This window comes from Agromyces aerolatus, from assembly GCF_031432255.1.
In the GTDB taxonomy this organism is placed as follows: domain Bacteria; phylum Actinomycetota; class Actinomycetes; order Actinomycetales; family Microbacteriaceae; genus Agromyces.
On the sequence record NZ_JAVKGQ010000009.1, the window covers coordinates 115344 to 173014 of the forward strand.

Sequence of the window (57671 nt, forward strand, 5' to 3'; positions counted from 1 at the left end):
GGCATCCGTACAGACCCGTGACGCTCGACCGGCGTCGACCCTTCGCCGGAAGATCGGCGCCTATGTCGCGCTGACCAAGCCCCGGGTGATCGAGTTGCTGCTGGTCGTCACGGCGCCGACGATGATCCTCGCCCAGCAGGGTCTGCCCGATCTCTGGCTGCTGCTCGCAACGCTCATCGGCGGTGCGATGAGCGCCGGCTCGGCCGGCGCGTTCAACTGCTACATCGACCGCGACATCGACCGCGTCATGCAGCGCACGAAGAACCGGCCCCTGGTGACCGGCGAGCTCACCGACCGGCAGGCGCTCGTGTTCGCGTACGCGCTCGGCGCGGCCTCCATCGCGTGGCTCTGGGTCTTCACCAACTGGGTCGCCGCCGCGCTCTCGCTCGGCGCGATCCTGCTCTACGTCGTCTTCTACAGCCTGATCCTGAAGCGCCGCACGGCGCAGAACATCGTGTGGGGCGGCGTCGCCGGCTGCATGCCCGTGCTGATCGGCTGGGCCGCGGTGACGGGCGACCTCAGCTGGCCGCCGTTCATCCTGTTCCTGATCATCTTCCTCTGGACCCCGCCGCACTACTGGCCGCTGTCGATGAAGTACCAGGCCGACTACAAGGCCGCGGGCGTGCCGATGCTCGCGGTCGTGCGCGGCCGCGCACAGGTCGGGCTGCAGGTCATCCTCTACGCGTGGGCGACCGTGGCGTGCTCGCTGCTGCTCATCCCGGTCGCGGGCATGGGGCTCGTCTACACGGCGACCGCGCTCGTCACGGGCGGCTGGTTCATCTACGAGACGCACCGCCTCTACAACCTCGCGATCCGGCACGAGCAGGTCTCGCCCATGCGCGTGTTCCACGGCTCGATCGTGTACCTGTCGCTGCTGTTCCTCGCCGTCGGCATCGACCCGCTGCTGCCCTTCTAGCGTTCGCCGCCTGCAACATGCGCCGAGTGATACCGGAGCGGCGCGAGTGTTCGCCGGAATCGGCGTCGTTCGTGCTGCTTCGGTAACACTCGGGGCCTAGCGACGGCGCCGCGCATGGGGGTCAGGCGATGACGGATGCCTCAGTGGGCTCCACCGCGCGCACCGGGCGCTTCAGCTGCAGGATGAACACGGTCATGGCGGCCGCGGTGAGCGCCGCGAGCACCATGTGGATGCCGACGAGCACCGGCGGCAGCCCCGTGCGCGCCTGGATGAGGCCGACGGCGACCTGCACGAGCACGCTGCCGAGCAGCACGAGCGACCAGCGGCGCGTCGGCAGCCCGAGGCGCCACGCGGCGGTCACGAGCACGACGACGAGCGCGAAGACCGCGTACCCGGGCCATGCGTGGACGTGTTCGAGCAGTTCGGCGTTGAAGCCGTTGCGCCCGGCGTCGGCGTCGCCCGAGTGCGGGCCGGCGCCCGTGGTCAGCACGCCGAAGACGATGGAGACGGCCAGGGCGGCGCTCGTGAGGTGCGTGAGCCCGGCGTACCAGCCGGGCACGGCGCGCTCGCGCGGGCCCGGCGTCGTGTCCAGCCGGGCGAGGAACGCCGCGGTGACGCAGACGAGCAGCAGCGACGACACGTAGTGGAAGCCGACGATGAACGGGTTCAGGCCCATCCAGACCGTGATGCCGCCGACGATCGCCTGGGCGACGACGCCGCCGCCGACGATCAGGGCGAGCGTCCAGAGGTCGCGGCGGGTGCTGCGCAGCCGCCAGAGCAGGACGATGACGATGACAGCCAGGATCCCGACGACGCCCGTCATGAGCCGGTTGCCGAACTCGATGATGCCGTGGATGCCCATCTCGGGCGTGGCGATGAGGGAGTCGTGCGTGCACAGCGGCCAGGTCGGGCAGCCGAGGCCCGAGCTCGTGAGCCTGACGGCGCCGCCCGTGGCGATGATGATCGTCTCCGCGAGGAACGACAACCAGGCGAAGGTGCGGATCCGCCCGTCGATGCGGTCGGGGAGCCAGGCGACGAAGCGGTGCACGGGGGAGTTCCTCACTGGGGTCCGTGGCCTGTGACGGTACCGAGAGTCGAGGGCGACGGTCGGCAGGACCCTGTAGACTTGATGGGTTGAGGCATCCGCTCGACGCGCGGAATGACGCGTCCTGCAGATCCGTTAGACATCTTAGGTTCGCAATGGAGCCGCCCGCACATCACCCCCGATCGCCCGCACCTCGACGCGCGAGGGGGCGTGAGCCGGACTGATATCCGGTTGCAGGGAGGAGAAGAGGAGCACATGACGGACGTACTGATCGACCGCCCCGAGCTGGAGAGTCTCGGCGTCTACGAGTTCGGCTGGGCCGACTCCGACAGCGCGGGGGCATCCGCCCGCCGTGGCCTGTCCGAGGCCGTGGTCACCGACATCTCGGGTCTGAAGAACGAGCCGGAGTGGATGCTGCAGCGACGGCTCCGCGCGCTGCAGCTCTTCGACCGCAAGCCGATGCCCAGCTGGGGCGCCGACCTGTCGGAGATCGACTTCGACAACATCAAGTACTTCGTCCGCTCCACCGAGAAGCAGGCCCAGACCTGGGAAGACCTTCCGGAGGACATCCGCAACACCTATGAGCGGCTCGGCATCCCCGAGGCCGAGCGCCAGCGCCTCGTCGCGGGCGTCGCCGCGCAGTACGAGTCCGAGGTCGTCTACCACCAGATCCGTGAAGATCTGGAGGAGCAGGGCGTCATCTTCCTCGACACCGACACCGCGCTGCGCGAGCACCCCGAGATCTTCGAGGAGTACTTCGGCACGGTCATCCCGGCCGGCGACAACAAGTTCGCCGCGCTGAACACCGCGGTGTGGTCGGGCGGCTCATTCGTCTACGTGCCGAAGGGCGTGCACGTCGAGATCCCGCTGCAGGCGTACTTCCGCATCAACACCGAGAACATGGGCCAGTTCGAGCGGACCCTGATCATCGCCGACGAAGACAGCTACGTGCACTACATCGAGGGCTGCACGGCGCCGATCTACAAGTCCGACTCGCTGCACTCGGCCGTCGTCGAGATCATCGTGAAGAAGAACGCCCGCGTGCGCTACACGACGATCCAGAACTGGTCGAACAACGTGTACAACCTCGTCACCAAGCGCGCGGTCGCGCACGAGGGCGCCACCATGGAGTGGATCGACGGCAACATCGGCTCCAAGGTGACCATGAAGTACCCGTCGATCTTCCTCATGGGCGAGCACGCCAAGGGCGAGACGCTGTCGGTCGCGTTCGCGGGCCCCGGCCAGCACCAGGACGCGGGCGCGAAGATGATCCACATGGCGCCGCACACGCAGTCGTCGATCGTGTCGAAGTCGATCGCGCGCGGCGGCGGCCGTGCGGGCTACCGCGGCGAGGTCCGCGTCGACGCGAACGCGCACCACTCGGCGAACACCGTGCGCTGCGACGCGCTGCTCGTCGACACCATCTCGCGCTCCGACACCTACCCGGCGATCGACATCCGCGTCGACGACGTGCACCTCGGTCACGAGGCGACGGTCTCGAAGGTGAGCGAGGAGCAGCTGTTCTACCTCATGTCCCGCGGTCTGCCCGAAGACGAGGCCATGGCCATGATCGTGCGCGGCTTCATCGAGCCGATCGCGCGCGAGCTGCCCATGGAGTACGCGATGGAACTCAACAAGCTCATCGAGATGGGCATGGAAGGGTCGGTGGGCTGATCTTGTCCGCAGCACTGCAGAGCACAGCCATGCCTACCGCGGAGCAGCACGGTCTCCGCGCGCACTCCGACACCCTCGTCCCCGTGCAGACCCGCTCCGAGCGGTTCCGCTCGACCGACGTCGCCGACTTCGCGCCCGTCACGGGTCGCGAGCACGAGTGGAAGCTCTCGCCCGTCGCGGTCTTCGCGGACCTCACGGGCGGCGAGCTCGACGGGTCACGCCTCACGATCGAGTCGACCGACGCCGCGGGCGTGACCGTCTCCTGGATCGGTCGCGACGACCCCCGCATCGGCACGGCCGGCGCGCCGGAGGAGCGCGCGTCCGCGAACGCCTGGTCGGGCTTCGGCGAGGCCATGCTCGTCTCGGTCGACGGCGAGGACGAGAAGGTCGTCACCGTCACGCGCGACGGCCTGGGCTCCGCGCCGCGCGCCGCGCACACGATCATCGAGGCGGCGCCCAACAGCCGCGGCCTGATCGTGCTCCGCGGCACGGGCGACGCCCGCCTCAGCGAGAACGTCGAGATCCTCGTCGGCGAGGGCGCGAACCTCACGGTCGTGTCGCTCCAGGAGTGGACCGACGAGTCGGTGCACCTCGCGAGCCACTTCGCACGCATCGCGCGCGACGCGAAGCTCAAGCACATCGTCGTTTCGCTCGGCGGCAAGGTCGTGCGGGTGAACCCGTCGACCCACCTCGCCGAGCAGGGCGGCGACGTCGAGGCGCTCGGCCTGTACTTCTCCGACGCGGGGCAGCACCTCGAGCAGCAGGTGTACGTGCACCACGACGCCCCGCACACCCGCTCGCGCGTGACCTACAAGGGCGCGCTGCAGGGCGATGGCGCGCGCAGCGTCTGGATCGGCGACGTGCTCATCGGCAACGCCGCGACCGGCACCGACAGCTACGAGCAGAACCGCAACCTCGTGCTCACCGACGGCACGCGCGCCGACTCGATCCCGAACCTCGAGATCGAGACCGGTGACATCGCGGGCGCGGGCCACGCGTCGGCGACCGGCCGGTTCGACGACGAGCAGCTCTTCTACCTCATGGCCCGCGGCATCCGCGAGGACGAGGCGCGACGTCTCGTCGTGCGCGGCTTCCTCACCGAGGTCGTGCAGCAGATCGGGTCGCCCGAGCTCGAGGAGCGCCTCATCGCCGCGCTCGAGGCCGAACTGCAAGGGAACTGACGTGGCATCCGTTCGTGTCTGCGGTGTCGACGACCTGGCCGAGAACCAGGCGTCGCGTTTCGTCGTCGACGGCGTGCCCATCGCCGTCGTGAAGGACGCGGCCGGCGACATCTTCGCGATCGGCGACACCTGCACGCACGGCGACATCTCCCTCGCCGAAGGCTTCGTCGAGGACGACACGCTCGAGTGCTGGGCCCACGGCTCGAAGTTCTCGCTGCACACCGGCAAGCCGCTCACGCTCCCCGCCTACGAGCCCGTCCCCGTCTACCGGGTCGAGATCGTCGACGAGGGCGTGCACATCGATCCCACGGTCACCCTGACCGTCTGAACCCAAACCTGCCGAGAAGCCCGTCCGGCCGTGCGGCAGACCTCCGACTGAAAGAGAATCCCCCCACATGTCCGTGCTCGAGATCAAGAACCTGCACGTCAACGTCGAGACCGACCAGGGCACCCGCGAGATCCTCCGCGGCGTCGACCTGGTCATCAACGAGGGCGAGATCCACGCCATCATGGGCCCGAACGGCTCAGGCAAGTCGACCCTCGCCTACACGATCGCCGGCCACCCGAAGTACACGGTCGTCGACGGCGAGATCCTGCTCGACGGCGAGAACGTCCTCGAGATGTCGGTCGACGAGCGCGCCCGCGCCGGCCTGTTCCTCGCGATGCAGTACCCCGTCGAGATCCCCGGCGTGACCGTCACCAACTTCCTGCGCACCGCCAAGACCGCGATCGACGGTGAGGCACCCGCCATCCGCACCTGGCTGAAGGACGTGCGCGGCGCCATGGAGAACCTCAAGATGGACCAGGCGTTCGCCGAGCGCAACGTCAACGAGGGCTTCTCGGGCGGTGAGAAGAAGCGCAACGAGATCCTCCAGCTCGAGCTGCTGAAGCCCAAGTTCGCGGTGCTCGACGAGACCGACTCGGGCCTTGACGTGGACGCGCTCAAGGTCGTCTCCGAGGGCGTCAACCGGGCGCACCAGGCGTCCGGTCTCGGCGTCCTGCTGATCACGCACTACACGCGCATCCTCCGCTACATCAAGCCCGATCACGTGCACGTGTTCGTCGCGGGCAGGATCGCCGAGCAGGGCGGCCCCGAGCTGGCCGACCGGCTCGAAGAAGAGGGCTACGACCGCTACGTCACCCAGTCGGCGTAGGCTGGCAGCATGGTCACGTCACTGGCTCCTGAGAAGTTCGATCAGGTCACCGAGGCGCTGAAAGACGTCGTCGACCCCGAGCTCGGCGTCAATGTCGTCGACCTCGGACTCATCTACGACCTCGGCTGGGACGACGAGCACGACGCGCTCGTCATCCACATGACGCTGACGAGCGCGGGCTGCCCGCTCACCGACGTCCTCGAAGAGCAGACCGGTGAGGCGCTCGACGGCATCGTGGACGCGTTCCGCATCAACTGGGTGTGGATGCCGCCGTGGGGCCCCGAGCGCATCACCGACGACGGGCGCGACATGATGCGCGCCCTGGGCTTCGCGATCTGAGATGACCGCGCCGCGCGAGGCATCCGGTGCCCGCCGTGTCGTGTACACGCATGGGCACCACGACAGCGTGCTGCGCTCGCATGCCTGGCGGACCGCGGAGAACTCGGCGGCCTACCTGCTCCCGCACCTGGAAGCCGGGTCTCGGGTCCTCGACGTCGGCAGCGGGCCTGGCACGATCACGCTCGATCTCGCGCGCCGGGCGCGTCCCGGCGAGGTCATCGGGGTGGATGCCTCGGCGGAGGTCGTGGCGCAGGCGAACGGCCTCGCCGAGAGTGAGGGCGTGCCGAACGTCGCGTTCCAGACCGGCGACGCCTACGCGCTCGAGTTCCCCGACGACTCGTTCGACGTCGTGCACGCGCACCAGGTGCTGCAGCACCTCGGTCGTCCGGTCGATGCGCTGCGCGAGTGGCGGCGGGTGCTGAGGCCCGGGGGGCTCCTGGCCGTGCGTGACGTCGACTACGGCGGCGTGATCGTCGAGCCGCCGCTGCCCGCCCTCACCAGGTGGCTCGAGCTCTACCACTCGGTGGCAGCGTGGAACGGCGGCGAGCCCGACGCGGGGCGGAAGCTCACGCGCTGGGTCCGCGAGGCGGGATTCCGTGACCTCGAGGCATCCGGCAGCGTGTGGGTCTTCGCGACCGAGCTCGACCGCGAGTGGTGGGGCGGCGCGTGGGCGCAGCGCGTGACCGAGTCCTCGTTCGCGGCGCACGCGATCGAGTCGGGCCACGCCGGTCCTGCCGAACTGGCCTCGATCGCCGAGGCGTGGCGGTCGTGGGCGGCGGATCCCGACGGATGGCTGCTGATGCCGCACGGCGAGGTGCTGGCCCGCGCCTGACGCGGATGCGACGTCGCCAGTCGTCGGCACGATCCGGCGACATGCCGATCCCTGAGCGCCGTGGCCGGCGCGTCGAGCAGATCTGCCGACGACTCGCAGAGCGGCGCGGCGCTCCCGGCCGGTGCTACCAGTCCTCGTCGGCGTCGTGCGCGTCAGCGAGGGTCTCGCGGACGGTCGTGCCGTCGTCGAGCTCGGCGATCGGGCGGTTCTCGAGCCAGGTGAGCGTCCAGTGCCGGCCCGAGCCGTCGGCGTGGCGGGCCTCGGCGTCGGCGATGCGTGCGCGGAGGTCGGGGGGCACCGAGGCGGGCGGTTCGGCGCCGAAGGGCCAGCGGGTACCGAGCCGCATCAGACGCCCAGGTCGTACCAGACCCAGTCGGCGCGACGGCCGAGCGAGTCGTAGAGCTTCTGCGCTGGCGCGTTGTCGGCCGCGGTGATCCAGCTGACCCGGCCCGAGCCGCGTTCGGCCGACCGGGCGTGCACGTACTCGATGAGCGCACGGCCGACGCCGCCCCCTCGCGTGTCCTCGGCGACGAACAGGTCGTCGAGGAAGTAGGCGAGCGTGCCCGTGAGGCTGTCCGGCACGGGCCGGAAGTGCGCGAGCCCGACCGGGGTGCCCTCCTCGTCGACCGCGAGCGCCGCCTCGAACGGGTTCGCGGGGTCGCGCAGCCACGTCCAGACGGTGAGCGCCTTCCGGTCGTCGAGACCCTCCTTGTAGAACGTGCAGTAGTTCTCGAAGAGGGGCAGCCAGCCGAAGAAGTCCTCATCGGCCGCGGGCCTGATCTCGTATGCCATGGTGATCTCCTCTGTGTGTCTTCGGTCCCGCGTTCAGCCGGCCTGGTCGAGCTCGACCTCGCGGACCGTGAGCTCGTCGCCGTCGGCGAACTCGAGTGTGCCGATGCGACCCACCGCGCGCAGGTCGCCCGCGACCGACTCGAGGAGCCGGACCGCATCGGCGGGGCCCTCGATCACGGCGCGCGTGACGGGCGTCTTCTGCGAGGCCTTCGCATCCGTCTTCGCTCGACGGATGCCCGTGAGGGCGATGCCCGCGAGCTCGAGCAGCTCCACGCCGGCGTCGCCGCGTGCGGCGAGCTCCTCGGCCTCGGGCCACGACGCGGTGTGCACCGAGCCCTCGTTCGACCAGCTCCAGGCCTCCTCGGCCGCGAACGGGATGACCGGGGCGAACAGCCGCACGAGCACCCGCAGTGCGGTCTTGAGCGCGGCGACGGCTGACGCCTGCTCGGTGCTCGGCTCACCGTAGGCGCGCTCCTTGACGAGCTCGAGGTAGTCGTCGCAGAACGTCCAGAAGAATGTCTCGGCGACCTCGAGGGCGCGCGCGTGGTCGTAGCCGTCGAGCGCACGCGTGGCCTGGCCGACCACGTTCGCGAGCGCCGCGAGCATGCTGCGGTCGACCGGCTCGGTGACCGGTGCGTCGGCCGTGCCCTCGAAGCCGAGGATGAACTTCGCCGCGTTCAGCACCTTGATCGCGAGGCGCCGCCCGATCTTGACCTGCGTCGGGTTCTGCGGGTCGAACGCCGCATCGGTGCCGAGCCGGCTCGACGCCGCCCAGTACCGGACCGCGTCCGATCCGTGCTGCTCGAGCAGGCCGGCGGGCGTGACGACATTGCCCTTCGACTTCGACATCTTCTTGCGATCGGGGTCGACGATGAAGCCCGAGATCGCGGCGTTGGCCCACGGAGCGACGCCGTGCTCGAGCTCGGCGCGCAGCGTCGTCGAGAACAGCCAGGTCCGGATGATGTCCTGACCCTGGGGGCGAAGCGAGTACGGGAACACCAGGTCGAACAGCTCGGGGTCGCGCTCCCAGCCGCCCGCGAGCTGCGGGGTGAGCGAGCTCGTCGCCCACGTGTCCATGACGTCGTGCTCGCCGATGAATCCGCCGGCCGCGCCGCGCTGCGCCTCGTCGTACCCGGGCGCGGGAGTGGACGACGGGTCGACGGGCAGCATCTCCCGCGTCGCGACGATGGGCTCGTCGTAGACGGGCTCGCCTTCGGCGTCGACGGGGTACCAGACGGGAATCGGCACGCCGAAGAACCGCTGACGGGAGATCAGCCAGTCGCCGGACAGGCCGCCGACCCAGTTCTCGTAGCGGACGCGCATAAACTCGGGGTGCCAGCCCATCTCGCGGCCGCGTTCGAGCAGGCGCTCCTTGAGCGGCTCGTCGCGCGCGCCGTTCACGATGTACCACTGCCGCGTCGACACGATCTCGAGCGGACGGTCGCCTTTCTCGAAGTACTTGACCGGGTGCGTGATCGGCTTCGGGTCGGCCAGCAGATCGCCCGATTCACGCAGCAGCTCGACCACGGCCTGCTTGGCCGAGAACGCGGTCTTGCCGGCGAGCTGGGCGTAGGCGTCCCGGCCGGCCTCCGACTCGATCGCGGCCGGCGGCTCGGCGATGATGCGCCCGTCGAACCCGATGATCGCGCGGTTCGGCAGGTCGAGCTCGCGCCACCACACCACATCGGTGACGTCACCGAACGTGCAGATCATGGCGATGCCCGTGCCCTTGTCCTTCTGCGCGAGGTGGTGGGCGACCACGGGGACCTCGACGCCGAACACGGGTGTCGTGACGGTGCTGCCGAAGAGCGGCTGGTAGCGCTCGTCGTCGGGGTGCGCGACGAGGGCGACGCATGCGGGGATGAGCTCGGGGCGGCTGGTCTCGATCTCGATCGTGCCGCCGTCCGGACGGTGGAACGAGATGCGGTGGTAGTGGCCGGGCTGCTCGCGGTCCTCGAGCTCGGCCTGGGCGACCGCCGTGCGGAAGGTCACGTCCCACAGGGTCGGGGCCAGCGCCTGGTACGCCTCGCCGCGTTCGACGTTGCGGACGAACGCCAGCTGCGAGGTGAACAGCGCCTCGTCGGCGATCGTGCGGTACGACTGTGTCCAGTCGACGGAAAGGCCGAGCGTGCGCCACAGCGCCTCGAACTGCTGCTCGTCCTCGACGGTCAGCCGTTCGCAGAGCTCGATGAAGTTCCGGCGCGAGATCGGCACCTGGTCGGCGGCCTTCACGCTCTTGCCCTCGCCACCCTCGAACGGCGGGGTGAAGCCCGCGTCGTAGGGCAGCGTCGGGTCGCAGCGCACGCCGTAGTAGTTCTGCACACGGCGCTCGGTGGGCAGGCCGTTGTCGTCCCAGCCCATCGGGTAGAAGACGCTCCGGCCGCGCATGCGCTGGTAGCGCGCCATGACGTCGGTGTGCGTGTACGAGAAGACGTGCCCGATGTGCAGCGAGCCCGACGCGGTCGGCGGGGGCGTGTCGATCGAGTAGATGTTCTCGCGGGTCGCGGAGTCGCGGTCGAACCGGTAGGTGCCGCCCTGCTCCCAGACGCCGCCCCATTTGGCTTCGAGGCCCTCGAGGGCCGGCTTGTCGGGAATGCGCGGGGTGTCGGTCATGATGCTCCGGTTCGGTATGTGCGGCACCGAGTCCATAGGGGTGCCTGAATGTACGACGCTCCAGCCTAGCGGACGGGCCGGACGCGATGGCGGCGCCGCCTGCCGCGCCAGTTCACGTCCGGCGCGCCATGCCCGACCGTCGCGCCACTCCACGCCTGCCGCGCCAGTTCACGTCCGCCGCGCCATGCCCGACCGATCGCGCCACCCAGGACTGTCGTACGGGGCGCGGGCGGTCGCGGGTGGCGCGGGCGAGGGATCGGGCGGTGGCACCGAGCGCGTGCCGGGGTCAGCTCGGGAGGGCGGTGGCGAGCGTCGGGCGGTCGCGGAGGAGCTGCGCGGTGTACGGATCCGCCGGTGCGTCGAAGACGTGTGCGGTGTCGCCGGACTCGACGACCGCACCGTCGCGCAACACGAGCACGCGGTCGGCGACGTGCCGGACGACCCCGAGGTCGTGCGAGACGAACAGGTACGCGAGCCCGCGTTCGCGCTGAAGCCGGTCGAGCAGGTCGAGGACGCGCGCCTGCACCGTGACGTCGAGCGCCGACACTGGCTCGTCGAGCACGAGCACCTCGGGATCGGCCGCGAGCGCGCGCGCGATCGCGACCCGCTGCCGCTGCCCGCCGGAGAGCGAGGTCGGCGCCCGGTCGGCGACGGTCGCATCGAGCCCGACGTCGGCGAGCAGCCGGGTGACGCGGGCCGAACGGCCGACTCCTGCCGCCTCGCGCGGGAGCGCGTCGGCGAGGGCACGGCCGACCGGCCACCGGGGGTCGAAGCTCGAGGCGGTGTCCTGTGCGACCAGGCCGATGCGCCGCCGGCCGGGCCGGCGGCGCCGTTCGGATGCGTCGCTCCACGGCTGTCCGAACACCTCGACGCTGCCCGCGTCGGGCGTGTCGAGCCCGAGCACGATCCGCGCGAGCGTGGTCTTGCCCGACCCGGACTCGCCCACGACCCCCAGCGTCGCGCCCGGCCACAGCTCGAATCCGACGTCGTCGAGCGCGACGCGCTCACCGAACGCTTTCCGGAGGCCGGTCGCGACGACGGCGGGCACCGTTTGTGCCGGGGAGCCGCCGGCGGCCGCGCGTGCTTCGCCGGCCGCGACCGCGGCCGCACGCGCTGCCTCTGGAGCCCTCGTCGTATCGCCAGGCACACGTATGCGCGGCGGGTGCGCTGCGGCGTCGGCGTGCGCTCGGACCTCGTCGGGCGCATCCGTTCGCGCATCGGGTGCGCACACCGGGTCGGGCGCGTGCGCGTCGTCCACGCTGACGGCGTGGGTGACCGGCATCGCAGTCTCGGAGGCCTCGGTCTCGGCCGATGCGCGCCGGGGCGGAAGCGCGGCCGCGGCGACGAGCTCGCGCGTGTAGGCCGTCTGCGGCTCGGCCAGCAGCCGCGTTGCTCTGCCTCGTTCGACGATCCGGCCGTCCCGCATGACGAGCACGTGGTCGGCGATCTCGGCGACGACGGCGAGATCGTGGCTGATCAGCACCACGCCCGTGCCGGCGGCCTTCAGCCGGTCGAGCTCGTCGAGCACCCGGCGCTGCACCGAGGCGTCGAGCGCGGTGGTCGGCTCGTCGGCGATCAGCACCGGCGGGTCGAGCACGATCGCCGACGCGATGAGCGCACGCTGACGGAGGCCGCCCGAGAGCTCGCCGCTGCGCTGGCGCGCGCGGACCTCGGGATCGGGCATGCCGACACGGACGAGTGCATCGATCACGCGTGCCGCCCGCGCGTTCGCGGGAAGCCGGCGGTGCAGGCGCGCCGCATCGGCGATCTCGCGTCCGATGGGACGAAGCGGATCGAGTGACACGAGCGCGTCCTGCAGCACGAGCCCGATGCGCTCGCCGCGGATCCGGCGCCACTGCCGCGGCGCGAGCCCGCGCAGGTCCCGGCCCTCGAGCTCGAGGCGCGTCGCCTCGACCTCGGCGCCGCCTCCGGCGAGGCCGAGCAGTGCGCGAGCGGTCACCGACTTCCCCGACCCGGATTCGCCGACGATCGCGACGCACTCGCCGCGACCGAGCGAGAACGACACGTCCCGGATGACCTCGCGTTCGCCGAACCTCACGCTGAGCCCCGCGACGTCGAGCAGCGGCGTGTCATTCCGGTCGTCGACGGATGCCTCGTCGGCACCCGTCCGGCCCGAATCGCCCGGCCGGCCTGCGCGGTGCACCTGGACCTCCGAGGCGCCCGAGGCGCCCGAGGCGCCCGAGGCGCCCGAGGCGTCCGCGCGGCCCGCGGCCACGGCCGGGTCCGCGCGAGCAGCCGCGGCTGGGGCGATGAACGCGCCCGAGGACGCGGTCGTGCCCGAGACCGCCGACTCGTCCGGGAAACCGGGTTCGTCCGAGGCATCCGTCTCGCCCGAGGCATCCGTCGATGCCGCGGAGCCCGCCGTGCCGGTCGTCGCGAGTGCGCGGCCCGCCGCCTCGGCGCGGCGGGCCGGGCGCGCGGCGAGCCGTCGCCCGAGCACGGTGGCCGTGATGATGGTGCCGACGATCATGAGTCCCGGCATCACCGTGAGCCACCACGCCGTCTGGATGTAGGTGCGGCCCGCGTTGAGCATCGCACCCCACTCGGGAGCCGGTGGTTGCGCGCCGAGCCCGAGGAAGCTCAGCGTCGAGGCCCAGACGACCGCCTGGCCGACGCCGAGCGTCGCGAGCATGAGCAGATCGGGGGCGAGGTTCGGCAGCACCGAGCGCGCGACGATGCGCGCGGGCGGATGTCCCAGCAGCCGCGCCGTCTCGACGAATCCGCTGCCGCGGATGCGGAGCACCTGTCCGCGGATGATGCGCGCATAGCCGGGTGCCGTCGACAGGCCGACGGCGATCGTCGCCGGCAGCGGGCCCGGGCCGGCGACGACGATCACGAGCAGCGCGAGCAGCAGGCTCGGGAACGCGAACAGCACCTCGAGCACGCGGCCGACGACCGCGTCGGCGACGCGTCCGGAGAGCCCCGCGACGAGGCCCAGGACGAGCCCGAGCACGAGGCCGATCGCGGTCGCGGCGACGCCGATGAGCAGTGACGCGGCCGCGCCGTGCACGAGCCGGGTGTACACGTCGCGCCCGGACTCGTCGGTGCCCAGCCAGTGCCCGGGCGAAGGCGGCGTGAACGCCGCACGCGGGTCGATCGCGAGCGGGTCGCCCGGCGCGAGCAGGCCGGGTGCGAACGCGGCGACCGCGAGGAACACCGCGAACGCGAGCGCGAGCACCTCGCCGATGCTCCAGGCGCTCCGGCCGAACAGGCTGATCCGAGGGACGCCGCCCGCGCCGAGCGTCTCGAGGTCGCCGGCCCGCCCGGCCGGCTCGGCGGGCAGCGGGCCACCGGCCGCCGGGACCTCCGGCGCCCGCGACGTGGGCTCGGCGCCGCTCATGATGTCGCCCGGTCCGTCGCGACCCGTTCCGTCGCGACCCCGTTCGCCGCGACCGCGCCGGCCGGCGCGCGCAATCGCGGATCGAGCGCCGCGCTCACGACGTCGGCCAGCAGCGTCACGACGATGTACGCGAGCGCCGAGACGAGCACGATGCCCGTCACGAGCGGCACGTCACGCAGGGTGACCGCCTGCAGCAGCGACCGCCCGAGGCCCGGCCGGGCGAAGATCGTCTCGACCACGACCGCGCCCGAGACGAGGTAGCCGAACGCCCACGCGCTCAGGTTCACGCCCGGCACGGCGGCATGCCGGAGCGCGTGCCGCAGCCGCAACCCCGTCTCGGTCTCGCCGCGCGCGCGAGCCGACAGGGCGAACGGTGTCGACAGGGCCGTCAGCAGGGACTCGCGCATGACCTGCGCGAGGAACCCGGCCACCGGGATCGCGAGCGTCAGGACCGGCAGGACGAGGCCCGCCGCATCGCCCGTGCTCACGGGCGGGAGCAGCCGGAGCCAGGAGCTGAACACGACGACGAGCACCGCGGCGAGCCAGAAATGGGGGAGCGCGGCCGCGACCGTCTCGATCGTGCCGCCGATCGCGGCAGCGACCCGGCCCAGCCGGCGGGCCGGCCGGGCGGAGCTCCCGCCGCCGCTGCCCGGGTCGCCGGCCCCGAGCGTCGAGAACAGCGCGAGCGAGATCGCGAACACCCACGCGAGCACGAGCGCGAGCAGCGCGAGGAGGAGCGTGCCGGGCAACTGGGCCCGGATGACCTCGGCGACCGGCTGCCGCAGCGCGTACGACGTGCCGAGATCGAGCGTCGCGAGGCGACCGAGCGCGATGAGGTACTGCTGCCAGATCGGCAGGTCGAGTCCGTACTCGGCGCGCACGGCGGCCAGCGCCTCCTCGCTCGCCTGCGAACCCGGGCCGCCGAGGATGGCCGCTGCCGGGTCGCCGGGGATGAGGCGGATGACGAAGAACGTGACGGTCGCGACCGCCCACAGCACGAACGCCGCACCCAGCAGCCGCACGCCGAACCGCCGCACGAGCGACCGAGGTCGCCGGCGCGGCGGCGCAGCGTGCGGCTGACTCACTCGGTGAGGCGGGCGTCGAGGAAGGTCGGCGTCGAGACGGTGGGCATGGCGCGGACTCCTTCGAGACGCGTGCTGAGCAGGTAGTGGTTCTGCTGATCGTAGATGGGCAGCAGGTAGTACCCCTCGAGCACGCGCTGCTGCACGTCGTGGTAGATCGTGGTGCGCTCCTCGGCGTCCTGCGACGCCGAGGCCTGCTCGAGCAGCGCGTCGATCTCGGGATCGCGCACCTGGGCGAGGTTCGCGAAGTAGCCGCTCGGCGCGGGCACGGTGCTCGCCGAGTGGAAGAGGATGCGCAGCACGTCGGGCCCGACCTTGGTGTACGGGGCGCTCACGAGCTCGTACTCGTGCGCGGCGAGGGCGGCATACCAGCTCGACAGGTCCAGCGGGGAGATCTCCACGTCGAAGCCCGCGTCGCGCGCGCCGGCCGCGAGCTGCTCGAACAGCGACTGCTCGGCCGGCGTGGACTGGTTGGTGCTCACCGGGAAGCGCAGGGTGAGCCGTGCGCCGTCCTTCATGCGTGTGCCGTCGGCGTCGCGCTCGGTCCAGCCGGCCTCGTCGAGCAGCGCGTTCGCCCGGTCGGGGTCGACCGTGAACAGGTCAGGCTCGCTGTACGCCGTGGGCTCGACGCTGGAGAGCGGCGAGGTGCCGCGCTCGGCCGTGCCGAAGAACAGCGCGTCGATGCCGGCCTCGACGTCGACGGCCCGGATGAACGCCTCACGCACCCGCACGTCGTCGAACGGCGGCTTGCTCGAGTCGAGCTCGATGCGATTCGCGGCGCCGGGCCGCGGGGCGTCGAGCTCGGTGATCCCGGCCGCGTCGGAGGCCGCCGCGATTGTGTCGGGTTGCGCGTTGTCGATGATGTGGACCTCGCCGGACTGCAGCGCCGCGTAGCGGGTCGCGGAGTCGGGCAGGAAGCGCCACTCGATGCGGTCGAGGTAGGCCGGGCCATCGTGCCCGGCGTCGGCCGGCGCCGAGGCGTAGTCGGGGTTGTTCACGAACACGATGCGGTCCTGGGGGGTCCACGACTCGACCATGAACGGGCCGGTGCCCACGGGCGCGAGGCAGTTCTCGTCGGTGCCGCGCGCGAGACCGGCGGGGGACTCGATCGCGGTCCAGGGCTGGCTCAGCGACTCCAGGAGCGCGCTGTCGGGCGCGTTCAGGTGGAAGCGCGCGTGCGTCGCGTCGACGGCCTCGACGCGCTCGACCTTCGCGAGCGCGAGCCAGCCGGTCGACGACGCGGTGTCGGGGTCTTGGATGTGCTCGACGTTCGCCTGGACCGCGGCCGCGTCGAGCGGCGTGCCATCCGTGAACTCGAGGTCCGGCGCGAGCTGGAAGTCCCAGGTCAGGCCATCCTCGGAGACCTGCCACGACTCGGCGAGCCACGGGATGATCTGGCCGTCGGCATCGCGCGAGACCAGCGACTCCAGGAACTGGGTCGCGGCGAGCGCCTGCGGGTAGTTGCCGCCCACGTGCGGGTCGAGGCAGGTCGGCTCGGCATCTCCGGTGGCGTAGACGAGCGTGCCGCCCTCGGTGGAGGCATCCGTCTCGCCGGGTTCGGCGGCGGTGCACGCGGTCAGGGTGAGCGCCGCAGCGGCGACGAGGGCGGCGGGCAGGGCGAGCCGGCGGCGCCGGAGGCGGCGGGGCACGGCCGAGACGGTGGCGGGGGGAGTCACGCTGCTCATCCTGACAGCGCGAACGCGGCCGAACCAGCAACTTGTGCTATTCGAGATAGCACAATAGATTCAATGCGTGCTCATCCGAGTCGATCCCGCGCGTACCGAACCGCTGTTCCAGCAGCTCGCGTCAGGCCTGCGTGCCTCGATCGTCGACGGCCGCATCGCCTACGGCGAGCGGCTGCCGCCCGCACGCCGCCTCGCCGCCGACCTCGACCTGAACGTGCACACGGTGCTCCGCGCCTACCGGGCGCTGCGAGACGAACGCCTCATCGAGCTGCACCCGGGCCGCGGCGCGGTCGTGGTCGTCCGGCTCGGCCATCACACCGCGCTCGCGGGGGCCGTCCACGACCTCGTCGACGAGGCGAAGCTGAACGGCGTCGGCGAGCATGCGCTCGTCGAGCTCATCCGGGCCGCCTACCGCTGAGCCCGGCTGCCGCTGAGCCCGGGCGCCCGCGCGACCCGATACACTGGCAGGACCGACATCGATCCGGCCATCACCGGGGAGTCTTCGGAAGAACGCGGGCCAGGGCCCGTCAGTAGAACCGAACGGGGCTGGCCCGTCACAGCCAATGAACGAGGGGTTCCGGGTCCGCCCGGGACACGCGAGGTGGTACCGCGACGCGGGTTCTTCGAGCCGGCGCCGTCCTCGTGGAAGCATCCGTCCCCGCAAGGAGCGAGCGTGTACCCGCGCACCCCAGACGAGTCAGGCGTGACCCCCTCTCCCGACTTCCCGGCCATCGAACGCGAGGTGCTCGCCTTCTGGAAGGCCGACGACACCTTCCAGGCGTCGATCGACCAGCGCGAAGGCGCCCCCGAGTGGGTCTTCTACGACGGCCCGCCGTTCGCGAACGGCCTGCCGCACTACGGTCACCTGCTCACCGGGTACGCCAAGGACGTGTTCCCGCGGTTCCAGACCATGCGCGGCAAGCAGGTGCACCGCCGGTTCGGCTGGGACACGCACGGGCTGCCCGCCGAGCTCGAGGCCGAGCGGCAGCTCGGCATCACCGACAAGAGCCAGATCGAGGAGATGGGCATCGCGGCCTTCAACGAGGCCGCCCGTTCCTCCGTGCTCCGTTACACCAAGGAGTGGCAGGAGTACGTCACGCGCCAGGCGCGCTGGGTCGACTTCGAGCACGACTACAAGACGCTCGACGTGACGTTCATGGAGTCGGTCATCTGGGCGTTCAAGCAACTGCACGAGCGGGGGCTCGCCTACGAGGGCTATCGGGTGCTCCCGTACTGCTGGCGCGACCAGACCCCGCTGTCGAACCACGAGCTGCGCATGGACGACGACGTCTACAAGATGCGTCAGGACCAGACCGTCACGGTCACGTTCCCGCTCACCGGTGCCAAGGCCGAGACGCTCGGGCTCACCGCGACGCGCGCGCTCGCGTGGACGACGACGCCCTGGACCCTGCCGACCAACTTCGCGCTCGCCGTGGGGCCCGACATCGAGTACGCGGTCGTGCCCGCCGGGCCGAACGGCACGCCCGACGCGACGGTCAACCGCGAGAAGATCACGCCGGGCGGCGAGCTCGAGGTGCTGGGCGCCGACTACCTGCTCGCGCTCGACCTCGTGGGCAACTACGCCAAGGAGCTCGGGTACGACTCGGCCGAGGCCGCGCGCGCCGCCGTGTCGCGCACGATCCGCGGCGCCGAGCTCGAGGGCGTGACGTACGACCGGCTCTTCGACTACTACGCCGACGTGGAGGCCTACGGCCTCCAGAACGCGTGGCGCATCCTCGTCGCCGACTACGTCACGACCGACGACGGCACCGGCATCGTGCACCAGGCCCCCGCCTACGGCGAGGAGGACCAGAAGATCGGTGAGGCGAACGGCATCCCGGTCGTCATCTCGCTCGACGACGCCGGCCGGTTCCTGCCGGTCGTGACCGATGTCGCCGGCCTGCTGTGGAGCGACGCCAACAAGCCGCTGACCCAGCTGCTGAAGGCCCAGGGCCGTCTGCTGCGCCAGGCGAGCTACGAGCACTCGTACCCGCACTGCTGGCGCTGCCGGAACCCGCTCATCTACAAGGCGGTCTCGAGCTGGTTCGTGCGCGTGCCCGAGTTCCGCGACGAGATGGGCGAGCTCAACCAGGAGATCACCTGGGTGCCCGAGAACGTCAAGGAGGGGCAGTTCGGCAAGTGGGTCGCGAACGCCCGCGACTGGTCCATCAGCCGCAATCGGTACTGGGGCTCGCCGATCCCGGTCTGGAAGAGCGACGACCCCGAGTACCCGCGGATCGACGTGTACGGCTCGCTCGAGGAGCTCGAGCGCGACTTCGGCCGGCTGCCGCTCAACGCGCACGGCGAGCCCGACCTGCACCGGCCGTACATCGACGACCTCACCCGCCCGAACCCCGACGACCCGACCGGCCGGTCGACGATGCGTCGCATCCCCGACGTGCTGGACGTGTGGTTCGACTCGGGGTCGATGCCGTTCGCACAGGTCCACTACCCGTTCGAGAACCAGGACTGGTTCGACACGCATCACCCGGCGGACTTCATCGTCGAGTACATCGGGCAGACGCGTGGCTGGTTCTACGTCATGCACGTGCTCTCGACCGCGCTCTTCGGCCGGCCCGCCTACAAGAACGTCGTCAGCCACGGGATCGTGCTCGGCAGCGACGGGCAGAAGATGTCGAAGTCGCTGCGCAACTACCCCGACGTGGCCGAGGTGTTCGACCGCGACGGCTCCGACGCCATGCGCTGGTTCCTGATGTCGAGCTCGGTGCTCCGCGGCGGCAACCTCATCGTCACCGAGGAGGGCATCCGCGAGGGCGTGCGCCAGCTCATGCTGCCGCTCTGGAGCACCTGGTACTTCTTCTCGCTCTACGCCAACACGGCGCGGGAGGGCGGCTACGAGGCCCGGCGTCGTACCGACTCGACCGACGTGCTCGACCGGTACCTGCTCGCGAAGCTGCGTGAGCTGGTCGAGGCGGTCACGGCCGACCTCGACGCGTTCGACTCGCCGCTCGCGGCGCAGAAGCTCCGCGACTTCGGCGACGTGCTGACGAACTGGTACGTGCGGCGCTCGCGCGACCGGTTCTGGTCGGGTGTCGGCGAAGACGGTGCCGGATCCGAGGCGTTCGACACGCTGTACACCGTGCTCGAGACGCTCACGCGGCTCGCCGCGCCCATGCTGCCGCTCGTCACCGATCAGATCTGGCGCGGTCTCACGGGCGGGCGCAGCGTGCACCTCGAGGACTGGCCAGAGCCTTCCGAGTTCCCGGCCGACCACGCGCTCGTCGCGGCCATGGACGCGGTCCGCGAGATCTCGAGCACGACCCTCGCGCTCCGCAAGCAGGCGGGTCGCCGCGTGCGGCTGCCGCTCGCGTCGCTCACGGTCGTGACGGCGGATGCCTCGGCGCTCGCGCCGTTCGAGGCGATCCTGCGCGACGAGCTCAATGTGAAGCGCGTCGAGCTCGTCGCGCTCGACGAGGCGAGCGCCGACCGGTTCGGCGTCACCAAGCGCCTGACCGTGAACGCCAGGGCTGCGGGCCCGCGGCTCGGCAAGACCGTCCAGCAGGCGATCCAGGCCGCGCGCTCGGGCGACTGGTCCGTGAACGGCGAGGGGGTCGTCTCGGGCGGGATCGCCCTGCAGCCGGGCGAGTACGAGCTCGTGCTCGAGGCCGGCGGCGCCGGCGACGGGGAGCGCGCGCTCGGCCTGCTCGCCGACGGCGGCTTCACGATCCTCGACACCGCCACGACGCCCGAGCTCGAGGCCGAAGGGCTCGCACGCGACATCGTGCGCGCGGTGCAGGAGACCCGGAAGGCCCACGGGCTCGACGTGGGCGACCGCATCCGGCTCGGGCTGACCCTCGACCCGGGCGGTGCGACCGCCGCCGCGGCCCACCGCGAGCTCATCGCGGGGGAGACCCTCGCGACCGAGCTCGAGATCGCCGTCCTCGACACCCCCGGTGTCGACCTGTCCGCGATCGAGGGGGCCCGCACCGTCGGCGAGTCCTCGACGCTCCTCGTCGACCTGGAGAAACGATGACCGACCAGCTCCCGGACGAATCCGGCGCCTCCGACCGCGACGCGGCCGACGCGGTGTACCGGGCCCTGCTCGAACGCGTCGGCGAGCAGGCGCCCGAGCCGCGGCTGTCGGCCACGCTCCGCGCCGTCGAGGTGCTCGGCGACCCCCACCGGGCGGCGCCGGTCATCCATCTCACGGGCACGAACGGGAAGACCTCGACGGCACGCATCATCGAAAGCCTGCTGCGCGCCAACGGCCTGCGCACCGGACTCATGACGAGCCCGCACCTCGAACGGTTCACCGAGCGCATCGTGGTCGACGGCGAACCGGCCGGCGATGCCGACGTCGCGCGCATCTGGTCCGAGATCAGCCCCTACCTCGAACTCGTGGACGCCGAGCTGACCCGCGAGGGGCAGCCCGTGCTGACGTACTTCGAGGCGCTCACCGTGCTCGCATTCGCGGTGTTCGCCGACGCGCCGGTCGACGTCGTGGTGCTCGAGGTCGGCATGGGCGGCGAATGGGACTCGACGAACGTGGCCGACGGCCAGGTCGCGGTGTTCACGCCGATCGCGCTGGACCACGTCGCCCGGCTGGGTTCGACCGTCACCGAGATCGCCCGCACGAAGGCGGGCATCGTCAAACCCGGCGCGGCCGTGGTCACCGCGTTCCAGCCGGCCGAGGTGCTCACGGTGCTCAGCGAGGTCGCCGAGCGGAACGACGCGACGCTCGCGGTCGAGGGCGGTGGGTTCGCGGTGCTCGGCAGCCAGGTCGCGGTCGGCGGCCAGGTCGTCTCGGTCCGCGGGCTCGCGGGCGAGTATCGCGACCTCGAGCTGCCGCTGTTCGGGCGGCACCAGGCCGAGAACGCCGCGCTGGCGATCGCCGCCGTCGAGTCCTTCCTCGGCGGCGGGACGGTCCGGCTCGCGGACGAGGTCGTGCAGGCCGGCCTCGCGCAGGTCACGTCGCCCGGCCGGCTGCAGCGCATCGCGGCGGATCCGACCGTCATCGTCGACGCGGCGCACAACCCCAACGGCGCCGAGTCGCTCGTGGCCGCGCTCGAGGAGTACTTCGACTTCAGCGACCTCGTGATCGTGCTCGGCGTGCTCGCCGACAAGGATGCCGAGGGCATCGTGCGTCAGCTGGCGCCGACCGGGGCCGGCTTCATCGTGACGCAGTCGGAGTCCGAACGTGCCGTGCCCGCCGATCGCCTCGGCGCGGTCGTCGCCGGGATCGTCGGCGCCGAACGCGTGCAGGTCGTCGAACGCTACGAGGACGCGCTCGAGGACGCGCGCGACTGGGCCGCCGAAGCGCCAGGACGCGGGGTCGTCGTGACCGGATCGATCACCCTGGTCGGCGACGCGCTCGCGTTCGCGCACGACCGTGAATGGGGGCACGCATGAACGAGGCCGCCGCCCCCGAACCGGCCATGACGCCCGGACCCGACGTGAACCCCGAACCGGCCGCGGCGCCCGCGCCGCGATCGCTGCAGCGGAGCCTCGCGTCGATCGTGCTCGCCTTCGAGATCTTCGTCGTGTTCCTCGCGGCGCTCGCGATCTGGGGCCTCGCCGTCGACGGCGAGACGCCGTTCGGGCTGCCGCGCTGGAGCATTCTCGTGGTCGGCGGCGTACTGGTGCTGCTCACGATCGCGACGATCGGCCTGCTGCGGCACCGGTGGGCCTACTGGCTCGGTTGGGGGATCCAGGTCGTGATCCTCGCAGCCGGCATCCTCAACCCGGCGATGATCATCGTCGGCCTCGTGTTCGGCGGCATGTGGGCCTACTGCATGGTCGCCGGAGCACGCATCGACCGAAACAGGGCCGCGCACGACGCGGCAGGGAAGGAACGTGAATGAGCACCGCCATCGAGGAGACCCTCGTCCTCATCAAGCCCGACGGGGTGGCCCGCAACCTCACCGGGGAGATCCTCCGCCGCATCGAGGCGAAGGGCTACTCGCTCGTCGACATCCGGCTCGTGCAGGCCGACCGGTCGCTGCTCGCCGAGCACTACGCCGAGCACGAGGGCAAGCCGTTCTACGAGCCGCTCGTCGAGTTCATGCAGTCGGGCCCCGTGGTCGCGATCCGCGTCGCCGGAAACCGGGTGATCGAGGGCTTCCGCGTGCTCGCGGGCACCACCGATCCCACGACCGCGGCACCCGGCACGATCCGCGGCGACTTCGGCCGTGACTGGGGTCTCGCGGTGCAGCAGAATCTCGTGCACGGCTCCGACTCGGTCGAGTCCGCCGAGCGCGAGCTCGCGCTCTGGTTCGCCTGACCCTCCCCACCGCCGACCCCGCCGAGTGATACCGATCGGCCACGAGTGTGACCGATTCCGGCGCACACTCGAGGCCGATCGGTATCACTCGCCGTGGGGTCAGCTCAGCGGAAGAGGTTCTGCAGGTCGATCATGACCCGCGGGATGGCGTTCATCTGCGCCTGCGCGAGCAGGACCACGATGGCGTAGCAGATCACCGTGATGAGCGGGATCCACGTGTACCACGCCGAGGCGAGCCGGCGGACCCGGGCCGAGGCCGGGATGCGGCCGGCGCGGAGGTTGTCGAGCGTGACCGCCCAGAACGTCGGAATCGTCACGGCCCACGTGAGCATGCACCACGGGCACAGCACGTCGAGCACGTAGATGCTCTGCGCGATGAGCCACCCCACGAAGACCAGCGCACCGGCCACGCCGAGGTTGAACCCCAGCCAGAACCACCGCGGGAAGCGCACCCCGCCGATGAGCGCGACGCCGATCGTGATGACGACCGGCCAGGCCATGAGCCCGACGAACGGGTTCGGGAAGCCGAAGACCGCGCCCTGCCACGAGCCGAGGTTCACACTGCAGCCCACGAGCACCCCGACGTTGCACGACGGGTCGTAGTCCGGGTCGGCGAGCGAGAGCATCTTCTCGACCGAGAGCTCGAACGCCGCGAGCAGCCCCAACGCGCCGACGATGAGCAGGAAGACGCCGAGCGCACGCGTGCCGGAACGGGGTCGGGTGTCGGCCATGGACGGATTATGGCATGCCGGTTCAGGCAGTCGCTGTGCAGCCGTGCGATAATCGGATCAGTTGCCCGGGCCGCGCCCGGGTCGACGCCAACGAAGGCTTTGGATGCGAAGGCATCCGTACGGCGGTGAACGCACCGCGAAGAGGAGGCACCGGCTGACGCCGGTCGCCGCAGAGAAGGTTTGGCGGAGACGCGCACCGCGCACCTCCGCTCCGAGGAGTACCGGGGAGGGATGGCGCGGCCATCCCGACCGGCATAGGAGTGCACCAGAGATGGTGGAAGGCAACGACCAGCAGACGAACGATTCCGGCAACGACGGCACACCCAGGCGACGTGGGCTCTTCGGCTCGCGGCGCTCGAGGTCCAGGAGCGCGGCGGTACCGCCGTCCGATGTGCCCGTGACGAGCCCCGACCGCGCCGCGGACCACCCCGCTCCGGCGTCAGCCCCCGGCGGGGCCGGCGACGCGCCGACGGCCGCACACGAGTCCCCGGCGGCGGTGCCCGACGCGGGCGGTGCGAGCCAGGCCGCGCAGGGTGCTGACGAGGCATCCGGCGCCGAGACCACCGGCGAGTCCCGGGCGACAGGCACCGGCTCGGCCGCCGAGCCCGCCGGCGCCGAGCCCGCACCGGAGGCCGAGGCATCCGCGCAGCCCGAGACGCCCACCGCGCCCGAGCTCGAGCCCATCACCGCGGGTCTGACCACGACCTCGCTGATCTTCCGCGCCCCGCCGGTGCTCAAGGTCACCGACGACGCACGCGACGCCGGGCCGTCGGGCGACGAGTCCGGTTCGAGCGTCCGCCGTCGCACCCGGCGCCGGAGCGGCGAGGACGAGCGCAGGCAGGGCGATGAACCCGCGAACACCGTCGTCAAGGTGCGGAAGCCCCGCGAACCCGAGCTCATCACCGAGCCGCAGAAGGTCAAGGGCTCGACGCGCCTCGAGGCGAAGAAGCAGCGACGCCGTGACGGCCGCGACGCGGGCCGCCGCCGCGCGATCATCACCGAGTCGGAGTTCCTCGCGCGCCGCGAGTCGGTCGACCGGCAGATGATCGTCCGGCAGAAGGGCGGCCGCATCCAGATCGGCGTGCTCGAGGACGGGGTGCTCGTCGAGCACTACGTCGCGCGCAACCAGGACGCCTCGCTCATCGGCAACGTGTACCTCGGTCGCGTGCAGAACGTGCTGCCGAGCATGGAGGCCGCCTTCGTCGACATCGGCCGCGGCCGCAACGCGGTGCTCTACTCGGGCGAGGTCGACTGGGAGGCCGCCGCCGAGAACGGCGAGAAGAACCAGCCGCGGCGCATCGAGCTGGCCCTGAAGCCCGGCGACAAGGTGCTCGTGCAGGTCACCAAAGACCCCGTGGGCCACAAGGGCGCGCGGCTCACGAGCCAGGTCTCGCTGCCGGGCCGCTACCTCGTGTACGTGCCGAACGGGTCGATGAACGGCATCAGCCGCAAGCTCCCCGACACCGAGCGTGCGCGCCTGAAGAAGATCCTGAAGGCCGTGCTGCCCGAGAACGTGGGCGTCATCGTGCGCACCGCGGCCGAGGGCGCGACCGAGGAGCAGCTCACGCTCGACGTCAACCGCCTGACCGCGCAGTGGTCCGACATCTCGACCTCGCTCGAGAAGGTGCAGGCGCCCGCACTGCTGCACTCCGAGCCCGACCTGCTCGTGAAGATCGTCCGCGACGTCTTCAACGAGGACTTCCAGAAGATGATCATCGCGGGCGACGAGGCCCGGCAGACCATCGAGAAGTACCTGCGTGCCGTCGCGCCTGACCTGCTCGAGCGGGTCGAGGCGTACGAGGGCGAGCGTGACGCGTTCGACGAGTTCCGCATCAGCGAGCAGATCGAGAAGGCGCTCGACCGCAAGGTCTGGCTGCCGTCGGGCGGTTCGCTCGTGATCGACCGGACCGAGGCGATGACCGTCGTCGACGTCAACACCGGCAAGTTCGTCGGCTCGGGCGGCAACCTCGAAGAGACCGTGACGAAGAACAACCTCGAGGCCGCCGAAGAGGTCGTGCGCCAGCTGCGCCTGCGTGACATCGGCGGCATCATCGTGGTCGACTTCATCGACATGGTGCTCGAGTCGAACCGCGACCTCGTGCTGCGCCGGCTCGTCGAGTGCCTGTCACGCGACCGCACCAAGCACCAGGTCGCCGAGGTGACCTCGCTCGGCCTCGTGCAGATGACCCGCAAGAAGCTCGGCCTCGGGCTGCTCGAGACGTTCAGCGAGCCGTGCGAGGTGTGCGCGGGCCGCGGCATCATCGTGCACCACGAGCCGATCATGAAGCACCGCGCCCCGCAGCAGCAGGTCGAGCGCGGCGGTCGCCGCAACCGCGGCGGCGGCTCGCGCGAGCCGCAGCAGCAACCGCAGCCGGCCCCGACGGGACACCACAACGGGGCTCACGAGATCACCGAGGACGTCAAGCACGCGCTCGCGCAGATCGCCGCGTCGACGATCGCGCACGCGAACGGCGAGGAGGGCAAGGCCGACGCGCCGGCGACCGGGACCGGCGGGTCCGCCGCGAGCGGGTCGGAGCAGGCAGAGGCGGGCGCGCCGAAGCACGGCCGCGCGTCGCACCCCGACGAGTCCGGCGAGAGCGCGCCGGGCGGTCGCCGGGGCCGGCACCGTCGCGCGTCGAAGGAGCAGTCGGCTCCCGCGGCCGAGGCGGCGCCCGTCGAGGCCGCACCGGCCGAGCGCGCGCCGTCGCAGGGTGCGTCCGCAGGCGGACGCACCGACGCGGGGGAGACCCGGTCGTCGGCGTCGCGTCGAACGGATGCCTCCGGCCAGGCGCCGTCCGCCGAGGCATCCGCGCCCGCGCCCACCCTGGACCTTCCCGGACTGCCCGACCTGCCCGACCGTCGGGAGCGTTCGCGTCCCGCGGCCGACCCCGACGCGCTGCTCGGCTCGGTGCTCGACGCGCTGCCCGCGCCCAAGAAGCCAGGCGAGGGCCGGGGCCGCAGCCGACGGGTCTCGACGGCGGCGTTGAGCGGAAACGGATCGGCTCCCGTCATCGTACGTCCCGAGGACGCCGCTGACGGCGGCCAGGGCTGATCAGTTCGGCTGCCCGCGCCCGTGCCGTTGCTTCGGGGTGACGCGCAGGCCGCTGCGCGCGAGGCGCCGGACGAGCTCACGCGGCTCGACCGGCGTCGCGCCCGCGGCGACGAGCTCGTCGTACCGCTCGACGGGCACGTCGTAGTGGTCGAGATCGAAGGCCCGGGCGGGGACCGCCGCCCTCCGCGCGAACGCGTGCAGCTCCTCGAGCGACGCGTCGCTCACGAGGTGCCCCCAGAGCGTGCCGTGGTTCGGCCACAGCGGCGTGTCGATCAGGACCGTCATGTCGGCGATTCTAGGTCGGGTGCGGGGAGCGACACGGTGCCGGCGCGCGTTTGACCGGCCACGAGGCATCCGGTAAACTCGACCGCTGGTGCCCTCCGCTTATCCCGGAGTGCCCGCAAGTTTTCTGGCACGACCCTCCTTCCCGCTGGGGTCCGGCGCAGTGACGCTTTCAAGACAAGTGACATCCCATTCAGTAGATAGGTACGAGCAGTGGTTTACGCAGTAGTGCGCGCCGGCGGTCGGCAGGAGAAGGTCGAGGTCGGCACCATCGTGACGATGGACCGCATCAAGGCCGACGAGAACGGCTCGGTTCAGCTGACCCCCGTCCTCCTCGTCGACGGCGACAAGATCACCTCCGACGCCAAGTCGCTCGCGAAGGTCACGGTCACGGCTGAGGTCCTCGGCGACCTCCGCGGCCCGAAGATCGTGATCCAGAAGTTCAAGAACAAGACCGGCTACAAGAAGCGCCAGGGCCACCGTCAGGAGCTCACGCGCGTCAAGGTCACCGGCATCAAGTAACGGCTCAGGAGAGACTGACATGGCACACAAAAAGGGAGCGAGCTCCACTCGCAACGGTCGTGACTCGAACGCCCAGCGCCTCGGCGTGAAGCGCTTCGGCGGTCAGGTCGTCAAGGCCGGCGAGATCCTCGTCCGCCAGCGCGGCACCCACTTCCACCCGGGCGCGGGCGTCGGCCGCGGCGGCGACGACACGCTGTTCGCGCTCGAGGCCGGCTCGGTGCAGTTCGGTGCGAAGGGCGGCCGCAAGGTCGTCAACATCGTCTCGGTCGACGCGTAGTCGATCGAATCTTCGTGAGGGCGGGCTTCGGCTCGCCCTCACGTGTTTCCAGAAGGTGAGAGTGACCAGCTCATGGTGAGCTTCGTCGACGAGGTCCGGCTGTTCGTGAAGGCCGGACACGGCGGAAACGGCTGCGTGTCCGTCCGTCGCGAGAAGTTCAAGCCGCTCGCCGGCCCCGACGGCGGCAACGGCGGCGCCGGCGGTGACATCGTGCTCGTCGCCGACCCCCAGGTGACGACCCTGCTGGCCTACCACGGCCGTCCGCACCGCACCTCGCCCAACGGCCAGCCCGGCATGGGCGACAACCGCTCGGGCTCGACCGGCGAAGACGTCGAGCTGCCGGTGCCCGTCGGGACCGTCGTGAAAGACGAGCGGGGCGAGGAGCTCGCCGACCTCGACGAGCCCGGCATGCGGTTCATCGTCGCGCCGGGCGGTCAGGGCGGGCTCGGCAATGCCGCACTCGCGACCACGAAGCGCAAGGCGCCCGGCTTCGCCCTGCTCGGCACGCCCGGGTACGAGGGCGAGGTCACGCTCGAGATCAAGACGATCGCCGACGTCGCCCTCGTGGGCTTCCCGTCGGCCGGGAAGTCGAGCCTCATCGCGGCCATGTCCGCGGCCCGGCCGAAGATCGCCGACTACCCGTTCACGACCCTGCACCCGAACCTCGGCGTCGTCGAGGCGGGCGACCACCGGTTCACCGTCGCGGACGTCCCCGGCCTCATCGAGGGCGCGAGCGAGGGCAAGGGGCTCGGGCTCGAGTTCCTGCGCCACGTCGAACGCTGCTCGGCGCTGCTGCACGTGCTGGACTGCGCGACGCTCGAGCCGGGCCGTGACCCGGTCAGCGACCTCGAGGTCATCCTCGCCGAACTCGCCGCCTACCCCGTCCCCGAGGGGCAGGTGCCGCTGCTCGACCGGCCGCAGCTGGTCGCGCTGAACAAGGTCGACGTGCCCGAGGCGCGCGAGCTCGCCGACTTCGTGCGACCCGAGCTCGAGTCCCGCGGCTATCGCGTGTTCGAGATCTCGACGGTCTCGCACGAGGGGCTGCGTCAGCTCGGCTTCGCGCTCGGCGACATCGTCGACGAGGCGCGTCGCGAGGCCGCGGCGGCGCCCGCGGGCCCGCGCATCATCATGCGGCCGAAGGCCGTCGACGAGCAGGACTTCGTCGTGCGCGCCGAGGGCGGCACGTACGGCACGACCTACCGCGTGCTCGGCGGGAAGCCCGAGCGCTGGGTCGCGCAGACCGACTTCACGAACGACGAGGCCGTCGGATTCCTCGCCGACCGGCTGGCGAAGCTGGGCGTCGAGGACGCACTCGTCCGGGCCGGCGCCGTCGCGGGCTCGACGGTCGTGATCGGGCCGGGCGCGGGCGTCGTCTTCGACTGGGAGCCGACGCTGACCTCGACCGCCGAGCTGATGACGGCACCGCGCGGCACCGACGTGCGGCTCGACGATCACCGTCGCGCCACGCGCGCCGAGCGCAAGCAGGACTACCACGAGCGCATGGACGCCAAGGCGGAGGCGCGGGCCGAGCTCGAGCGCGAACGCGAGGCCGGCCTCTGGTCCGACGACGAGGAGGAGAACGCGAAGTGACCCCGCGGAGTCGATCCGACATCCCCACCGCGACCCGCATCGTCGTCAAGGTCGGCTCGTCGTCGGTGAGCGGCGAGAACGCCGGGCAGATCGAGCCGCTCGTCGACGCCCTCGCCGCCGCCTACGCGCGCGGCGCGGAGGTCGTGCTCGTGTCGTCGGGCGCGATCGCGACGGCCATCCCGTTCCTGCACCTCGAGGGCAGGCCGACCGACCTCGCCACGCAGCAGGCCGCCGCCGCGGTCGGGCAGAACGTGCTCATGTGGCGGTACCAGACCAGCCTCGACCGGCACGGCATCCTCGCCGGCCAGGTGCTGCTCACGGCCGGCGACCTCGAGAACGCCACGCCCCGGCAGAACGCGCAGCGCGCCATGGAGCGGCTCCTCGGGCTGCGCATCCTCCCGATCGTCAACGAGAACGACACCGTCGCGACGCACGAGATCCGGTTCGGCGACAACGACCGGCTCGCCGCGCTCGTGGCCGAGCTCATCGGCGCCGACCTGCTCGTCCTGCTCTCCGACGTCGACGCGCTCTACACGAAGCCGCCGCATCTGCCGGGCGCCGAGCGCATCGCGCACGTGCCGTACGGAGACGACCTCGCGGGCGTCGAGATCGGCGCCGCCGGGCGGGCCGGCGTCGGCACCGGCGGCGCGGAGACCAAGGTCTCGGCGGCCCGGATCGCGGCGTCCGCGGGCAGCGCGGTGCTGATCACCGCGACCCCGCTCGTCGCCGACGCGCTCGCGGGCCGCGAGCTCGGCACCTGGTTCGAGCCCGCGAGCGAGCGTCACGCGGAGCCCGGGCAGGTCACGCTCTCCTAAGCTGGAGCCATGGCGCACCCCGACCTCGACCCCGCACTCCTCGACGCCCGGCTCGCCGCGGCCAAAGAGGCCTCGTTCCGCCTCGCGATCGCCACGACGGCCGAGAAGGATGCGGCGCTCGAGGAGGTGGCACGGCTGCTGCGCGAGCGGCGCACCGACATCGTCGAAGCCAACGAGGACGACCTCGAGGCCGGCGCCGCGGCCGGGCTCGGCGAGGGTCTGCTCGACCGGCTCACGCTCGACGAACGCCGCATCGGGGCGCTCGCCGACGCCGTGCTCGACGTCGTCCGGCTCGAGGACCCGATCGGCGAGACCGTCTCGGGCCGGTCGCTGCCGAGCGGCGTGCGCATCGACCAGGTGCGCGTCCCGCTCGGCGTCGTCGGCGCCATCTACGAGGCACGCCCGAACGTCACGATCGACATCGCCGCGCTCGCGCTGAAGAGCGGCAACGCCGTCGTGCTCCGCGGCGGCACGGCCGCCGAGCACACGAACCGGGTGCTCGTGCAGCTGCTCCGCGACGCCTACGAGGCCTCCGGCCTGCCGGCCGACGCGGTCGCGACGGTCGACGACTACGGCCGCGCGGGAGCCAAGCACCTCATGCAGGCGCGCGACTACGTCGACGTGCTGATCCCGCGCGGCAGCGCGGGGCTCATCCGCGCCGTGGTCGACGAGGCGAAGGTCCCGGTGATCGAGACCGGCGCCGGCGTCGTGCACATGTTCCTCGACGAGAGCGCCCGCGTCGACTGGGCGGTCGAGCTCGTGCACAACGCGAAGGTGCAGCGGCCGAGCGTGTGCAACGCGCTCGAGACCCTGCTCGTGCACCGTGCGGCGGCCGATCGGCTGCTTCCCGCGGTCGTCGAGCGGCTCGAGGCATCCGGTGTGACGGTGCACGGCGACGAGCGTGTGCAAGCCATCCGGCCCGAGGTCGTGCCGGTGACCGACGAGGACTGGGCGACCGAGCACATGAGCCTCGACCTGTCCGTCGGGATCGTCGACTCCATGGACGAGGCGCTCCGCCACATCCGCCGGTACTCGACGAGGCACACCGAGTCGATCGTGACGAACGACCTCGGCAACGCCGAGCGCTTCCTCAACGAGGTCGATGCCGCGGCCGTCATGGTGAACGCCTCGACCCGGTTCACCGACGGCGCCGAGTTCGGATTCGGTGCCGAGGTCGGCATCTCGACGCAGAAGCTGCACGCCCGCGGCCCCATGGGCCTACCCGAGCTGACCAGCACGAAGTGGATCGTCCGCGGCGCGGGCCACGTGCGCGAGTGAGCGGCCCACTAGACTGTCGGATGCGTGCCCGCCGCCGAACGGCGAACACGCGAGAAACGAAAGGACCACCCGAATGAGCCTGGTGACCGCGGTCTTCGCCGAGACGGTGCACGCACGCGAGCTGCCGATGGACCCGTTCTTCTACGGCCTCATCGCGCTCGGCGTCTTCCTGGTGCTCGGCATCATCACCTACTCGTACCGCGACGTCGCCAACCGCCACCGCTTCAAGTCGGAGGCCTACGCAGCCCGCCACGGCGGAGACGACCACGCCGCGCACTGAGCGGCGTCGTCCACGTAATGTCGGGTGAGGCTCGTCGGCCCCGGGTCGGGGTGATGGGTGGCACGTTCGACCCCATTCATCACGGGCACCTGGTCGCCGCGAGCGAGGTGGCGCAGTCGTTCGACCTCGACGAGGTGGTGTTCGTACCCACGGGCCGCCCCTCCTACAAAGAGGTCGTCACGCCGCCCGAGCACCGCTATCTGATGACGGTCATCGCGACCGCGTCGAACCCGCGGTTCACGGTGAGCCGCGTCGACATCGACCGGTCGAAGCCGACGTACACGATCGACACGCTGCACGACATCCGCCGTGAGCGTCCCGACGCCGAGCTGTTCTTCATCACCGGTGCCGACGCGGTCGCGCAGATCCTGTCGTGGCGCGACGTGAGCGAGCTGTGGGAGCTCGCCCACTTCGTAGCGGTCAGCCGCCCGGGTCATGTACTCTCCGTTTCGGGATTGCCCGAGCAGCACGTATCCTTGTTGGAGGTTCCGGCCCTGGCGATCTCGTCGACCGACTGCCGGAGCCGGGTGCGCCGGGGGTTCCCGGTCTGGTACCTCGTACCCGACGGGGTGGTCCAGTACATCTCCAAGCACCACCTTTATCGGAGTGTCGAATGACATCGCAGGATCGGCCCCTCACGCGTCGCGAGCTGCGTGAGCGCGAGCGCCTGCTCGAGCAGCAGGCGGCATCGGCGAGCCCGCAGACGGATGCTCCGGCGCCGGCCTTCCCCGTCGCGCCGCCGCCGCAGTCTGCGCCCGCCTTCCCGCCCGCCCCGCCGGCCGCTCCCGCGGCCGGGGAGCCCGCCTCCGAGCCGGCGCCCGCCTTCGCACCGCGCGCGGTCGGCACGACCGCCGCCGAGGGCTCGCCGTTCGGCGGTCCCGTCGCGGCCCCGGTCGCCGACGAGGCCGAGGGCTCGGCGCCCGCCGACGACTCGCCGTTCGCCCCCCGCGCGAACCCGCTCCCGTGGTCGGGTCGGTCCGACCTCGACGACGATGACGAGCCGACACCCGAGCGCACGCTGACCAGGCGCGAGCTGCGTGCCCTGATCGAGTCCAGTCAGTCCGACGACGACGACCCGGACGATGGCGAGCTCGAGACGCCGGGGCCCATCCGCGGTGCGGTTCCGGTTCGCACGGCGACGCCGCACGAGCCGGCCGCGAACACGGCGGGCGACGAGCCGGCGCTCACGACGAAGCCGGTCGGTCATTGGACCTCGCAGCTCGATCTGCCCGAGGCGCAGCCCGAGCCGTTCGATCAGCTGCTCGCACGCGGCGTCGGCGGCTCGCACGGCGTCCCGACGACGACGAACGCGCTCATCCTGCCGTCGATGCCGAGCCAGAGCGCGCTCGCCCAGCCCCTCCCGGACGGCGGCGAGATCATCGTCACGGGCTCGATCGACCTTCCGCGCAGCTACGGCGCCACCGGCCTGCACCCGAGCCAGCTCGACACGGGCGACGTCGACCGCCTGATCGACCATGTCGAGGACGCCGGAGGCGCGGGCGCCGCACCGGTGTCCGCGAGCCGCGCCGTGAGCACGCAGGGACACCCGCGTGACATGATCGCGCCGCCGAAGAAGGAGGGCGTGAACGCGCCCCTCGTGCTCGCCGTCACGGCCGGCGTGCTCGCGCTCGGCGTCGTCGCGAGCCTCATCGTCGGCGCGATGGTGGGCATCTTCTGATCCGGAACCCGATGGCCTGCCGCATCCGTCTCCACGCCGGTCCCACCGACCGGGACCTCGTCCCCGAAGGGAACGCATGACCGCCTCTGCCCATGCTCTCGACCAGCTCGCGGTGGCCGCGCGCGCGGCCGACGCCAAGGGCGGTGAAGATCTCGTCGCGCTCGACGTGTCGGGCGCCATGCCGTTCGCCGACGTCTTCCTCCTCGTCACCGGCACCTCCGAGCGCAACGTGCTCGCGATCGCCGACGAGGTCGAGGACCGTTCGGGCGGACGCGCGCTGCGGCGCGAGGGTCGCGAACACGGCCGATGGGTCCTCCTCGACTTCGGCGACCTCGTCGTGCACGTGTTCCACCGCGAAGACCGCATGTACTACGGGCTCGAGCGCCTCTGGCTCGACTGCCCGCCGATCCCCGTCGCGCCGATGCTCGAGGCGCCCACGCAGCCGAGCGACTGAGCCGCACTCGATTTCAGTTCCTGGCCACCGCGGTGTAATCTGAATCCGTTGCCCGCGAGAGCGGGGCAGCACTCTGGGTCTGTGGCGCAGCTGGTAGCGCACCTGCATGGCATGCAGGGGGTCAGGGGTTCGAGTCCCCTCAGATCCACCAAAACCCCTGATGAATCCCAGATTCTCAGGGGTCTTCTCGTTACAGAGGGGCCTGTGGAAGGCCCGTGCGGCCTTTTTGGGGCTCTTTTCGTCTCGGCGGACGGCTTCCACAGGCATCCACATCCTGATCCCACTGACGGTCGGCATCACGGCATGACGCGCACTCCTACGGAGTATGAGCAGATCACCCCAACCCAACGTCCCGGCCTACCGTTTCGTCGAGAACCTCGGCGACTACCTCAGCGTCGACGAGCTCGCGCAGTACCTCCAACTGTCCAGGGAGACGATCTACCACTGGCGGCTCGAGGGCGTGGGCCCGAAGGCCACGAAGCTCGGCAAGCACCTCAGGTACAGCCGCGAGAACGTCGCGGCCTGGCTGAAGGATCGGACGGACCGACGGTGACGGCGTTGACGGGACGTCTGCTCTGCTCCAGCAGAGGACGAACACCATGGCACGACGCAAACTGGAGCCCGGCTCGCACGGCGAGATCTCGTATCAGGAGACGCCGGAGGGGCGGGTGCACGCCACCATCCGATTCCGGCGCCTCGACGGGACCCACGGCCGGCTCCGGACCCGAGCCGCCTCCAAGGCGAAGGCACGCAGGACCCTCCTCGAGCTCGTTCGTGAGGAGTACGAGGCCGTCCATGTCGTGCCCGGAGGGCTGACGCGAGACTCGCCGTTCATCGACCTCGCTCGCGAGTACATGGAGCACATGGCGTTCACGGGCGAGCAGCGCGACACCACGCGGCACGAGAACCTCAGGTTGATCGAGAAGAAGCTCTCGCCGCTCATGGGTGCGCTCACGCTTCGGGAGATCAAGGCGACGACGGTGCTGCGGGTCTACAAGGAGATCCACGCGGACACCCCTCGGCAGGCCGACACCTGCAAGGCGTTGATCAGCCAGATCTGCTCGTACGCCGTCATGAACGACCTCATGCTCGCGAACCCGGCGCGAGAGGTGAAGAGCGTGAAGCGTCGTCCGAAGCCGATCTACGCGCCGGACGCGATGCAGTTGAGCGAGTTCCGGTCGATCATCCGCGACTTCCAGGAACGCGACGATCGGATGGGCCCGAGGCCGTCGGACCTATTGGGCGATGTCGTCGATCTGATCCTGGCGACCGGCGCAAGGGTCAGCGAAGCCGTGGGGCTCAAGTGGCAGTTCGTCGACCTCGATACGACACCGCCGAAGGTGACGATCGCCGGCAAGATCGTCGACTCGAAGGGGCAGGCGAAGCGGTATGAGGACTATCTGAAGTCCGAGGCCGGCTGGCGAGTCGTCACGATTCCCGTCGAGCTGGTGCCGATGCTCCGGCGCCGGAGGCTCGCGCGCGGTGGGAACGAGTTCGTCTTCCACACCCGGACGGGGGCGCCTAACGGCACGCAGGATGTCCACCGAGCCCTGCGGAGGGTTCGCGAATGGGCCGGCCTCGAGCTGGAACTCGTGCCGCACGCGCTCCGAAAGTCCGCGGTGACTGCAGTGGCGGATGCCCTGGGCATCGAAGGGGCCGCGCAGTTCGCCGGGCACAAGCGATCCCGCGTGACCGAGCAGTACTACGCGAAGCGTGCGGTGCTGGCGCCGGACACGTCGACCGTTCTCGGTGCGCTACAGCAGGCGCGGCAGCAGGATGGCGCGGTGCTCGACATGACTGCCCGCCGAGATGACGACGAACAGGGCACAGGAGAGGCCCAACGATGAGCGGATGGTGGTGGCCCCCACGGAGCCCAGAGCTGCGAGCCGCTCTATGTGTGAGACGAATCGAATCCTGCTTCGGACCTGCGTCGGCGTACCAAGTCCTCCATGACGCTCGTGGCAAAGTCTGCGTCACGGTCGGCGATGGCTACGTCCTCGACGGCATCGGCGGTGACCTCGCCAGGCCACGTGGTTTGTCGCGTCGGCCGGTCGCGATCGAGGCGCGTACCCGAGGTCGCGACCCAGTCGTGGAGGCGTTGACGGGCGTCGGCGAAGTCGCGGTGCCAGCCGAATGGGGCCGAGCCGTGCTGGTCGGGGTCGTAGGCGCTGAGCCAGTGGAGGTGGAGCGCTGAGAGTTCCCATACGAGTTCGGGGTGGCGGTGCCAGAAGGGTGGCACGACCGACGCCGGAAGGCCGTAGGTTCGGCGGAGCCAGTTGACCCAGCGGTTGAGCTCCATCCACTCGATCTCTGCTTCCTCGGCGGTGAGGAGGTTCCAGTTGATCGGGTGGGGCGGCTCCGCGGTTAAGGGTCCGTCGAGGTCATCGAACGCATCGGCGCCGAGGGCGTCGTCGTCGACCTGCCAGGGACCGGAGGCATCCGTCATCGTCGGCTCACAGCCCGAGCCCGAGCCCGGATCGGTCGTCGCGCACGAGCGCGGGCCGGCGGGCCGCGAGGGCATCGGGAGTGGCGTGCTCGATGGTCGGTCCCGGCCGTCGAGAGCGGTCGACGTCGTAGTTGGTGCGGGCGAGGTCATGGCCGATCTTCTTCGCGACGAACTCCTCGCGCTCGACGATCGCGCCCTCGCGCTCGACCTCGAAAGTGCGGACATAGCCTTCGGCGATGAAACTGTCGCCCTTCGCGAACCGGGCGAGGGCGCGCTCCGCGGTGGCCCGGTAGGTCACGAGGTCGTGGAAGCTCGGCTCAAGCTCGCTGAAGGTGCCGTCGTCCTCGCGGCGGAAGTGCGGCTGGCCGATGCGGACGTAGAAGCGGGTGTCGCCGTTCTCGGTGACCGACTGCTGAGGCTCCGAGGCGATGAATCCGGAGAGCGACTGCTGCGTGTGAAGAGCCATGGGACTCGACCTCCTGATCATTTGGCGAACCACACGGTCCGCTCGGTGAACAGGTGTGCTGAGCGGTTCACGGCCGCGGCACGGAGCTGGGGTCGAACGGTGCGCGCGGGTGCTGCGTGGCGCGGACGTGGGCGAGGTGGACGTTCTCGACCGCGGTTCGGAGTCGGTCGAATCGGCCGATCGGATTGCCTCGGTACTGGGCGAGGTAGTAGACGTCGGCACCCTGGCGGGTGATCCGGATGCCGCCGTACGCGTGGCCGTCCGCGTCGCGTAGGGTCCAGAAGCCTGGACGGTTCTCGTCGGCGTTGAGGAGCGGGTGCCAGTTGCTGGCGTTGGGCGGCTTGGCGTTCATCGTGGTGTCCTTCGGCGGGATTGAGACGGCTGCCTGGTAGAGACTCCAGACCATCTCGGCGCAGAGCCGGAGCTCGTCGACGGGGAAGTAGCCGATGAAATCTCGCGCGACGTCACCCGCCGCCCACGTGTCAGCGCGGAGGAGCGGGCGCGGGGGATAGCCGGCGTTGACTGCGCGGATGACGGCGATGCGCCGGCTGCCGTCGAACTGCAGCCAGGTGCCGGGCCGGACGACCCGGAGCTTTGGCTGCCAATATCGCATGATTCGAACATACATTCGAGGCAGCGCCGGCCGCGAGCTTTCGATACGGTCGAATCCATGACCGAGTCCGGGGCTGGTGGCGTGCGAGCGGAGCGTTTTGCGCATCTTAGCTTTGATGAGGCTCCTCATCCGATGCCACAACCGTGGGATCAGTACGCGCTCGAAGTCGGCGCGGAGTGGCGCACCCTGCTGGACTCCGATCCGAGTGAGCACGACGTTCAGGCCTTCCTCGAGCAGCACCCTTCCCTGCTTCCAGGCGGAGTCAACTTCGGCCCCGGAGGCAACCACGGCCCGGAATTGGGAGGCGTGTTCAGGGAGGCGAGGTTGAAGGGACTCGGCCGGGATCGGCGACCAGATTCCGAAGTCGGCAAGCGTGCTCTGGGGCATTGCGGACGCGGCGACACAGGCGCTCATCGTGCAAGCCCACCATGCAGCGGTTGCAGAGTCCCTTGCCTATCTCGAGCGCGAGGTTGCAGCGACGCGCACCGGGGTTGCCGTGCGCGATGGCGCGGTTGCGCAGGTCGAGGTCTCGGGGGTCATCGCAACCGCGTACGACCACTTCGACAGTCGCGCCGGCGATCCGCACCTGCACACGCACGTGGTGATCAGCAACAAGGTCATGACCCTGCTCGACGGACGGTGGCGCTCGCTCGACGGACGACCACTGCACGCGGCGGTAGTTGCGATCTCGGAGCTGCAAGAGGCGCTCTTCGCAGACGCGCTGAGCCGCCTGATCGGCGTGCAATGGGAGCAGCGGGCGCGCGGGCGTGACCGCAATCCCGCGTGGGCCATCGCGACGGTTCCCGACTCGCTGGTCGCCGAGTTCTCGACGCGATCGCGGCACATCGACCTCGAGACGGACCGGCTGATCGAAGCGCACACCGCAGCGCACGGGCGTCGTCCCCGTCGTGTGACCATCATGAAGCTGCGCGCGCAGGCCGCGCTGTCGACTCGACCTGTGAAGCACGTTCGCTCGCTCGCCGATCTCACGGCAGGTTGGCGTGAGCGCGCTTCGCGCGTGCTTGGTACGGATGCCACGAGCTGGGCGAGCACGGCGACGGCGAACGGATCGCAGGGCGTGCTAAGGGCCCACGATCTCCCGCTCTCTGAGATTCGAGCGCTCGGGGCAGCCGTCATGCACGGCGTGAGCGAGAAGCGCTCCACCTGGAGGCACTGGAACCTCGTCGCCGAGGCGGCGCGCCAGACGATGGGACTTCGATTCGCTTCGGCCGCCGACCGCGAGGCGGTGGTGGGGGTGATCGTCGATGCCGCGGAACAGGTGTCGCTGCGTCTGACCCCGCCCGAGCTTGCCTCGAGCCCGGCCGGCTTCCAGCGAGCCGACGGGAGCTCCGTGTTCCGACCGAAGCACTCCGCCGTGTTCACGTCGACGGATGTGATGGCGGCCGAGGCCAACCTGCTTGAGCGTTCAGAACGCGAGACGGCGCCTCGTGTCGCGCCAACCACGGAGCGGGCGACGCTAGGTCGCCGCCGAGGCACGTCGCTGGTCGACGCTCGACAACTCGAGGCGATCGCCAGGATCGTCGCGTCGGGGCGCGTCGTCGACGTGCTCGTGGGGCCGGCCGGCACAGGGAAGACGACCACCATGAGCGCACTTCGACGAGCTTGGGAACGAGCACAGGGCGCCGGTTCGGTCGTCGGTCTCGCGCCATCCGCCGCGGCAGCCCACGTGCTCTCGGAGGACCTCGGCATCCCGACCGAGAACCTCGCGAAGTGGTGGCACGACCACCTGGCCTCGGGCACCTCGTTCCAGCCCGGTCAGCTCGTCATCGTCGATGAGGCATCCCTCGCCGGCACCCTGCACCTCGACCGAGTCACCGCGCTCGCCGAACGCGGGGGAGCGAAGGTCCTCCTCGTCGGCGACCCTGCCCAACTGCAGTCCGTCGATGCCGGCGGCGCGTTCTCGATGCTCGTTCACCACCGAACGGATGTCGCCGAGCTCGCGGAGGTGCATCGCTTCGCGCACGCGTGGGAGAAGGAGGCATCCCTGTCGCTGCGCAACGGTCAGGCCGACGCGATCGACCAGTACGTCGCGCACGAGCGCGTGGTCGAAGGCAGCACGGAGGCGATGGCAGATGCTGCCAACGCAGCCTGGCGTTCGGACACCCGCGCCGGCAAGGCGAGTCTTCTGATCAGCGAATCGAACGAGGCGGTGCTGGCCATGAACATCCGTGCACGCAGCGAGCTGATCTTGGAGGGGCGGGTCGACGCAACACGCGAAGTGGTTCTTCACGACGGGACCGCGGCATCCGTCGGCGACACCGTCATCACGCGCCGGAACGATCGGCACCGCCGTGCGGGCGGGGGATGGGTTCGCAACGGGGACCGGTGGACGGTTGCGGCGGTGCACAAGGACGGTTCGATCGAGGTGCAACGGCCGGGTCGTTCCTGGAGCGGCACCGTCGTGCTGCCCGCTGCGTACGCAAGATGTCATGTCGAGCTCGGCTACGCCGTGACCGCTCACCGTGCGCAGGGCATCACGACCGACACCGCGCACGTCGTGGTCGCGTCGGGTACGACGCGAGAGAACTTCTATGTGGGGATGACGCGTGGGCGGGAGTCGAATGTCGCGTATGTCGCCGTCGACCGACCGGATGTCGCGCACGCCGGCCCTCGACCGGGTGACGCGGAGACGGTGACGGCACCGAGCGTCCTCTACGGGGTGCTGCAGAACGTCGGCGCCGAACTGTCGGCGCACGAGACGCTCGCGGCGGAGCAGGACTCGTGGGGGTCGATTGCGCAGCTCGCGGCGGAGTACGAGACGATCGCGGCGGCGGCGCAGCGCGATCGGTGGGCGGGGCTGGTGCGTACTTCCGGCCTTGGCGACGAGCAAGCAACTGCTGTGATCTCGTCTGAAGCGTTCGGACCGCTTGGCGCCGAACTGCGGCGCGGGGAGGCGGCCGGCTTCGACGTCGAGCAGCTGCTTTCGGCGGCCGTCGGCGCGCGGGGTTTCGATGATGCGCAGGATGTCGCGGCGGTTCTTCGCGCGCGGATCGCCGTGGCGGCCGCGCGTGGTGTCGGTGCACGAGGTGGATCGTCTCGCCGTGAAGCTCATTTCATCGCGGGGCTCATTCCGGCGGCATTGGGGGCGATCGACCCCGGCGCGCGGCGTGCGCTCGACGAGCGGCGCGATCTCATGGAGGCGCGCGCAGATGCGCTTCTCGATCGGGCGCTGGCAGCCAAGGAGTCGTGGGTAGTCGTCCTCGGGACGCCTGGGGCCCAGGCGATGGCGGCATGGCGCCGGCAGGCCCGCTTGGTCGCGGCCTACCGAGATCGGTACGGTGTCGCGAGCGAGTCTGCCTTGGGGCGGGAACCCGTCACCGACCTCCAGCGGGTGGATGCGGCGCGGGCCCGGCGTGCTCTCTGTCTCGCGCGGCAAATGACCGAGCATGAGGCCGAGTTCGGACGCCAACGGCCGAGTGTCCCGACACGCCTTCCGGCTGTCGGTCCGCGGTTCTAGAATGCCGTCGTAGGCGACCTCGTTTCGTTGCACCGCTCGTCGCGGTGGCATGACCCCCGATCCTCGGCGGTCCTTCCAAGTTCTCGTCGCCGAACGCATGGAGGGCTGCAGCATGTTCGGACTCATCTGGGTGGTCGTCGCCCGCACTCGCGTCGCACTCCGACGATTCATGCCGTCGAACCTCCTGCTCGACGCCATCCACACGCGTCGGGGGCTCAAGTGGGGTGTGCCGGCGATGCTGCTCGCGGTTCCCTACGGGCTTGGAGCGATGCTGTGCTTCGGACTCGCCGAAGGCGGCGCTCCCGGATGGCTCAATCTCGTCGGGCTGCTCTGCGTCTGGAACGCGCTCAAGTTCGCGGTCGCAGGACCAGCGACGCTGGTTCGGCTTGCTCGAGTGCGGACGCAGGAGGCCCGTGCGCGTCGGGCATCGGCGGGTGCGCGCGAAGCGGATGAGGTCCTTGGCATTGGTGTCCCTGCGGGCCGCGTCGTCGACCACGCGTCGGTCGAGCTGGTCAGGTAGAGATTCTCATCGCCGGATGACCGGCACGGCACTGTTGGCGCACCTGTTCTTCGCGCAATTCTTGTGGCACGAGGATGCCGCAAGCAGGAGGTACAGCCATGACGGTCCCGCAGGAGCAGTTCGATGACCTCCTGAGCCGAACTGCGCTCGCGGCGCTGTTCTACTACCCCGAGATCGCCGTCGACGACGACGACTACGACCTGCAGCGGGACATCGCCTACTGCCTCGAGCCGATCGAAGGATTGCCGACCGAGGACCTCGAGCGCCTCCGCACCGTCGTCGGACGCGTCATCACCAATCCGTCGGCGCATCGCTCCGAGCTCCTCGCCCTAGTGATCGAGCTCGCACCGCCACCTGGTGACTAGGGTTCGCCCGTGCCTGACCGGGATCACGACGACGAGGCCGCTGAGGCTGCCGCGAAGCTCGAACACACCCGCGAGGTGAAGCGACGCTGGCGGGAGGCGAATCTCGATCGCGTCCACGAGCAGAGCCGGGCCTGGAAGGCAGCCAACCCGGAGCGAGTTCGGGAGCTCAACCGACGCTGGCGCGAGGAGCACCTCGATCGTTCACGCCAGCAGAATCGCGACTCGGCTCGCCGCGCGGCCGTGCGGAGGCGTCGCGAGGCTGAGACGAGGCGGAAGGCAAGGGAACGGTCGAAGCGCTGGCGTGAGGAGCATCCCGAGCAGGTGCGCACGTACCAGTGGCGATGGGTCGAGGCGAACCGCGACAAGGTGCGCGAGTACTACAACCGCTACTACGAGACGCACCGAGAAGAGGTGAGCGCTCGCGCCGCTGCCCGCCGCGACGCCGACCCGGAGGGCACGCGGCGCGCGTCGAGGGAGTGGGCTGATCGGAACAAGGCGCGTCGGGCGGAACTTCAACGCAAACGGCGGAGCGATCCGGATATCTATCAGGCGGAGTTGGAAGCGAACGCTGCGGCGCGGAGGCTGAAGCGGCGTCTGGCTCGTGCTGGACTGCCGCCCAAGCGGCTCCACGCAACGTCCGCCGCGGAGCGGCGTGCGCACGACCGAGAGGCCGACGCATACTTCGGTGATCCGTCGCTCAACGAGCGTGTGCGGCAGTTCACTGTCTTCGCCGGATCATTGACCGAACACATGCTCGAGCATGGCGCCACCATGCGGAAGTTCGCGGAGGAGTATGCCGCACATCGTGAGCGAGTGGGCCTACCTCCTGTCGACGTCGAACGCATCGTTTTCGCCCGCGCAGTGGAGATCGTAACCGACCGCCTGCCCAGGATTGATCCTCTGACGGGCCGGGACGTCGCAGCCGCCTGTCGTAGTACACAGGCCGTAATGCGGCTGGAAGAACGGCGTCAGCAGTTCGACCGATTCGTGAAGTTACTCGCGTCGCACGTCGAGAAGCACCTAGCGCGGTTGACTGACGAAGCGGCGATTGAGAACCGGGCTCGCCGATTACATCGTCGACCCCCGGCCCCCCTGGAGTCCCTGGTTTTCAAGGTCGCAATCGAGGAACTCGTCCCCGACCTGACGACCACTCGACTCACGGTCGAGGACGTTCGGAGAGCCGTGCGAGCGGCGAGGGCGCGCGTTACGTTCGCGGTCGACCGCGAATGGTCCCGCGCCGAGCCAGGTCGAGGGTCGAGTCTGGGTCACTAGGGCGAGCCGCACCTGCGGGCCGTTGAATCCTCAGAGCCTCGGATTGAACTGCCTGGCTCTCTTTCAAACCGGATTGTGCATTGATTCGCGACCCGTTGAGTCTGGCTCCTGGGCGTGCGCCACCCCGAACTGGACGCATCCGCGGCGATGTCCGTCTGCGCCACTACCCTGAGAGCAGTCCCCGGGGGGACGTAACTGTAGTGCGCATAGCCGCGTGTAGGAGGAGCCACCGAGTATGACCCGAACCCCTACCAGCCGATCGAGATTCTCATCTGAGGAGTATGTCAGCAAGCGCAGCGCGGCGAACGAGTCGCCGAAGGTGGTGACGTGGTAGTGGCTCTCAAGAAGTCGGACCTGTACAGCTCTCTCTGGGCAAGCTGCGACCAGCTTCGTGGCGGTATGGACGCCAGCCAGTACAAGGATTACATCCTGACGATGCTGTTCATGAAGTACGTCTCGGACAAGGCGGCATCTGATCCCGACAGCCTCATCGAGGTACCCGAGGGTGGGTCGTTCGATGACATGTTCGCCGCCAAGAACGACAAGGAAATCGGCGACCGCTTCAACAAGATCATCGGCAAGCTGGCCGATGCTAACGGCCTGCGCAACGTCATCGACCTGGCGGACTTCAACGATGCGGAGAAGCTCGGCAATGGCAAGGAGATGCAGGACCGCCTGTCGAAGCTCGTAACCATCTTCAGGGACCTCGACTTCCGCGGCTCTCGGGCGGAGGGCGACGACCTGCTGGGCGACGCATATGAGTACCTCATGCGCCACTTCGCCACTGAATCAGGCAAGAGCAAGGGGCAATTCTACACGCCGGCTGAGGTCTCGCGCGTGCTCGCGAAGGTCGTCGGCATCGGCAGCTCCACCAGTCAGGACGAGACCGTCTACGACGCGGCCTGCGGGTCTGGCTCTCTGCTCCTGAAGGCTGCTGCGGAGGCTCCTCGCGGGATGACGATCTACGGCCAGGAGAAGGACAACGCAACCTGGGCCCTCGCCAGGATGAATATGATCCTCCACGGCAACGCGACGGCGGAGATCTTCAAGGGCGACACCATCACGAATCCGCAGCTCACTAACGGCAAGAGCCTGAAGACGTTCGACTACGTCGTGATGAATCCGCCGTTCTCCATCAAGTCATGGAACAACGGACTTGAAGAGGACTACGGGCGGTTCGAGTACGGTATGCCGCCCGAGAAGAACGGCGACTACGCCTTCCTCCTTCATGCACTGGCCTCTTTGAAGTCCGAGGGGAAGGCTGCCGTCATCCTGCCGCATGGCGTCCTGTTCCGCGGGAACGCCGAAGGCAACATCCGGCGTGAGCTGCTCAAGCGTGGCTTCATCAAGGGAGTCATCGGCCTGCCGGCGAACCTCTTCTACGGCACGGGAATCCCCGCGTGCATCGTGCTCCTGGACAAGGAGAACGCGGTCAGCCGGACGGGTGTCTTCATGGTGGATGCCAGTAAAGGGTTCATCAAGGACGGCAATAAGAATCGCCTCCGCGATCAGGACATCCACAAGATCGTCGATACGTTCAACCGTCAGTTGCCGATCAACGGCTACTCGCGAATGGTGCCGCTCAGCGAGATCGCTGATCCGAAGAACGACTACAACCTCAACATCCCGCGCTATATCGACAGTTCCGAGCCCGAGGATATTCAGGATCTCTCCGGACACATCCACGGCGGCATCCCGAACCGCGACATCGACGCCTTGGAGCACTACTGGGAGGCGCTACCCGCTCTGAAGGATGCTCTCTTCGAGCCGCTCCGCGAGGGCTATTCGAAGCTCACAGTCGAGCCGTCCGAGGTGCAAGATTACGCACTGAATCGCAGCGGGCTCGAGTTCCTCCGCGCCGACGTCGAGAAAGTCGTCAATGAGTGGTTCGAAGCGCACCTCTCGGTGCTCCTCACGATCGATGCCGAGACCATGCCCAACGATCTGATTCGAGTTCTCGGCGACGACCTGCTCGCTCGGTTCAAGGACATGCCTCTGCTCGACGAATACGACGTCTACCAGCAGCTCATGAGGTACTGGAACGACACGATGCACGACGACGTGTATCTGCTCATGACCGAGCTGGGCAACGGAGGTTCGTGGGCAAGCGCCGCCAAGCCTCGCGCGGCGATCGAGGACAAGGAGCGGAAGCTCACCGAGGACGCAGACCTGGAGATCGGCAGCGGGCGTGCCAAGAAAAAGTTCAAGATGGATCTCATCCCGCCGGCCCTCGTCGTGTCGCGATACTTTGCTGCCGAACGGGCGAAGGTGGAAGAGCTCCAAGTTGCCGCGGACGATGCTACCCGCGCCGTCGAAGAGTACGTTGAAGAGCACGCTGTCGAAGACGGCCTGCTTGCCGAGGCCATGGATGACGAGAAGATCTCAAAAGTGCTCGCAGCTAGACGCCTGCGCGCGATCAAGGGCTCAGGCGACAAGGAAGAGATCACCGCACTGAACCATCTGATCAGTCTTTACGGCACTGAAGCCACCGCGAAGAAGGCGGCAAAGGACGCTCAGACAAGACTCGACGAGCTGACGCTGCGTCAGTACGGTGCCCTCACTGACAGCGACGTGCAGGAGCTTCTGCTTGATGACAAGTGGCACTCCGCAGTCGCGACGAAGATCGACGGCGAAGTCAACGCGCTGACCCTCGCGCTCGTGGCACGCATTCAGCAACTCGGCGAGCGCTACGCCGCAACCGTCGCGGACCTCGACTTTGAACTGGAAGAGCTCGAAGCCAAGGTCGCAGGCCATCTCGCTGCAATGGGGGTCAGATAGTGGGCGCTGCGGCTATGCCCCATGGTTGGTATGACGCCGCTCTGTTCGACCTGGTGACGATCAAGAGTGGTCAAGTCGATCCCCGCGTGTCCCCTTATCGAGAGTTGCCACTGATTGCGCCGGATCACCTCGCATCCGGGACGGGTCGGCTGATCAAGAAGGTGTCTGCATCGGCGCAGGGAGCCATTAGCGGCAAGTACCTCGTACGGCCCGGCGAAGTCATCTACAGCAAGATTCGTCCATACCTGCAGAAGGCGTATAGGTGCGACTTCGAAGCCCTCTGCAGCGCAGATATGTACCCGCTCACGCCTCGTCGTGGCGTGGACTCCTCGTTCATACTGCACTCGCTCCTTGGGCACGACTTCACAAACTTCGCTGTCAGCGTTTCCGCGCGAAGCGGCATCCCTAAGATCAATCGTGAGGAACTCGCCGAGTACCGGATGTCGGTGCCGGGTTGGGCCGAACAACGCGCGATCGGCCAGGCACTCGATGACGCCGACAACCTTATCGCTGCGCTGGAGCGCCTCATCGCAAAAAAGCAGGCGATCAAACAGGGCATGATGCAGCAGCTCCTGACCGGCGAGACCCGCCTTCCCAGCTATACCGGGATGCGGGTCGAGTGCACTCTCGGTGAGGTGGCGCGAATCAAAACTGGGTCGCGGAACAACCAGGACAAGGTGGCCAGCGGTAGGTACCCGTTCTTCGTCCGATCGGCAACGGTCGAGCGGATCAACTCCTACTCGTATGACTGTGAAGCCGTCCTCGTGCCTGGTGAGGGTGGTATTGGATCCATCTTCCATTACGTCGACGGCAAGTTCGAGGTTCACCAGCGCGTTTACATGATTAGTGGCTTCGCACCAGATGTGAGTGGTCGCTATATCTACCACTTCATGCGCCAATACTTCGGAGCCCACGCGATGGAGAACAGCGTAAAGGCGACCGTTGACTCGCTTCGACTGCCCACATTCAAGAATTTTCTCCTTCAGGTTCCGCCGGTTGATGAGCAACGAGCAATCGTTGATGCGATGGACGATGCCGAGGCAGAATTGCGGTTGCTCCGGGGCCGCCTAGAGAAGGCGCGCGTCATCAAGCAAGGCATGATGCAGCAACTTCTCACAGGCCGCGCGCGCCTCCCCGTGGAGGCGCTGGAATGAGAGTCCTGAACACTGACTGGGCGATCGAGCAGCTAGACAAGTTCATTGTGCAGACCGTGATGCGCACCAGTAGCAGCTCGAGCGGCGGCGCGGTCGTCATCACAGCGCGCAATTACACGGCCGCCCCGGATGCAGAGGTAGCCAAGCAGGCCCAGGTGGTCGAGAGAATCTTCGACCGCGTGATCCCAGATTGGCGGACCGAAATCGAGAACTCTAAGAACAACCGCTGGACGCGCCATCGTGAAGCCGCGATTCGCGCGCGCGCGGAACTCGTCCGTGCCGAGGAGATCTGGCAGAACCTGGGCGACGACGCGCCTGAGATCTCCGCCGCCAACCTGCACCGATCGATCTGGAGTGGTGCCCGTTCGCTCTGGCAGTCAGGCCACTATGTACAGGCCGTTCGTGATGCCGTGACCAAGCTGAACGCAGAAACACAGAACAAGGTCGGTCGCCGCGACGTGAGCGAGACAGACCTCTTCAAGCAGTCCTTCTCGCTCGACGAAGCGAAGCCAGGCAAGGCGCGCCTGCGTCGTATGCCGCCGGAGGACCGTGACACGTATCGCTCGGTGCAGCGCGGGGCGATGGCGTTCGCCGAGGGTGTGTTCGCGGGAATCCGTAATCCCCTCTCACATGAGGCGGACCAGGAGCTCACCGAGCAGGTGGCGCTCGAGTACCTGGCGGCGCTGAGCGTGCTCGCGCGTTGGGTAGATGAATCAGTGGTGGAGCACGCAGGGGGAGGATCATGAGCACAGTCGGACAGATCGAGAAGAAGGCGCAGGACCGCGTTGTGAAGCTGTTCACGGAGCAGCTCGACTACGAGTATCTCGGCGACTGGCATGACGGCAACCGGACCAACGGGATCGAGGCCGATCTCCTCAGTCAGAACTTGCGCGCTCGGAACTACGACGAGGTGCTCATCAGCCGCGCCATCGATCAGCTTGAGAAGGCCGCCGCGGTCGGGGTCGGCCACAACCTTTACGAGGCGAACCGCGACGTCTACCAGCTGCTTCGCTACGGCGTGAAGGTCAAGGCCGCGGCCGGCGAATCGACCCAGACGATCTGGCTTATCGACTGGCAGACTCCGTCGGCCAATCACTTCGCCATCGCCGAGGAAGTCACGGTACTCGGTCACCACACCAAGCGCCCGGACATCGTTCTCTACGTCAACGGCCTTGCGCTCGGAATCATTGAGCTGAAGCGCTCCAAGGTGTCATTGACCGAAGGTATTCGGCAATCTATCGGCAATCAGAGCAAAGACTTCATCCGTCCGTTCTTCTCGACCGTCCAGTATCTGTTCGCCGGCAACGATGCCGAGGGGCTGCGCTACGGCGTCATTGATACGCCCGAGAAGTATTGGCTGGAGTGGAAGGAGGAATCGGACGTCGACTCGCCGCTCGATCGGGCACTCCTGCAGATGTGCGCGAAGGACCGTCTCCTCGAGCTGATCCACGACTTCATCGTCTTCGACAAGGGAGTCAAGAAGGGCCCGCGCCACAACCAGTACTTTGGCGTCAAGGCGGCGCAGAAGCGCATCGCGCGGCGCGAGGGCGGCATCATCTGGCACACCCAAGGGTCGGGCAAGAGCCTGACGATGGTCTGGCTCGCCAAGTGGATCCGCGAGTCCCAGGTCGGCACTGATCCCCGCGTACTCATCATCACGGACCGCACCGAACTCGACGAGCAGATCGAGAAGGTCTTCAAAGGCGTCAACGAGTCCATCTACCGGACTAAGAGCGGCGCCGATCTCATCGCCACGCTCAACACGTCTGAGGAGTGGCTCATCGGGTCACTCGTTCACAAATTCCGCGATAGCACCGACGACGGGGACGCCGACGCCGACGACTACATTGCCGAACTCAACGCTGCGCTTCCGAAGGACTTCCGCGCCAAGGGCAACATCTTCGTCTTCGTCGATGAGGCGCACCGCACCCAGTCCGGCAAGATGCACCGTGCTATGAAGCAACTCCTGCCGGACGCCATGTTCATCGGCTTCACCGGAACGCCGCTCCTGAAGGCCGACAAGGCGACCAGCATCGAGACCTTCGGCTCGTTCATCCATACCTACAAGTTCGACGAGGCCGTAACTGACGGGGTCGTGCTCGACCTCCTCTACGAAGCGCGCGATATCGATCAGGGCCTGACCTCTCCGGCCCACGTCGATAAGTGGTTCGACGTCAAGACCAAGGGCATGACCGACCTCTCTCGCGCTGAGCTCAAGAAGCGCTGGGGCACCATGCAGAAGGTTGTCTCTAGCAAGTCCCGCGCGGAGCAGATCGTCGCGGACATCCTGATCGACATGGAAACCAAGCCGCGCTTGATGGATCGCCGCGGCAACGCGATGCTCGTGGGCTCCAGCATCTACCAGGCATGCAAGTTCTACGACTTATTCGTCGCGGCTGGCTTTAAGGGCAAGTGCGCCATCGTCACGAGCTACCAGCCGAACGTCACCGAAATCTCGAAAGAGGACGCGGGCGCGGGGAAGACCGAGAAGCTGGCGCAGTACGACACCTACCGCCGCATGCTGGCCGACTACTTCGACGAGGCCGAAGACGCCGCCATGGGGCGCGTCGAAGAGTTCGAGTCCGCGGTTAAGAAGCAGTTCATCGAAGAGCCGGGCCAGATGCGGCTGCTCATCGTGGTGGACAAGCTCCTCACAGGCTTCGACGCGCCGAGCGCCACCTATCTCTACATCGACAAGAAGATGCAAGACCACGGCCTCTTCCAGGCGATCTGCCGTGTTAACCGTCTCGACGGCGACGACAAGGACTACGGCTACATCGTCGATTACCGGGATCTGTTCAACTCGCTTGAGAGCGCCATCAACGACTACACCTCCGGCGCGCTTGAGGGCTACGAGAAGCAAGACATCGACGGTCTGCTGACCGACCGCATTGACAAGGCCCAAGACGATCTCGAGGACGCCCTTGAGCGGATCCGCGCGCTCTGCGAGCCGGTGCTTCCGCCCAAGGGGACGGATCAGTACCGCGCCTACTTCGTCGCTCAAGAGGCGGGAAACTCTGACCAGATTAAGGCTAACGAACCGAAGCGCGTTGAGCTCTACAAAGCGGTCTCAGCGGTCACGCGCGCCTTCGCCAACATCGCCAATGACATGGCTGAGGCGGGTTATAGCCCGGCCGACGTCGAGAAGGTCCGGAAGGAAATTTCCCACTACAGTGACGTGCGTGCGGAGGTGAAGCTCGCCGCCGGCGAAGACGTTGACTTCAAGGCGTACGAAGCCGACATGCGCTTTCTGCTCGACACCTACATCAAGGCTGGTGCCTCGCAGGTGGTGTCGAACTTCGAGGACACTGGACTTATCGACTTGATCGTGAAGCTGGGCCCCGGCGCTATCGACAGGCTCCCGCCCGGCGTCAAGAAGAGCAAGGACGCGGTCGCCGAAACCATCGTCAACAACATGCGCAAGGTCATCATCGATGAGCATGCGCTGAACCCGAAGTTCTATGACCGCATGAGCGAGCTGCTCGATGCGATTCTCGAAGAACGCCGCAAGCAGGCGCTCGATTACGAGGCCTACCTCGCCACGATCCTCGACGCCGCGCAGCAGCTCGGTCGCAAGGACACCGGTAAGAGCTACCCAACGTGGGTGAAGCACGGCGGGCAGAAGGCGCTCATCGACACGCTCGATGACGATGCGGACCTCGCGCGAAGTGTCGACTCCGCAGTGCGCAACGTGAAGAAGCATGACTGGGTTGACCACCCAATGAAGCGAAAGCAAGTCAAGCAAGCCATCGCCCGGTCGCTGCCCGACGGCGACGACCGTCTGGAAACGGTCTTCAATCTCGTGAGGTCTCGCGATGAGTACCGCTAGCGCCTACCTCACTGTCCGCGGACTCGACATCGATATCGTCCGTAAGGACATCAAGCATCTCCACGTCGGTGTCTACCCCCCTGCCGGTCGCGTCCGCGTTGCTGCCCCACTTAGCTTCGACGACGAGCACATCCGATTGGCGGTGATCCAACGACTGGCCTGGATTCGGCGCCAGCGTAAGGAGCTTCAGAGTGCTCAGCGACAGTCCTTCCGCGAGATGATCACGGGAGAATCGCACTACGTATGGGGCCTTCGAAAGCGCCTGAAAGTAGTCGAGCGGCCTGGACGCGCGCATGTCGAGGTCGATGGCGACCGGCTTGCGCTCTTTGTGGCGCCGGACGCCTCGGTTGAGCAGCGCCGCGCCTATCTCGAACGGTGGTATCGGGAGCAACTCCGATCCGCTCTGCCCGACCTCATCAGCAAGTGGGAACAACGCCTTGAGGTGACTGTCCCGAGGTGGACGATCCGAAAGATGAAGACCAAGTGGGGTTCGTGCAACCGCGAGACCCGCGACCTCTGGTTCAACGTTGAGCTCGCCAAGAAGCACCCGGATTGCCTTGAGTACATCGTGGTGCACGAGCTCACCCACTATTTCGACGGCAACCATGGAGCCCGATTCACCGCACTGATGGACCGCAACCTACCCGACTGGCGCGTGCGCCGGGAGGAACTCAACGGTGCACCGCTCGCGGAAGAGGATTGGACGGCATGAAGCTGACGCGCATCGAACTCGAGAACTATCGCCGACTTGACGACACCGAGATCGAGGTTCGCGACCACCTTGTGCTCGTCGGTGCGAACGATGTCGGCAAGTCATCGCTTCTCCGAGCGCTCGATCTGGTACTCGGCGCCAGCACCGCCCAGCTTTACTCGAACCTTGGCGTAGAGGATTTCCGCGACGCGAGCAAGGAGCTCCGATTCGAGGTGCAGCTTGTCGACTTCTCCAAGGAGGAGATGGCGCTCTTCGTGGACGAGATCTACGTCGATCCGGCCACAAACGACCGGTCGCTATCGATCCAGCTGACGGCGTCGGTCGACGCCAGCGAGTCCCTCAGCATCACCCGGATTGGACCGCACGCCGGCACGGGCCGTCAGTTGTCGCGCGACCAGATCGCTGGACTTGGCTGGAAGTTCCTTAGCGCGACAGCTCAAACTCGCGATCTCCGCGATGACCGTCGGTCAGCGCTCGACGAGATGCTGCGCGCTGTCGATCTCGGCGGTGAGAAGGCAAGCTTCGACGCCATTGCCACGAGCTTTCAAGACGCTTTGAACAACTCCACGACGCTTGGCGACCTGCGCACACAGCTCGCGGGCCAGCTCTCAAAGGCCCTCCCCGAAAAGCTCGCCGAGAAGGACCTCTCATTTGTGAGCGGTGCGTCCGCCGACGACGATGTGCTGAGCGATGTCCGATTGCGCGTCACGAAGGGTGGCGTGGAACACGAGCTGTCACAACAGTCCGACGGAACACGCGCGCTCTACGCGATCGCCCTCTACGACCTGATGAGTGCCGGTGCAAACGTTGTCGGAATCGATGAACCCGAGATTCATCTTCACCCCACCTCGCAGCGCAGCCTTGCCCGGCTGCTACGCGCCAGCAGCAACCAGAAGGTTCTCGCGACGCACTCCTCGGACATAGTCGGCGCGTTCGACGCCGATTCGATCGTGGTGGTCCGCCCTGGTGGCACAGTTGTCCAGCCGAGCGCTGGCTTCCTCGCCGCCGACGAACGCACCTTCGTTAAGTGGTGGGTACGAGACAAGCTCGAGCCGCTCACGGCGACTCGAGTGGTGACGGTTGAAGGGCTGTCCGATCGCATCATTCTGGAGCGGGTCGCTGATCTAACCGATCGCAACTTGGATCGTCTCGGCGTCTCGGTGATCGAGACCGACGGCGCGAGCGAGATCCGTCCCGTCGCAAAGCTCTTCGGCTCGACCGGATTCAACTTGGCGGTGTCTCGCCTCATCGACCTTGATGCGGAGCAGGAGGTGGCGGATGCGCTTGGCATTGCCGTGGCCGATCTCCGCACCAGCTCGGTGTTCACCTCGCAGCGCGATCTTGAAGACGAGTACGTGCGGGCGCTTGGCGGAACGAACGTCCAGGCTGCCCTCGCTAGTGGTGGCCACTTTTCAAAGAACGAGTTGGCGAACTGCACTGCGAACGGGCCCGCAGGCACGTACACCGATGCTGATGTCGCAGCCTTCTGCCGGGTAGGCAAGCGCAAGGTGCGAGCCGCACTGTCGGTGCTGCCCATCCTCACAGCTGCGAACGCCTCCGCGATCACGAGCATCGATTATCTCCTATCGGAAATTGCTCCGTAGATGATCAAGCCGACACCGTCGCAGCTCGCGATCCGCGACGCCGCAGCTCGTGACCTCCTCGTAATCGCGCCTGCGGGTTGTGGCAAGACCGAGGCGTTGGCGCTTCGCATCCAAGGCTTGCTCCAGCGTGAGGATGTGCGGGCTCCTCAGAAGATCCTGGTCACCACCTTCTCAAACCGAGCCCGCGACAACATCCGGGAACGCCTACAGGACTACCTCTCTCCGGCCGTGCTTCGCGAGCGGGTCTCGATCACCAACTTCCATGGACTGGCCGCCCGCGTGTTCCGAGCGCATGCCAACGTAATTGGACTTGACCCGGACATGATCATCCCGGACGGCGACTGGGTCGGCGCACAGTGCCGGGCCCAGAACTTCGATTTCAACACGTCAGCGGCAGTGCAGACGACGCTTCGCGAGGCAAAGCAGGAGCCGCGAACGGACGCCGAGGTGGAGGTCTACCTCAGTGCGCCGGGACGAGAGGCGGCACTTGCCATCGAGCGCCAGCGTGTCTCTGAAGGACGGCTCACCTACGACGACCTGCCGCGCATGGCCGAGCTGATACTCGCTAATGATGCTGTCGCCGAGCTGTACCGAGCGCACTTCGGCAGTCTGGTCGTCGACGAGTTCCAAGACCTCACGCCACAGCAGCTCCGGATAGTCAATCGAATCGGTTACAAGCAGACGACGTTCGCGGGGGACCTGGCGCAAGGAATCTACGGTTTCGCTGGCGCCAAGCCACGGGAGATTGATGCTGCCATTCGCGCCGAGTGCACCGAGGTAATCGAGTTCTCCGAGTCACATCGATCGTCTCCCGCCGTACTTGCGATGGTCAACGCGATGGCGCCGCTGACGGTCGGAACTGCGCTGTCATGCGCCGATGCCGCTTCATGGCCGGGTGGCGGGCTGGCCGCTTCCGTGGCGCATCAAGCCGCTGACGCAGAAGGTCAATGGGTGGCCAAGGTTGCTCAGGCTCTTGTATCCCGCGTTCCGGGGCAACGGATCGGCATCATCGCGCGTACTCTTGGCCGGCGCCGCTTCGTCGAAGCAGCGTTAACGGCGGCTGGCGTGCCGTTCTTCCGGTGGAACGATGGAGTCCTCGATACGGATACCGCCCGCATCATGAAGTCCATGCTTGGTCGGTTCGACGCCCGCGGTTACGACGCTGCCTCCGACAAGGTTGCATTCCTCCGGGATGCATCTGGGTTCGAGTCGGTCGCGGAGCCGACCGGTCGTGAGAGCTTGCTCGACGCGTTGCACTGGTGCCACGACCTCCTCCAAGAGGGAACAACGGCTACCGACATCCGCGCTCGGATCCAGGTCGGCGACGAGACGACGCTGATCACAGCACCAGGGGTGCATCTGCTCACAGGGCACGTCGGGAAGGGGCAGCAGTTCGATTGGGTCGTGATCGTGGGTCTCGAGGAAGGCGTCATCCCAGACTTCCGGGCAACAAGTGCCGAGGACAAGACCGAGGAGGCGCGAGTGTTGTCGGTCATGATATCCCGCGCGCGCCACGGCGTCATCGTGAGCCGAGCCGCGTCGGTGCCGACGAATTCGGGGAACCCGAAGAATCGGCCAGCTTCGTCGTTCCTGACTCAACTAGGGGCGGCAAAGCCGCTCGACGCTCAGGGTCTTGTTCAGTGGTTCAAGACGGCTGATTGGGCCGCGATCACTGCCCGCTAGATCGAAGCACAGAAGGAATACTGCATATGGCGTTGTCACTCGGCCCGATTCTGCTCGATGCGGGCATCGACCCGTCGGACGCGCTGGTGATCCGCCACGCCTACGTCCGCGAGCACGAGGACAGCGGCCTGCCAGGCATCCACGCTGACTCTACGGACGAGGAGATCCTGGCCTACACCCGGAATCAGCAGGTCGACACGAGACGATTCCCTGCTTTGCCGCCTCGGTACTGGGTGGTCTTCATCCGCGAGGGCGGTGACCAAGCGCGGCTGTGGGCGGTGGTCGAGAACGGCGGCGAGATCTCCAACGACGGTGTGCGCCGCATCTTCGACATGGTCGAGTCCGAGCACATGGCCGACCTGCGTGGACGCCTCGTCATCGGATGGAGGTCGCCGCGCACATGGTGGATGCGTGCCACCACGGCGGCGAGCTACCCGGTGATGGGCATCGCCGACGCGGAGCCGGTGCCGTTCCCAGGCTTTGACCGCCTCGTTCTCGATTACGCCCAGCTCCAAGCGGTCGTGCGCGAGCATCGCTACGCCTCCTGGCGTACCGCACTGTCTTCAGTCACGGGCGTCTACCTGATTACCGACACCCGCGATGGACGCCATTACGTCGGTAAGGCCGACGGCGAGGAGAGCATCCGGCAGCGATGGAACGCGTATGCCACCAACGGCCACGGCGGCAACGTCGAACTTCGAGGCCTCGATCCGTCAACCTTCCGGTACTCGCTGCTGCGCGTGTTCGACCCGTCGACGCCGACGCAGGTGGTGGATGCGGCCGAGGGTCATTTCAAGGTGGCGTTGGACACTCGCCGGCACGGGCTGAACCGGAACTAGCGGTGTGCGACGGCGTTGGTCCGCCCCGATAGGTTTGCACGTGAGCGCGAAGGGAACGATTGATGACCGGTGAAGTTGAGATCGTCAGCGACGGCGACGGGGCCATCGTCGCCGGCGAGCGTTCCGCGGTTGAGCGATTTCTTGAGCATGCCGGCCTCCTCAGTGGGGCGCAGGACTTCAGCATCAGCAAGCTGAGTCCGCTACTCAAAGCAGGATCTGGCATTGCGGAGACGGCTGCCGAGGTCGCCGAACAGTCAGCTTTGTACTTGAAGCTCACGCCCGAGTCCGCCCAGCGGCTTAAGGACGCGGGCGGGCTGATGAAGACCAAGACGAAGGGCATCAGCCACGCGATGCTCGGCGAAACAGGCAAGACCTCGCTCAAGTGGCTCCAGGTAGAGGATGGTCCAGGCTCGCTCCTGACCAACCCTGCAGTGCTCTCCGGTATCGGCGGACTCATGAGTCAGTTTGCACAGCAGGCGGAAGCGCGCGAACTGAAGGAACTGCTGGTTCGCCTCGACGAGAAGCTCGACGACGTGCGCCGCGCGCAGCGCGACGCTGTGCTCGCCAGGATGAGGAGCTCAGCAGCAGCGATCGACGAAGCGATGGTGCTACGGGCGCATGGCGGAGACCCCAAGACGACGTGGGACAAAGTCAGCGGGGTGTCCGAGTCGATCCTTAATGTGCAGGAGGAGGCGTTGCTCGCGCTTGGCGCCCTCGCCGACAAGGTCGAGGGCAAGCGGAAGACCGGAGAACTGAAGAAGGCCACCCGCGAGATCGAACGCGAGGTGGCGGTCCAGCTCGCGATCCTGGCGCGATGCTTCGAGCTCCAAGATGAGTTCCGCGTCGTCGAGATTGATCACGTGCTTGCCACAGCCCCGGAGAACCTTGAGGGTCACCGGCTTGGTGTTGCGGCCGCCCGAGAGCAGCGGCAGTCCGCTGTAGTCGAGCGAACGTCTCGCCTAATGGCGCAGATGGATGCCGCTGGTGGCATCGCGAATGAACACATCATCCTCCATGTCGGTGCGGCACGTTCGGTGATTGGAGCACTCAATTCAACTGCGGCAGCCGTTGATGACTTCCACGCACCCCTCGGAATCGAGTCGAGTCGCGAAACGCTTGGTGTGACGCCCTGGCGAGAGGCACTGCGCGACCCTCAACAGCGCGCTACCGCAGGCAAGGAGCTCAGTCAGAAGGCGCTGATCGGCGCCGCAGCCGCTGGGGTGGCTGTCGCGCTGGTTTCGAAGCCTGGGTCCAGGCCCGGCGCGTAGTCGATTCGCTGTCGTTGGTACAGCCGGCCGAGCGGTGGGGCAAGTCGCACGCGAGAGCTGAGGCTTCGAGACCGTGCTTTGCTGCGGCTGTGGAAGGCGCTACGACGGCGTCCGCGCTGCCAATTAACGACCGCGACTGGAACCCAACGTGTGGGTCAGGTCAAGATGTCACCTACGCGCGCAGCAGACCCACCCGGATGCTGTGGCGTCGGCTGCAAGCGGTCGGGCTGCTAGATCCTGACAAGTCCTCCTATGGGCGGTTGTTCGGCAAGCTGCGAAAGGCACTAACCGCAGCACAGGTGCCCGCGGACTTTCGCAGAATCGCGCTCGATGTGCTGAGTACCGCTGACGCCGGGCACAATACACGCAACGCGTTCGCCCACACGATCTTCATGAACCCCCCCCCAAGTTCGGCGACGACCTGTTGCGACCCGCCCGCCATGGGGTCGAATCCTGGCAACTCTCGAAGCTCGATGACGCAGCGAGCGACAGCCTGAGGACGGGCTGGCGCATGCGCGGCGTGTGGATCATCGCGCCGTACTGGATCGGCGGTCCGACCGACGGCTACGTAACCGCCGAGTTGCTGCGATCATGGACTCGCGTCGCGATGGGCCACATCGCAGACGTGCCGGGCGTCATCGAAGGGACGCCGGGTCCGGCCCCCGAACCGGCTGAGGGTTACGAGAAGTCCTCGGCGCAGGAATCCGCGCGCCGGTCAACACCCCACAGCGTCTAGCTCCGCGCGGCGACAAGGGAGACGTCGTCAAGTT

General features: G+C 68.4%; 50 protein-coding genes and 1 tRNA gene (1 of these 51 only partly in view). 39 read left to right on the forward strand and 12 right to left on the reverse strand.

The annotated features are described in order from the left end of the window. Positions 1-916: the 3' portion of a heme o synthase gene (locus RH864_RS12610; protein WP_310517905.1), read on the forward strand. The gene continues 5 nt to the left of window position 1, outside the view; only the last 916 of its 921 coding nucleotides appear in the window; the start codon falls outside the window, past its left edge; it ends in the stop codon at positions 914-916. A 121-nt stretch (positions 917-1037) separates the two neighbouring features. On the opposite strand, the gene RH864_RS12615 is transcribed toward RH864_RS12610, so the two are convergent. Next, on the reverse strand, positions 1038-1964 hold the full coding sequence (locus tag RH864_RS12615) for a COX15/CtaA family protein (protein ID WP_310517906.1): 927 nt from the start codon (positions 1962-1964) through the stop codon (positions 1038-1040). A gap of 252 nt (positions 1965-2216) precedes the next feature. Between RH864_RS12615 and sufB the strand changes: the two genes are divergently transcribed. The 6 genes from sufB to RH864_RS12645 all read left to right on the forward strand — a co-directional run bounded on the left by sufB (position 2217) and on the right by RH864_RS12645 (position 7141). Then, positions 2217-3635 (forward strand): Fe-S cluster assembly protein SufB, encoded by a 1419-nt coding sequence (gene sufB, locus RH864_RS12620; RefSeq protein WP_310517907.1) that lies wholly within the window; start codon positions 2217-2219, stop codon positions 3633-3635. Between the two features lie 29 nt (positions 3636-3664). Further along, positions 3665-4816 carry a Fe-S cluster assembly protein SufD gene (gene sufD, locus RH864_RS12625; RefSeq protein WP_310517908.1) on the forward strand — a complete coding sequence of 384 codons (1152 nt, stop codon included), beginning with the start codon at positions 3665-3667 and terminating at the stop codon, positions 4814-4816. Between the two features lies 1 nt (position 4817). After that, positions 4818-5144 carry a non-heme iron oxygenase ferredoxin subunit gene (locus RH864_RS12630; protein ID WP_310517909.1) on the forward strand — a complete coding sequence of 109 codons (327 nt, stop codon included), beginning with the start codon at positions 4818-4820 and terminating at the stop codon, positions 5142-5144. A gap of 67 nt (positions 5145-5211) precedes the next feature. Further along, positions 5212-5970 carry a Fe-S cluster assembly ATPase SufC gene (gene sufC, locus RH864_RS12635; protein ID WP_310517910.1) on the forward strand — a complete coding sequence of 253 codons (759 nt, stop codon included), beginning with the start codon at positions 5212-5214 and terminating at the stop codon, positions 5968-5970. Positions 5971-5979: 9 nt separating this feature from the next. Next, entirely contained in the window at positions 5980-6309 is a 330-nt protein-coding gene (locus RH864_RS12640; RefSeq protein ID WP_310517911.1) for a metal-sulfur cluster assembly factor, read from the forward strand. Position 6310: 1 nt separating this feature from the next. Beyond that, a complete protein-coding gene (locus RH864_RS12645) occupies positions 6311-7141 on the forward strand; it encodes a methyltransferase domain-containing protein (RefSeq protein WP_310517912.1) in 831 nt (276 codons plus the stop codon). Between the two features lie 124 nt (positions 7142-7265). Here the strand turns inward: RH864_RS12645 and RH864_RS12650 are convergent, their stop codons facing one another. The 6 genes from RH864_RS12650 to RH864_RS12675 all read right to left on the reverse strand — a co-directional run bounded on the left by RH864_RS12650 (position 7266) and on the right by RH864_RS12675 (position 16665). Continuing rightward, positions 7266-7487: a hypothetical protein gene (locus tag RH864_RS12650; RefSeq protein ID WP_310517913.1), complete on the reverse strand. Its 222-nt coding sequence runs from the start codon at positions 7485-7487 to the stop codon at positions 7266-7268. After that, the gene (locus RH864_RS12655) at positions 7487-7933 is read right to left on the reverse strand and encodes a GNAT family N-acetyltransferase (RefSeq protein WP_310517914.1); all 447 of its coding nucleotides are present in this window, start codon (positions 7931-7933) and stop codon (positions 7487-7489) included. Before RH864_RS12655 ends, RH864_RS12650 begins: the two co-directional genes overlap by 1 nt. A gap of 33 nt (positions 7934-7966) precedes the next feature. After that, positions 7967-10546 carry a valine--tRNA ligase gene (gene valS, locus RH864_RS12660; protein WP_310517915.1) on the reverse strand — a complete coding sequence of 860 codons (2580 nt, stop codon included), beginning with the start codon at positions 10544-10546 and terminating at the stop codon, positions 7967-7969. Positions 10547-10832: 286 nt separating this feature from the next. After that, positions 10833-13907 (reverse strand): ATP-binding cassette domain-containing protein, encoded by a 3075-nt coding sequence (locus RH864_RS12665; protein WP_310517916.1) that lies wholly within the window; start codon positions 13905-13907, stop codon positions 10833-10835. Next, positions 13904-14992 carry an ABC transporter permease gene (locus RH864_RS12670; RefSeq protein WP_396129973.1) on the reverse strand — a complete coding sequence of 363 codons (1089 nt, stop codon included), beginning with the start codon at positions 14990-14992 and terminating at the stop codon, positions 13904-13906. Before RH864_RS12670 ends, RH864_RS12665 begins: the two co-directional genes overlap by 4 nt. After that, positions 14989-16665, reverse strand: coding sequence for an ABC transporter substrate-binding protein (locus RH864_RS12675; protein WP_396129974.1), 1677 nt, complete (start codon positions 16663-16665; stop codon positions 14989-14991). The genes RH864_RS12670 and RH864_RS12675 overlap by 4 nt, the downstream gene beginning before the upstream one ends. Before the next feature lie 76 nt (positions 16666-16741). On the opposite strand from RH864_RS12675, the gene RH864_RS12680 reads away from it, so the two are divergent. The 5 genes from RH864_RS12680 (at position 16742) to ndk (ending at position 22915) form a co-directional block, all read left to right on the forward strand. Further along, positions 16742-17092, forward strand: a complete 351-nt coding sequence (locus RH864_RS12680; protein WP_310517917.1) for a GntR family transcriptional regulator — start codon at positions 16742-16744, stop codon at positions 17090-17092. Positions 17093-17347: 255 nt separating this feature from the next. Beyond that, positions 17348-20668 carry an isoleucine--tRNA ligase gene (gene ileS / locus RH864_RS12685; protein WP_396129975.1) on the forward strand — a complete coding sequence of 1107 codons (3321 nt, stop codon included), beginning with the start codon at positions 17348-17350 and terminating at the stop codon, positions 20666-20668. Further along, positions 20665-22044: a bifunctional folylpolyglutamate synthase/dihydrofolate synthase gene (locus RH864_RS12690; RefSeq protein WP_310517919.1), complete on the forward strand. Its 1380-nt coding sequence runs from the start codon at positions 20665-20667 to the stop codon at positions 22042-22044. The genes ileS and RH864_RS12690 overlap by 4 nt, the downstream gene beginning before the upstream one ends. Next, positions 22041-22496: a DUF4233 domain-containing protein gene (locus tag RH864_RS12695; protein WP_310517920.1), complete on the forward strand. Its 456-nt coding sequence runs from the start codon at positions 22041-22043 to the stop codon at positions 22494-22496. Before RH864_RS12690 ends, RH864_RS12695 begins: the two co-directional genes overlap by 4 nt. Further along, positions 22493-22915 (forward strand): nucleoside-diphosphate kinase, encoded by a 423-nt coding sequence (gene ndk, locus RH864_RS12700; protein WP_310517921.1) that lies wholly within the window; start codon positions 22493-22495, stop codon positions 22913-22915. Before RH864_RS12695 ends, ndk begins: the two co-directional genes overlap by 4 nt. Before the next feature lie 104 nt (positions 22916-23019). Here the strand turns inward: ndk and RH864_RS12705 are convergent, their stop codons facing one another. Next, complete coding sequence (locus RH864_RS12705) at positions 23020-23646, reverse strand: vitamin K epoxide reductase family protein (RefSeq protein WP_310517922.1); 627 nt, start codon at positions 23644-23646, stop codon at positions 23020-23022. 271 nt (positions 23647-23917) lie between these two features. Between RH864_RS12705 and RH864_RS12710 the strand changes: the two genes are divergently transcribed. Beyond that, the gene (locus tag RH864_RS12710; protein WP_310517923.1) at positions 23918-26698 is read left to right on the forward strand and encodes an Rne/Rng family ribonuclease; all 2781 of its coding nucleotides are present in this window, start codon (positions 23918-23920) and stop codon (positions 26696-26698) included. Here the strand turns inward: RH864_RS12710 and RH864_RS12715 are convergent, their stop codons facing one another. Next, positions 26699-26983, reverse strand: coding sequence for a DUF4031 domain-containing protein (locus RH864_RS12715; protein WP_310517924.1), 285 nt, complete (start codon positions 26981-26983; stop codon positions 26699-26701). Positions 26984-27193: 210 nt separating this feature from the next. On the opposite strand from RH864_RS12715, the gene rplU reads away from it, so the two are divergent. The 12 genes from rplU (at position 27194) to RH864_RS12775 (ending at position 35721) form a co-directional block, all read left to right on the forward strand. Further along, positions 27194-27502 carry a 50S ribosomal protein L21 gene (gene rplU, locus RH864_RS12720; protein ID WP_310517925.1) on the forward strand — a complete coding sequence of 103 codons (309 nt, stop codon included), beginning with the start codon at positions 27194-27196 and terminating at the stop codon, positions 27500-27502. 19 nt (positions 27503-27521) lie between these two features. Continuing rightward, on the forward strand, positions 27522-27779 hold the full coding sequence (gene rpmA / locus RH864_RS12725) for a 50S ribosomal protein L27 (RefSeq protein ID WP_310517926.1): 258 nt from the start codon (positions 27522-27524) through the stop codon (positions 27777-27779). A 72-nt stretch (positions 27780-27851) separates the two neighbouring features. Further along, entirely contained in the window at positions 27852-29369 is a 1518-nt protein-coding gene (gene obgE, locus RH864_RS12730) for a GTPase ObgE (RefSeq protein ID WP_310517927.1), read from the forward strand. Beyond that, on the forward strand, positions 29366-30184 hold the full coding sequence (gene proB, locus RH864_RS12735) for a glutamate 5-kinase (RefSeq protein ID WP_310517928.1): 819 nt from the start codon (positions 29366-29368) through the stop codon (positions 30182-30184). Before obgE ends, proB begins: the two co-directional genes overlap by 4 nt. 9 nt (positions 30185-30193) lie before the next feature. After that, positions 30194-31462, forward strand: a complete 1269-nt coding sequence (locus RH864_RS12740; protein ID WP_310517929.1) for a glutamate-5-semialdehyde dehydrogenase — start codon at positions 30194-30196, stop codon at positions 31460-31462. Positions 31463-31535: 73 nt separating this feature from the next. Beyond that, entirely contained in the window at positions 31536-31742 is a 207-nt protein-coding gene (locus tag RH864_RS12745) for a hypothetical protein (protein ID WP_310517930.1), read from the forward strand. 17 nt (positions 31743-31759) lie between these two features. Beyond that, entirely contained in the window at positions 31760-32359 is a 600-nt protein-coding gene (nadD, locus tag RH864_RS12750; protein ID WP_310517931.1) for a nicotinate-nucleotide adenylyltransferase, read from the forward strand. Beyond that, positions 32356-33420, forward strand: a complete 1065-nt coding sequence (locus RH864_RS12755) for a hypothetical protein (protein ID WP_310517932.1) — start codon at positions 32356-32358, stop codon at positions 33418-33420. Before nadD ends, RH864_RS12755 begins: the two co-directional genes overlap by 4 nt. Positions 33421-33496: 76 nt before the next feature. Beyond that, positions 33497-33874 (forward strand): ribosome silencing factor, encoded by a 378-nt coding sequence (gene rsfS, locus RH864_RS12760; protein ID WP_310517933.1) that lies wholly within the window; start codon positions 33497-33499, stop codon positions 33872-33874. 75 nt (positions 33875-33949) lie between these two features. Continuing rightward, positions 33950-34025: transfer RNA gene (locus RH864_RS12765), tRNA-Ala, on the forward strand. A 174-nt stretch (positions 34026-34199) separates the two neighbouring features. Next, on the forward strand, positions 34200-34427 hold the full coding sequence (locus RH864_RS12770; protein WP_310517934.1) for a helix-turn-helix transcriptional regulator: 228 nt from the start codon (positions 34200-34202) through the stop codon (positions 34425-34427). A gap of 46 nt (positions 34428-34473) precedes the next feature. Continuing rightward, positions 34474-35721: a tyrosine-type recombinase/integrase gene (locus RH864_RS12775; protein WP_310517935.1), complete on the forward strand. Its 1248-nt coding sequence runs from the start codon at positions 34474-34476 to the stop codon at positions 35719-35721. A gap of 44 nt (positions 35722-35765) precedes the next feature. Here the strand turns inward: RH864_RS12775 and RH864_RS12780 are convergent, their stop codons facing one another. The 3 genes from RH864_RS12780 to RH864_RS12790 form a co-directional block, all read right to left on the reverse strand. Next, positions 35766-36320: a hypothetical protein gene (locus tag RH864_RS12780; protein WP_310517936.1), complete on the reverse strand. Its 555-nt coding sequence runs from the start codon at positions 36318-36320 to the stop codon at positions 35766-35768. 7 nt (positions 36321-36327) lie between these two features. Then, positions 36328-36786: a single-stranded DNA-binding protein gene (locus RH864_RS12785; RefSeq protein ID WP_310517937.1), complete on the reverse strand. Its 459-nt coding sequence runs from the start codon at positions 36784-36786 to the stop codon at positions 36328-36330. 67 nt (positions 36787-36853) lie between these two features. Continuing rightward, positions 36854-37399 carry a hypothetical protein gene (locus RH864_RS12790; protein ID WP_310517938.1) on the reverse strand — a complete coding sequence of 182 codons (546 nt, stop codon included), beginning with the start codon at positions 37397-37399 and terminating at the stop codon, positions 36854-36856. A 343-nt stretch (positions 37400-37742) separates the two neighbouring features. On the opposite strand from RH864_RS12790, the gene mobF reads away from it, so the two are divergent. The 14 genes from mobF to RH864_RS12860 all read left to right on the forward strand — a co-directional run bounded on the left by mobF (position 37743) and on the right by RH864_RS12860 (position 57637). Next, on the forward strand, positions 37743-40877 hold the full coding sequence (gene mobF, locus RH864_RS12795; RefSeq protein WP_449224133.1) for a MobF family relaxase: 3135 nt from the start codon (positions 37743-37745) through the stop codon (positions 40875-40877). Positions 40878-40926: 49 nt separating this feature from the next. After that, positions 40927-41397, forward strand: a complete 471-nt coding sequence (locus tag RH864_RS12800) for a sulfate permease (protein WP_310517939.1) — start codon at positions 40927-40929, stop codon at positions 41395-41397. 98 nt (positions 41398-41495) lie between these two features. Beyond that, the gene (locus tag RH864_RS12805) at positions 41496-41762 is read left to right on the forward strand and encodes a hypothetical protein (RefSeq protein ID WP_310517940.1); all 267 of its coding nucleotides are present in this window, start codon (positions 41496-41498) and stop codon (positions 41760-41762) included. Between the two features lie 9 nt (positions 41763-41771). After that, entirely contained in the window at positions 41772-43034 is a 1263-nt protein-coding gene (locus tag RH864_RS12810) for a hypothetical protein (RefSeq protein ID WP_310517941.1), read from the forward strand. A 333-nt stretch (positions 43035-43367) separates the two neighbouring features. Beyond that, complete coding sequence (locus RH864_RS12815) at positions 43368-45812, forward strand: type I restriction-modification system subunit M (RefSeq protein ID WP_310517942.1); 2445 nt, start codon at positions 43368-43370, stop codon at positions 45810-45812. Positions 45813-45826: 14 nt separating this feature from the next. Continuing rightward, positions 45827-46966 (forward strand): restriction endonuclease subunit S, encoded by a 1140-nt coding sequence (locus RH864_RS12820; RefSeq protein WP_310517943.1) that lies wholly within the window; start codon positions 45827-45829, stop codon positions 46964-46966. Next, a complete protein-coding gene (locus tag RH864_RS12825) occupies positions 46963-47712 on the forward strand; it encodes a TIGR02391 family protein (protein ID WP_310517944.1) in 750 nt (249 codons plus the stop codon). The genes RH864_RS12820 and RH864_RS12825 overlap by 4 nt, the downstream gene beginning before the upstream one ends. Beyond that, on the forward strand, positions 47709-50795 hold the full coding sequence (locus tag RH864_RS12830) for a type I restriction endonuclease subunit R (RefSeq protein ID WP_310517945.1): 3087 nt from the start codon (positions 47709-47711) through the stop codon (positions 50793-50795). The genes RH864_RS12825 and RH864_RS12830 overlap by 4 nt, the downstream gene beginning before the upstream one ends. Then, entirely contained in the window at positions 50782-51507 is a 726-nt protein-coding gene (locus tag RH864_RS12835) for a M48 family metallopeptidase (protein WP_310517946.1), read from the forward strand. Before RH864_RS12830 ends, RH864_RS12835 begins: the two co-directional genes overlap by 14 nt. Next, entirely contained in the window at positions 51504-53111 is a 1608-nt protein-coding gene (locus tag RH864_RS12840; protein ID WP_310517947.1) for an ATP-dependent nuclease, read from the forward strand. Before RH864_RS12835 ends, RH864_RS12840 begins: the two co-directional genes overlap by 4 nt. Then, a complete protein-coding gene (locus RH864_RS12845; RefSeq protein WP_310517948.1) occupies positions 53112-54794 on the forward strand; it encodes an ATP-dependent helicase in 1683 nt (560 codons plus the stop codon). It begins immediately after the preceding gene. Positions 54795-54820: 26 nt separating this feature from the next. Continuing rightward, the gene (locus RH864_RS12850) at positions 54821-55633 is read left to right on the forward strand and encodes a GIY-YIG nuclease family protein (protein ID WP_310517949.1); all 813 of its coding nucleotides are present in this window, start codon (positions 54821-54823) and stop codon (positions 55631-55633) included. Between the two features lie 62 nt (positions 55634-55695). After that, a complete protein-coding gene (locus RH864_RS12855) occupies positions 55696-56901 on the forward strand; it encodes a hypothetical protein (RefSeq protein WP_310517950.1) in 1206 nt (401 codons plus the stop codon). A gap of 511 nt (positions 56902-57412) precedes the next feature. Beyond that, entirely contained in the window at positions 57413-57637 is a 225-nt protein-coding gene (locus RH864_RS12860) for a hypothetical protein (protein ID WP_310517951.1), read from the forward strand. The last annotated feature ends 34 nt before the right edge of the window (positions 57638-57671 follow it).

Excerpts from the sequence above, each read along its gene's own strand:
- valS (WP_310517915.1), bottom strand. The coding sequence starts at position 10,546 with ATGACCGACACCCCGCGCATTCCCGACAAGCCGGCCCTCGAGGGCCTC.
- RH864_RS12820 (WP_310517943.1), top strand. The coding sequence starts at position 45,827 with ATGCCCCATGGTTGGTATGACGCCGCTCTGTTCGACCTGGTGACGATC.
- RH864_RS12690 (WP_310517919.1), top strand. The coding sequence starts at position 20,665 with ATGACCGACCAGCTCCCGGACGAATCCGGCGCCTCCGACCGCGACGCG.
- obgE (WP_310517927.1), top strand. The coding sequence starts at position 27,852 with ATGGTGAGCTTCGTCGACGAGGTCCGGCTGTTCGTGAAGGCCGGACAC.
- RH864_RS12705 (WP_310517922.1), bottom strand. The coding sequence starts at position 23,646 with ATGGCCGACACCCGACCCCGTTCCGGCACGCGTGCGCTCGGCGTCTTC.
- RH864_RS12715 (WP_310517924.1), bottom strand. The coding sequence starts at position 26,983 with ATGACGGTCCTGATCGACACGCCGCTGTGGCCGAACCACGGCACGCTC.
- ndk (WP_310517921.1), top strand. The coding sequence starts at position 22,493 with ATGAGCACCGCCATCGAGGAGACCCTCGTCCTCATCAAGCCCGACGGG.
- RH864_RS12845 (WP_310517948.1), top strand. The coding sequence starts at position 53,112 with ATGATCAAGCCGACACCGTCGCAGCTCGCGATCCGCGACGCCGCAGCT.
- RH864_RS12850 (WP_310517949.1), top strand. The coding sequence starts at position 54,821 with ATGGCGTTGTCACTCGGCCCGATTCTGCTCGATGCGGGCATCGACCCG.
- sufB (WP_310517907.1), top strand. The coding sequence starts at position 2,217 with ATGACGGACGTACTGATCGACCGCCCCGAGCTGGAGAGTCTCGGCGTC.
- sufC (WP_310517910.1), top strand. The coding sequence starts at position 5,212 with ATGTCCGTGCTCGAGATCAAGAACCTGCACGTCAACGTCGAGACCGAC.
- RH864_RS12790 (WP_310517938.1), bottom strand. The coding sequence starts at position 37,399 with ATGCGATATTGGCAGCCAAAGCTCCGGGTCGTCCGGCCCGGCACCTGG.
- RH864_RS12775 (WP_310517935.1), top strand. The coding sequence starts at position 34,474 with ATGGCACGACGCAAACTGGAGCCCGGCTCGCACGGCGAGATCTCGTAT.
- RH864_RS12825 (WP_310517944.1), top strand. The coding sequence starts at position 46,963 with ATGAGAGTCCTGAACACTGACTGGGCGATCGAGCAGCTAGACAAGTTC.
- RH864_RS12740 (WP_310517929.1), top strand. The coding sequence starts at position 30,194 with ATGGCGCACCCCGACCTCGACCCCGCACTCCTCGACGCCCGGCTCGCC.
- RH864_RS12835 (WP_310517946.1), top strand. The coding sequence starts at position 50,782 with ATGAGTACCGCTAGCGCCTACCTCACTGTCCGCGGACTCGACATCGAT.
- rsfS (WP_310517933.1), top strand. The coding sequence starts at position 33,497 with ATGACCGCCTCTGCCCATGCTCTCGACCAGCTCGCGGTGGCCGCGCGC.
- RH864_RS12860 (WP_310517951.1), top strand. The coding sequence starts at position 57,413 with ATGCGCGGCGTGTGGATCATCGCGCCGTACTGGATCGGCGGTCCGACC.
- RH864_RS12655 (WP_310517914.1), bottom strand. The coding sequence starts at position 7,933 with ATGGCATACGAGATCAGGCCCGCGGCCGATGAGGACTTCTTCGGCTGG.
- RH864_RS12770 (WP_310517934.1), top strand. The coding sequence starts at position 34,200 with ATGAGCAGATCACCCCAACCCAACGTCCCGGCCTACCGTTTCGTCGAG.
- rpmA (WP_310517926.1), top strand. The coding sequence starts at position 27,522 with ATGGCACACAAAAAGGGAGCGAGCTCCACTCGCAACGGTCGTGACTCG.
- RH864_RS12695 (WP_310517920.1), top strand. The coding sequence starts at position 22,041 with ATGAACGAGGCCGCCGCCCCCGAACCGGCCATGACGCCCGGACCCGAC.
- RH864_RS12640 (WP_310517911.1), top strand. The coding sequence starts at position 5,980 with ATGGTCACGTCACTGGCTCCTGAGAAGTTCGATCAGGTCACCGAGGCG.
- RH864_RS12840 (WP_310517947.1), top strand. The coding sequence starts at position 51,504 with ATGAAGCTGACGCGCATCGAACTCGAGAACTATCGCCGACTTGACGAC.
- RH864_RS12645 (WP_310517912.1), top strand. The coding sequence starts at position 6,311 with ATGACCGCGCCGCGCGAGGCATCCGGTGCCCGCCGTGTCGTGTACACG.
- RH864_RS12650 (WP_310517913.1), bottom strand. The coding sequence starts at position 7,487 with ATGCGGCTCGGTACCCGCTGGCCCTTCGGCGCCGAACCGCCCGCCTCG.
- RH864_RS12785 (WP_310517937.1), bottom strand. The coding sequence starts at position 36,786 with ATGGCTCTTCACACGCAGCAGTCGCTCTCCGGATTCATCGCCTCGGAG.
- RH864_RS12755 (WP_310517932.1), top strand. The coding sequence starts at position 32,356 with ATGACATCGCAGGATCGGCCCCTCACGCGTCGCGAGCTGCGTGAGCGC.
- RH864_RS12800 (WP_310517939.1), top strand. The coding sequence starts at position 40,927 with ATGACCCCCGATCCTCGGCGGTCCTTCCAAGTTCTCGTCGCCGAACGC.
- sufD (WP_310517908.1), top strand. The coding sequence starts at position 3,665 with ATGCCTACCGCGGAGCAGCACGGTCTCCGCGCGCACTCCGACACCCTC.
- RH864_RS12855 (WP_310517950.1), top strand. The coding sequence starts at position 55,696 with ATGACCGGTGAAGTTGAGATCGTCAGCGACGGCGACGGGGCCATCGTC.
- RH864_RS12665 (WP_310517916.1), bottom strand. The coding sequence starts at position 13,907 with ATGAGCGGCGCCGAGCCCACGTCGCGGGCGCCGGAGGTCCCGGCGGCC.
- RH864_RS12745 (WP_310517930.1), top strand. The coding sequence starts at position 31,536 with ATGAGCCTGGTGACCGCGGTCTTCGCCGAGACGGTGCACGCACGCGAG.
- RH864_RS12780 (WP_310517936.1), bottom strand. The coding sequence starts at position 36,320 with ATGACGGATGCCTCCGGTCCCTGGCAGGTCGACGACGACGCCCTCGGC.
- RH864_RS12710 (WP_310517923.1), top strand. The coding sequence starts at position 23,918 with ATGGTGGAAGGCAACGACCAGCAGACGAACGATTCCGGCAACGACGGC.
- RH864_RS12830 (WP_310517945.1), top strand. The coding sequence starts at position 47,709 with ATGAGCACAGTCGGACAGATCGAGAAGAAGGCGCAGGACCGCGTTGTG.
- RH864_RS12805 (WP_310517940.1), top strand. The coding sequence starts at position 41,496 with ATGACGGTCCCGCAGGAGCAGTTCGATGACCTCCTGAGCCGAACTGCG.
- nadD (WP_310517931.1), top strand. The coding sequence starts at position 31,760 with ATGTCGGGTGAGGCTCGTCGGCCCCGGGTCGGGGTGATGGGTGGCACG.